This window comes from Gallibacterium genomosp. 3 (assembly GCF_001678475.1).
Classification (GTDB): domain Bacteria; phylum Pseudomonadota; class Gammaproteobacteria; order Enterobacterales; family Pasteurellaceae; genus Gallibacterium; species Gallibacterium faecale.
Window position 1 is genome coordinate 1 of the sequence record NZ_JTJR01000018.1, and the last position, 46,796, is coordinate 46,796.

Here is a 46,796-nt window from a genome sequence, read left to right on the forward strand (position 1 = left end):
CAACAAGATTTTTTGAAGTTTTACTCTTCTTAAAACGAATCCGCTTACCTCTCTAGCAGTGGCTTGCCTTGCTCTTGTTGCGTGAGGCGGCATTATAGGGATTTTTTATTGGCTTGCAATAGATTTTATGACGTAATTCACATTTTTTTATTTAACTGCCTAGAAATTCCGCAAAATGTATTGTTTTGCAGCAATTTTCTTTTTACTCTGTATTTTTTATCCTAATGGAGATAATCATGAATTTAACCCAATATATTGGTTTTGGTGTTGCTGGTAATTTTGCTGGTCACCTAGAACAAGCTGGTGAAGCAAAGGATTTTGCTGATGTTGTAACCACAGAAGAATCTCAACCTAAAGCTATTTTCCCCTTTTATGTTCCTAATGCTAATAACTTCCTCGCTACTTTTCCGTTGTCATCTACTGAAATAAAAATGCCCCAAGGTGCAGATAACTTACAAATTGAGCCTGAAGTCGCTGTATTTTTTAATATTGCATATGATGAAAATAAACAAGTTATAGGTTTAACTCCATCTGCTTTTGCTGCTTATAACGATTGTTCTATTCGTAAACCTAATGCCAAAAAAATCTGTGAAAAGAAAAATTGGGGGAAATCATCTAAAGGCCTATCTAGTACCATTTTACCGATCAATACTCTTGAGAAAGGCGGTGAATTAGATCATTTCCGTATTGCTTGTTATCACAAACGTCAGCAAGTATTAACCGCTTATGGTATTGATAGTCCAATTGCTGGCTATAATTATTTCAATCAGAAGCTAGTTGCTTGGTTAATTGACAGAATGAATAACCAGCCCGATCAAGGTCCTATGAATAATATTGCCGAATTACTCCAACAAGCAAACTATCCTACCCAAGCAATTATTAGTATTGGTGCTACCCGCTATACTGAATTTGGTGAAACCAATTATTTACAAATTGGAGATACGAGTATTGTCGTTGTATACGATGGTCGCAAATATACTGAACAACAAATACAACAATTTGCTCAAACAGAAGCCTTTCCTGCTGATATTTCTGCATTAATACAAGCCGTTGTTTCTTAATTATAAAAAGGCCTCAAAAGATTGATCTTTTGAGGCCTTTATTACACTATTTTCAACTAATCATCCATATAACCTAAACTTCTTAACGCACGTTCATCATCAGCCCAACCACTTTTCACTTTTACCCAAAGTTCTAAATGTACTTTAGCATCAAATAAACGCTGCATATCTTGTCTAGCTTCTGTGCCGATTGTTTTTAATTTTTGTCCTTGATGACCGATCACCATCTTTTTCTGACCTTCACGTTCTACCAGAATCAGTCCATTAATTTCTAAAGTTCCACGTTCATTAACTTTAAATTGCTCAATTTCTACTGTTACTGAATAAGGTAACTCCTCTCCCATAAAGCGCATTAACTTTTCACGAATAATCTCTGATGCCATAAAACGCTGTGAACGATCAGTAATATACTCTTCAGGGAAATGATGTACACCTTTGCGTAAAGATTGACGCACAATTTGTTGTAATTGATGTACATTATTACCACGTTGTGCAGAAATTGGGATAATCTCCTTAAAATTAAATTTCTCTGTTAGTTGTTGAATAAATGGTAATAACTCATCTTTATTCTTAATATTATCAATCTTATTAATCGCTAACACCACAGGTGCTTTAGCACTACGCAACTTATTCAGCACCATTTCATCATCTTCATTCCAATGTGTGCCATCTACCACAAAGATGATCAAATCAACATCAGTAATTGCACTACTTGCCGCACGATTCATTAAACGGTTAATTGCACGTTTTTCTTCAATATGTAATCCGGGAGTATCCACATAAACCGCTTGATAAGCACCCTCAGTATGAATACCTACAATACGATGGCGTGTTGTTTGTGCTTTACGTGAAGTAATCGAAATTTTTTGCCCTAAAATTTTATTTAGTAATGTTGATTTACCTACATTTGGGCGTCCTACAATCGCCACAAATCCACAATAGGTTTCTGATTCTGTTAAACTTTGCTGATTTTCTGTCATTCTCTTCTCATTAAAATTATTTTATTTTTAACACTGCTAAAATTTTTTCAGCAGCAGCTTGTTCTGCTTTACGACGACTACTACCTACACCTTCAAAGACTTCTGCAAGTTGTTGAATTTGACACGTTACCTTGAATGTTTGATTATGTGCTTCACCTTTAATATCCACTACGGTGTAAGTTGGTAAAGGCTGACGAATACCTTGTAGATATTCTTGTAATCTCGTTTTAGGATCTTTTTGGCTATCACCCGGCTCAATTTCAGCTAAACGTTGTCTATACCAAGTTAATATAACCTCTTGAGCAGTTTTAATTCCGCTATCTAAATGAATAGCACCAATAATAGCTTCTACCCCATCAGATAAAATTGAACTACGACGATAACCGCCACTTTTCAATTCACCAGGCCCCAGTTTTAAGTAATCGCCAAGATCAAATTCAATAGCAATTTGTGCTAAAGTCTGCTCCCGCACTAAGGTAGCTCGCATTCTACTTAAATCTCCCTCTGGCGATTTAGGAAATCGATGATATAACGCTTCGCCAATAGTGAAATTTAAAATTGAGTCCCCTAAAAATTCTAAACGTTCATTATGCACACTTGCCGCGCTTCTATGAGTTAACGCTTGTTGCAATAATCTAATTTGGCTAAATTGATAACCTATTTTTCTTTGTAATCTCTCTAAATGTTCAGTATTCATAATTATTTGATGGTTTCAAAGAAGCGCTCTGTCCGAATTCCTGTCGGCCATTCACCCTCTTTTTTATCTAAACTTAACCAGATCACTGTTGCTTTACCGACAATATTTTGTTCTGGTACGAAACCCCAAAAGCGACTGTCATTACTATTATCGCGATTGTCCCCCATGACAAAATATTCTCCCTCTGGGACTGTCCACTCTCCAACAGGATTTCCTTCTTGTTTGAAATAGTATGGATCATAATTGAAACGATCTGGATTCAATAAAATTTGATGTGTTACAGCACCAATCTCAGTACGCTCAATTTGTGCATTGCCGTGATATACAAATTCTGGATTTGGTGTTAAACCTTCATATCGATAAGTCTCACTTGGGCAAGTTTCTTCCTTACAAGCTGGTGTTACAGTTAATACCCCATCTTGTTGATCATATTTAATATGATCTCCCGGTAGCCCAATTACCCGTTTAATATAATCAACATTAGGCTGAATTGGTGCTTTAAAAACAATCACATCCCCACGTTTTGGTTCCCCTAATGGAATCCATTTATTTTGGAATACAGGATCTTTAATCCCATATTCGTATTTATTCACTAATAAAAAATCACCTACACGTAACGTCGGCTCCATAGACCCTGATGGAATTTGAAAGGGTTCATATAAAAATGAACGTACAATTAACACTATCGCTAAGACAGGAAATAATGAAGCAACAAATTCGGCACTCTCCGAAATAGGTTCAATACGTGCTTTTTCTTCATCTGTTAATTGTTTACCGCTCCGTTGTTCCGCACGAGCAATTTGACGTAAGCGTTTCGGTTGCAGCACAAAGCGATGATAACACCAAAAAATTCCTGATAAAGCAGAAAAAACAATCAGCAAGATAGTAAATGTATTAGGTAATTGGAAGTAATCTAATACTTTCCACAATACAAAACCAATTCCCAATAAAATAGGCAAGAAAAAATTCGACATACTTGCTCCTTATTTGTCTTTTCCTACATGAAGAATAGCTAAAAACGCCTCTTGTGGAACTTCAACGTTACCTAGAGATTTCATCCGTTTTTTACCTTCTTTCTGTTTCTGTAACAGTTTTTTCTTACGGCTAACATCACCACCATAACATTTCGCCAAAACGTTCTTACGTAATTGTTTTACCGTTGAACGTGCAATAATATGGTTGCCTATCGCAGCTTGAATCGCAATATCAAATTGCTGACGAGGAATTAACTCTTTCATCTTTTCAACTAATTCACGACCACGGTATGGCGCATTATCTTTATGAACGATTAATGCTAACGCATCAACACGATCACCATTAATCATAATATCAACTCGCACCATATCTGCTGCTTGGAATCGCTTAAATGAATAATCTAATGATGCATAACCACGAGAAGTAGATTTCAAACGGTCAAAGAAATCTAAGACAACTTCCCCCATTGGAATTTCATAAGTTAAGGCAACTTGATTACCATGATAGACCATATGAGTTTGTACCCCACGTTTCTCTACACATAATGTAATCACATTCCCTAAATACTCTTGTGGCAAGAGCATATTACATTCGGCAATAGGTTCTCGAATTTCCTCAATGTTATTGATTGGCGGTAATTTCGCTGGACTATCAACATACACTACTTCACCATTCGTCATTGCAACTTCATAAATTACCGTTGGTGCGGTGGTAATCAAATCGAGATCATATTCACGCTCTAAACGCTCTTGAATGATCTCCATATGTAATAGCCCTAAGAAACCACAACGGAAACCAAAACCTAATGCGCTTGAATTTTCTGGCTCATAGAATAATGAAGCATCATTTAAGCTCAATTTGCCTAATGCATCACGAAATGCTTCATAATCATCAGAACTTACAGGGAATAATCCTGCATAAACTTGTGGTTTTACCTTTTTAAATCCTGGTAGTGGTTTGTCTGCTGGATTATGGTGTAACGTCAAAGTATCCCCAACAGGGGCGCCAAGAATATCCTTAATTCCACAAACAACCCAACCTACTTCACCACATGAAAGTTCTGTCGTATCCACCTGCTTAGGCGTAAAGATCCCTAAACGATCCACACCATAACTTTGACCAGAACTCATTACCTTAATTTTGTCACCTTTCTTGAGCGTACCATTTTTAATCCGAACTAATGACACCACGCCAAGATAGTTATCAAACCAAGAATCAATAATTAACGCTTGCAATGGTGCGTCAGGATCACCTTTCGGTGCTGGAATACGTTTAACAATTTCTTCTAAAACATCCTCTACACCAAGCCCTGTTTTCGCTGAACAACGCACTGCATCAACCGCATCAATCCCAACGATATCCTCAATTTCTTCTGCCACACGTTCTGGATCTGCGGCAGGTAAATCAATTTTATTTAAAATCGGTACCACTTCGAGATCCATTTCTATCGCTGTATAACAGTTAGCTAAGGTCTGTGCTTCCACACCTTGTCCTGCATCCACAACCAATAATGCACCTTCACAAGCTGCTAATGAACGAGAAACTTCATAAGAAAAGTCAACGTGTCCTGGCGTATCAATAAAATTTAGTTGATAAGTTTCACCATTTTTAGCGGTATAGTCTAAGGTCACACTTTGTGCCTTAATGGTAATACCACGTTCACGTTCTAGATCCATCGAATCTAGCACCTGTTCTTCCATTTCACGTTCAGTTAATCCACCGCACACTTGGATTAAACGATCCGAAAGCGTTGATTTACCATGATCAATATGAGCAATAATTGAGAAATTACGGATATTCTTCATAGATGAGTAATATTAATACTTTAGTTAGTTAATTAAAAAATAATCGGAAGATTTTACAAGAAACTAGGAAAAACTGCTACTAGAAAGGAATTTGTTACGCTACTCAGTAAAAAGGCAGATTTTGCGTCTGCCTTCATTTACTTGATTGTTTAGTAATAAGAATGTTCACCACGTTGATGTTCTGTTACATCTTTCACACCCTTCAATTCCCCATCAAATTGTGCAAGCAGTTGTTTTTCCACTCCTTCTTTTAAGGTTACATCAACCATTGAACAACCATTACAACCGCCACCAAATTGTAAAATCGCTTCGCCTTCATCTGTGATTTCAATCAGCGTAATACGTCCACCATGGCTAGCTAATTGAGGATTAATTTGTGTTTGAATCACATAATCAACACGTTCAATTAACGGCGCATCATCAGCCACTTTACGCATTTTTGCGTTTGGTGCTTTTAGGGTTAATTGTGTTCCCATATCATCGGTAATAAAATCAATTTCTGCATCTTCCAAAAATGGCAGACTAATCTCATCAACAAATGCAGAAAAAGTTTCATATTTCATCTCACTATCTGTTGCTTCTACTGCAGAAGGCGGACAATAAGAAACACCACATTCCGCATTTGGTGTACCTGGGTTTACCACAAAAATACGAATATTTGTTCCTTCTTCTTGTTGATCGAGTAGTTTGCGGAAGTGTGCTTGTGCTGCACTAGAAATTTTAATTTGTTGCATAATGCTTTTATCCCTTAATAAATACTTGACTGATATAGTCGGGAATAATACGCTCAATCAAAAAAATTTTCCACTCCCCAACCACAATCAATCTATTTTTTGCGTTTTACATAATGCCCAAACTTGTATTTCTGTAATACCCTCTCGCTGTAAACAATGACAAATCTCCGTCATTGTTGTCCCTGTTGTAATAACATCATCAATAATTGCCACTGACTTTACTGTTTTTGGTAATGGTTTTTGCAATATAAATGCTTGTGCCAAATTTTGTTGTCGTTGGATTGCGGTTTTTCCTCGCTGTGTTTCAGTGGCTCGATAACGGACAACAACATCATCTCGATAAGGAATCTTTAACCATTTACTTAAATAATGGGTTAGCAGCGTTGCTTGGTTATAACCTCTATGCCATTGTCGTTGATGATGTAAAGGTACAGGAATCAATAAATCGGGCAGTTGTAGTTGATGGGTACACCGTGCCTTTCTAACCGCTAAGTACAACCAACGCGCTAAACTCCGATCAAGATAATAAGCTTGATTAAACTTAAATTGATAAATTAGTGAACGTAATGGTTCTGCAAATGCAGATACAAACACAATCTGTTGCCAACTCGGTGGAGAAAGCAAACATACCCCGCACTGTAACTGATCCTCTGGCAACGCAGTGCCACAACGTCCACAATAACAAAATTGCGGTAATTGCCGATAACAAAGAGAACAAATACCATGCTGCCCAATGGCTAAACGGCGTTGACAAATAAAACAAGATGTATCAAAAAGATTCGTATTTTTCATCTTGTCAGCATATAGCATTCATCACAGTAACAGTCTCTCCATTCTCCTTTTTGTGAGCTCTTTCGAGAAAATAAGAAAAAATGGTATGATTGCTGCTCCTTGTTTCTAATAAAAAGATGTTTGAAGTATGTTAAAAGCACCAATTAAAGTTATTTTTTTTGATATTGATGAAACCCTCTATGTAAAAGATAAAGCTATCCTGCCTGATACTGTTCCAACCGTTATTCGTAGTTTAAAACGTAAAGGCATTATTCCCGCTATCGCAACAGGTCGAGCAAGATGCGCCTTCCCCGAGAAAATTGATCAATTAATTAAACAAGAAGGTATTGAACTATTTGTCACGATCAATGGGCAATATAATAGCTATCAAAACCAGGTTATTGCTAAACATCCTATTGATACCGCTGATATTGAACGTATTGTTCACTTTTTAAATCAACACCAAATTGAATATGCTTTTGTTGGAAATGAGGGCATTGCAGTATCCAATATTACTCCTCACCTAAAACAAGCACTCGATCCGATTACAACACGTTACTTTATCGACAAAAATTATTATCAAGCCCATGAAATCTACCAGTTACTTCTGTTCTATGCTGCGGAACAAGATCAATTTATAGCTGATTCAGGTATTCTTAAGGATAAGTTTAAAACTGTGCGTTGGCATGACTACTCTGTTGACTGTTTAGTGGCGACTGGTTCTAAAGCAAGTGGGATTGATGCAGTCGTTGAACACCTCGGTTTAACAATAGACAATGTAATGGCATTTGGTGATGGTCTTAATGATATTGAAATGATTAGTCATGTTGGCACAGGCGTTGCCATGGGAAATGCTCATCCAGAACTAAAAAAAGTTGCTGACTATACAACCGAAGATATTGAACACGATGGGCTATTAAAAGGTTTACTTGCCTTAGGTGTACTTAATTCATCCGATCTATAATCTCACCTTTACAACCGTAAAACATTCGTTACACTCTGCATTTTGTGATATCTCTCACAAAATGCAGATTAATTCCAATAAACTATTATCAATCAAAGATCTTCTCAATAAAGTCGCTCTGTGCTATAACTAACTCACTTATTGTAAAACAATGTGTAACGTTAATTTTACAGCCAAACATTAATAATGCACGAAAGGAGCGACTATGAAAAAATTTAAACTCACCTTATGGGCAACATTAGCAGCAACCACTTTATTAACCGGTAATACAATCGCAGCTGAGATGAAAAATGTTGCGATTACCGCAATTGTTGAACATCCTGCACTTGATGCGGTCCGTCAAGGTACAATTGCTGAATTAAAAAAAGAGGGGTTTGAAGAAGGTAAAAACCTAAAAATCGATTTCCAAAGTGCACAAGGCAATACTGCCACAGCGGCGCAAATTGCCCGTAAGTTTGTTGGTGATAAACCTGATGTTATCGTAGCAATCGGTACACCAAGTGCCCAAGCTGTCGCAGCAGCAACTCGCCATATTCCACTTGTTTTCTCCGCAATTAGTGATCCTGTGGCGGCAAAATTAGTAAAATCTTGGGAAGCTTCTGGTACAAATATCACTGGAACTTCAGACGCTCTACTAATCCAACCTCAAATTGACTTAATTAAACGTTTAATCCCGAATCTAAAAGCTATCGGCTTTGTATATAGTTCAGGGGAAGTCAATTCAACTGTCGTATTAAAACAATTACAAGAAGCGGGTAAAGCCAATGGTTTTACCGTTGTTGAAGCGCCAGCACCACGTACAACCGATATTAGTACCGCAGCTCGCAGCTTGAAAGGTCGAGTTGATGCTATTTATACCTCAACAGATAATGGTGTCGTTTCTGCCTATGAATCACTTTATAAAAGTGCATTAGATGCAGGTATTCCACTTATCGCCGCTGATACTAGTACAGTTTCTCGTGGTGCAATTGCGGCATTATCCAATAACTACTACACCCTAGGTGAAGAAACTGGAAAAATTGTTGGTTCTATCTTAAAAGGTGAAAAAGCTGGCAATATTCCAGTAAAAACAATGGATAAATTAGATCTTTATCTTAACTTAAAAGCAGCTAAAGCATTTGGTGTGAAAGTTCCTCAAGATTTAATTGATTCCGCAAAAGACGTAATTAAAGAATAACTGCTTTGTTTGATAGGTATAGCTTCAAGTTATACCTATCTGTTGTTTTCATTTAACGTAATATTATTACTATGACTTCAGTTCTATTTTTAGGTGCTTTAGAAATTGGTCTCATTTATGCCATTGTAGCCTTAGGTGTACTCATTTCTTTCCGTATTTTAGATTTCCCTGACCTGACTGCTGATGGAAGTTTTCCTTTAGGTGGTGCGGTCTGTGCTGTGTGTATTGTTAATGGTATTGACCCTTGGTTAGCAACGCTAATCGCGGCTTTTGCTGGTGCAATTGCAGGTTTGGTAACGGCTTGGTTACATGTTTCACTTAAAATTTTACAATTATTGGCCAGTATTTTAGTGATGATTGCACTCTATTCTGTCAATTTACGCATTATGGGGGCGCCAAACTTACCTTTATTAGGTGAGGCAACAATTTTCGAGCCTTTTATTAATGCAGACGCAAGTAATCAGATGTATGTCCAACCTGCTATTGTTTTAGGTTTTGTGATAGTAGTGAAACTATTATTAGATTGGTTCTTCAATACTGAAATTGGTCTAGCCGTAAGAGCTACTGGTGCTAATGAAAGAATGTCAAAAGCCCAAGGTATCCCAACTGGCCGTATGATTTACCTCGGTATGGCATTATCCAATGCGCTTATTTCATTAGGTGGTGCACTCTTTGTGCAAACACAAGGTGGTGCCGATATGTCGATTGGAGTGGGAACGATTGTTATCGGTTTAGCTGCTGTCATTATTGGAGAAACCCTTATCCCAGCAAAACGTCTCTTTATGATCACGTTAGCTGTAATTATTGGTTCTGTTCTTTATCGCTTCTTTATTGCTATCGCATTAAGTAGTGAAACATTAAGAGATATCGGTTTTGGTGCTCAAGATCTAAATTTAGTCACTGCTATTTTAGTCGTCTTTGTACTAATACTCCCACAAATTAAAAGTCGCTTTCTAGCAAAAAGAGGTAACGGAGCATGATGAAATTAGAGGATCTGCGTATTACCTTTCATCGTGGTACGCCGATAGAAAACCCTGTATTAAGAGGACTTTCACTAAATATCTCAAAAGGTGAATTTGTTACTGTTATTGGTAGTAATGGTGCAGGTAAATCCACTTTACTCAATGCAATCTGCGGTGATTACCTTGTAGATAGCGGTAAAATTTATCTTAATGGTGAAGATGTCACCCGTAAAACGACTTGGCAACGTGCAGCAGCTGTAGCACGAGTGTTCCAAGATCCAATGCTTGGAACCTGTGAAGGTTTAACTATCGAAGAGAATATGGCTCTTGCTTACTGTCGAGGTCAGCGCCGTAATTTATCGTTTTTCGTTAAAAAAGAAACCCGAGAGTTTTTCCGTGAAAAACTCTCTATTTTAAAACTTGGCTTAGAAAACCGTTTAAGTGACCGTATGGGCTTACTCTCTGGTGGCCAACGCCAAGCAGTTAGCCTATTGATGGCTTCTTTACAACCATCCAGTATCTTATTACTTGACGAACACACGGCTGCACTTGACCCTAAAACAGCTGCATTTGTAATGGAGCTAACCGATAAAATTGTCGAAGAAAATCAACTTACTGTAATGATGGTGACTCACTCTATGCAACAAGCCTTAGATCATGGAGATCGTACCGTAATGCTTCATCAAGGTCAGGTGGTATTAGATGTGAATGGAGACAAACGTAAACGTATGAGCGTCCAAGATTTATTACAAATGTTCGAGCGTACTCGTGGTGAACGAATTAGCGATGATAGTTTGTTATTAGATTAAAGCTTCTGCTTACTAAAAACGGCTTGGTATGATAAATCATATTAAGCCGTTTTGTTAAATATTCACTCAAAAGAAAGTTAGTGCTTGTTTTACAATATCTTCTGCTGTTAACTCATACTCTTTTTGTAAAAAATCAACAGTTCCTACTTGACCATAACGTTGTTTAATACCCACTCTCCTCATTGGTACTGGGATTGATTCTACTAAAACTTCTGCTACTGCCGAACCTAACCCATTTTCAATACTATGGTTTTCACAAGTTATCACCTTTCCTGTCTGCTGAGCATATTTAATGATTGTTTCTGCATCAATTGGTTTTAATGTAAACATATCAATAACAGTTGCTGAAATTTGATATTTTTCCGCTAAAATATCTGCTGCTAATAAAGCTTCAGCCACCATTATGCCATTGGCAATTAATGTGATATCTCTACCCTCTTGTAAAACTTTTGCTTTACCAATTGTAAAAGTTTCATCATCAGTATAGATTTTTGTTGCTTGTTTCCGAGTGGTTCTAACCCAGTAAAATCCTTTAAGTTGAGCTAATTGTTGCAAAATTTTCCTAAACATTACCGCATCTGTCATTTCTAATACATTTGCATGGGCTAAACCTCTTACAATACCCATATCCTCAAATGACATATGTGTTCCACCATTATGAGCCGAAGTAATTCCAGCATCTGATGCAATTACTTTAACATTATTTTGTTGATAGTCTAATGACATGAATAATTGATCAAAACAACGGCGACTTGCAAACGCAGTAAATGTATGGAAAAAAGGAATATGACCAGCAATAGACATACCAGCAGCAACACCAATACTATGAGCTTCCATAATACCGCAATTAATCACATTATTTGGGTATTGTTTTTTGATCTTATCCATTGACATAGAACTCATCAAATCAGCTTCTAAATCAACAATCAGAGGATTTTTTGCTATTAATTCTGACATTGTTGATGCATATACCGCTCTCATTTCAACATTGTCTTTTTGTAAATTACGCATATTTACCCTCCAGCTCAATAATTGCCTGTTGAATTGCTTGTTTCATTACATCATCTAGCCGTAAATGATGACAATTATTCATCTCCTCAAGATATGAAACACCTTGTCCCTTAATCGTATTTACAACAATCAACTTAGGTTTATCTGCTATTTTTTCGTCTAATACTTCTGCCAACTTAATAACATCTTTCCCATCTACTTCTATACAATCAAACCCAAATGTAGAAAATTTTTCTACTAAACTAAATGGTTCAATAATATCTGATAACGTACCATCTAATTGCATCTTATTATAGTCAACGATAACAGTTAGATTAGTTAATCGATGATGGGCAATAAACTGTAATGCCTCCCAGCATTGTCCTTCATTTAATTCTCCATCACCTACAATACAAAAAGTACGATTTGTTAAACCTCTAAGATAATGAGAAAAGGCAATTCCCGTTGCAATAGATAAACCTTGACCTAATGAACCTGTGGTTGCATCTATCCCAACTGTTTTTAATCGATCTGGGTGACTTGGTAATAAAGTTCTATTTTTATTTAATGTTTGTAATTTCTCTATTGGAAAAAAACCTTTCAATGCTAATGTACAATAAAGAGCGGGGCCTCCATGCCCCTTTGATAACACAAAATAATCCCGGTCTCCCCAATCTGGTTGCTGTGGATTCACTCTCATTACTTTGCCGTATAAAGCAGCTAATATTTCAACAATCGACATACTGCCACCAAAATGTCCAAAGCCTAAATGAAGCAAAGTTTTGAGTGTTTCTACTCGGATTCGATTAGCAAATTTAACTAAATCCGTTTCCATTCTTTACTCCTTAGTTTCTACTACATTTTTCTCTTTTTTAGCGTAGTTATAAATAACTAATAAGAGCAAAATACTAACAATCACAGCAGTAATCACATCTTTATTCCAGTAATTCGCCATATTACCTAAAATAATGCCAATAACACCAAAATCTGTATCAGAGAAAGTCGTATTAGCGAAACCTAAATTCCCTAATACAGGAAGCAAAAATACTGGAAGGAAAGTAATTAATACACCATGTGCAAATGCACCAAGTATAGCTCCTCTACGTCCTCCCATTGCATTACCAAATACTCCTGCAGTCGCACCACAGAAGAAATGAGGTACTACACCTGGAAGAATTAATACCCAGCTTAATTGACCAAGAATAAATAAACCGACTAAACCACCAACGAAACTTGATAAAAAACCAATTAATACGGCATTTGGCGCATACGGGAATACAATTGGGCAATCTAGCGCAGGTCTTGCATTTGGTACTAATTTTTCTGAGAATCCAGTAAATGCAGGAACGATTTCTGCAAGAATTAAACGCACACCTTGTAAGATAATGAACACACCAGCCGCAAAAGTTACTGCTTGAATAATCGAATAAACTAAATAATTTTGCCCACCGCTAAATTTAGTTTCAATAAACTCTGAACCACTAGCAACAGCCAAAATCAAATAAATCACCATCATAGTTAATGAAATGGAAATAGAACTATCGCGTAAGAAACTTAAGTTTTTTGGTAGATTCATTTCCTCTGTTGATTTTGAACCTTTACCAGTCCATTCACCAATTGCACCAGCTAACACATAACCCACTGTACCAAAGTGACCAAAACCCACATTATCACTACCTGTAATATGTTTCATATAACGATGTGCAATATAAGGGAAAAATGCCATTACAAGTCCTAATGATAATGAACCTACAAAAATAAGTTGCACACCTTCAAAACCAGCTACAGTAAGAATAATCCCGATCATACAAGCCATATAAAAGGTATGATGCCCAGTTAAAAAGATAAATTTTAAGCGAGTAAATCGTGCTATCACAATATTTGCCACCATACCAAATGCCATAATTAACGCAGTTGCAGTACCATACTTTTGTAATGCTAGTGATACAATAGCTTCATTATTCGGAATAATTCCTTGCACATTAAATGCATGTTGGAACATATCTCCTAACGGTGTCAATGATCCCAGTAACACACCTGCACCACCACCTAACACAATAAAACCTAAAATAGTTTTGATCGTACCTTTAATAATATCTGGCATGGCTTTTCTTTGTGCAATTAAACCAACTAATGCAATTAAACCAACCAAAACAGCAGGTACTTTAAGAATATCTAAAATAAAAAAAAGCAAAGAGTTCATAATGCTTTCCCCTTAATTAGTTCGCATTAAAATATTTAGTAAGTTTTTCTTCATACTCGGTTAAACTCACAATATTAGTAATTACGATAAGTTTATCCTGAGCAATACCGCTACTAGCTGCAATATCTTTGGCCATTACGAATACATCAGCATCTGTTGGATTTACCGAAGCCAAATCAGTATGTTCTACTTCTGCACTAATCCCCATTTTGCTCAATACTTTCTTAATATTCATTTCCATCATAAAGCTGCTGCCTAGACCAGAACCACATACTGCCATAATCTTCATAATAAACCTCCTAAAGGTCATTGGTTTTTAATAAAAGTAAAAATTTCATCTATTGTTTTTGCATTAATCAAGCGCTCTATATTTGCATCATCACTAAGAATTTCAGCTACAGATGCCAATGCTGATAAATGCTCTGTATTATCCTTTGCAGATAACATAATTATTAATGACACTGGATCATTTTCTTCGGAATAAAAATTGACGCCAGACGATACAACTAATAATGAAAATCCTGTCGCAAGTGCCCCTTCTTCTGGTCTTGCATGAGGCATTGCTATTCTTGGCGCAATTACAAAATACGGTCCTACTTTTTCATAAATACGAAAAATATTATCAACATAACGTGTTTCGATAATGCCCTCATCCAACAAGGGTTTTGCACAAAGCCTTACTGCATCTTGCCAAGAATTTATCCTTTCTACAATTTGTATCCGTGATTTTGGTAAAAATTGTTCCAACATGATTTACTCCTTTAGATCTCTATTACAAAGAAGTTTAATCAAAGCTCAAATAGCCATCAATCGACAAATTTCATTTTTGTGATAGCGCTAACATTTTCTTTTTACTTTCTATGTGATGATATACTTATCCTAAATTCATTTTAGTTCTGCAAATAAATAAAGAATTATGGCTGAGCAAAAAAATAAATCTCGACGAAGTACAGGAAAAGTTACTCTTGCCGATATTGCAAAAGAGGTGGGAGTAGGGCAAATGACCGTTTCACGAGCAATCCATAAACCAGAATTAGTTTCTGAGGATTTACGCAACAAAATCCAACAAGCCATCCAAAAAATGGGATATATTCCTAATCTCGCAGCAAGAAATTTAGCTACTGTAAGTTCTAATACTGTTGTTTTAGTAACAACATCTCTAATCGCAACAGAAAATACGCTTATTATGGATGGGTTACATAGAGAAATCCAAGCTACTGACTTACAGTTACTAATTTTATTTGTAGAAAAGGAAAAAGATTGGATTAATCAACTTATTAACTATGCCCCAGAAATAGTTGTATTATTAAATATGGAATGTGATCAACAACAACAGCAAAGACTAACAACGCTCAATATTCCTTTAATCACTATTGGTGCAAAACAAACAAATAAATTTAGTATTAATATTGGTATTGATGTTTCCCATGTTATCCATTTACTTGTTACTCATCTTCTTCAAAAAGGAAAAAAAGAAATTGGATTACTTTGCGCTAATCAACATTTATCAATATTTCAACAATATATGCAAAGTTGGCATAATGCCTGTTTAGAACACTTTATTAATCCACATCTTATCTTACATAATGCTGAACAGGCTTCATTTAAAACAGGTTGCCAACTCTTTAATGAAGCACTGTTATTATGGGGAAAAATTGATGCATTTATTTGTTTATCAGATGAAGTAGCTTGTGGTGTAATATTTGAAGCTCTACGCCGCCATATTAATATTCCTCATGAAATCTCTATCAGTAGTATTGGTGGCTTAGAGATTAGTCAAGTTTCATACCCAAAATTAACAACAGTGTATATTCCTTATCGGGAAATGGGTATTCTTGCTGGGCGTACCCTACGTCGTTTATACCACCAACAAATTACTTACCAACCTGAAAATATTTTGCTACGAAGTCGTTTAATTGTTCGAGATAGTACTTAAAATTAGATAATCACTATACAAGAGTAATTAATAATTACTACTTAACATTATTAACTACTCTTGTTATTCAATTCGGTATTAAAACTGTAAAGAAACACTCATTTTAACATTTCTTCCTGTACCGGAGACTTTCTCACCTAAGTATTGCTGATAATTTTTATTAAAAATATTATCTACGGCAAAATAAACTTTTAATGATTGTACAGACTTCGGCTTCCAAGTTAAGAATACATTATGCAATGTATAACCAGCTGTCTTTGGTAAACTCCAATAACCTGCGGCTGGATCTTGATCGCTTGGAGAATGATCCTGCCGTCTTACCATATCTGCACGCCATCCTAATGACATATCCATAGATGGGACATTAACGCCTAAAGACAAACTAGCTGTTCTTGGTGGAATTTCCGCAATCCAAGTTCCTTCTGGAAAAAAAGGATCTCTTGGTGAAGCATCTCGTTTACCTTTTATTTGTGAATAATTAAAACTTCCAAAAACATAAGTTGAATTATAATAAGCTTCAACTTCTACTCCCTGAATACGATAACCAGGTAAATTTCGATAATTAGATACTGGTTTCTTTGTTTTATCATAAATTCCGCGTGTTTTAAAAATTTCATCTTTTCCTCTCGTATAAAAGAACAATGTACGTAACTGTAAATTGTCCTCTTCTAATAAGAGATTATCTAATGTTAAAAAAGTACCGACACGAATAGATGTTATCTTTTCTTTTTGTAAATCTCGGCTTGATCCAGAAATATTTGCTTTTGCATATTGTACTTCATACTGCTCATCTATCACTGGAGCTCGCCAGGTTTTGCTAATATCTGAAAAGACACTGAATTGTTTGTTTACATTCCATTGTAAACTTAAAAATGGAGACCAACCACTATAGGTCTTAGATTGATAATTATGTCCTGCAGAAAGATCATTATAAATACTTGCTAAATTCTTCTTACCAATATTTTTTATATGATCATAACGTAACCCAGGCTTAATTAACCAAGAGTTCCACTCTATTTGATCCTCAATAAAAATACTTTGAGTATATTGATTTCCAGAAGGCATATATGCTGGCGTATATACACCGTAGTTATAATCCTGGTTTCTTACTTTAGATAAATCCAGCATAACAACATCTCGTTTACTATGATGCCATACCCCCCCCCATACCAAACGATGCTTGATTTTTGCAGTATCAAATATTGCTGTATTACTTAACTCAATATTCCAATCTTTATAATCTGTCCAACTTCTATTCCCCATAGAAGAGGCAAAAAATTTTGAGGCTAATTCATGACGCTGATCTTGCTGAATTGTTCTCGCAAAACCAAATTTTGCTTCAATATTAACCAATGGATTATCTGCGGTATAGACATAATTTAACGTATAATTTTCATCTTTTAATTTGCGATAAACTAACTTTCGTTTCCATGCAATATCTAAACCATATTTAGCAATATCTGAAGCACTTGGTACTGATAGATCAGAACTACGCTTCGCAGCAAAAGGCGTCCAACCCTCATCACTAAAACGAACTGCTGAAAAAGTGATACGTTGTTTAGTATTCGGAAACCAATTCATTTTAAAAAGATAGCTATTATTATCATTTTCTGAAAATAAAAATTGACTTCCATCTGGACGAGTAATATTTTTCCCGTTTCTTATTGAAGTATAGAATAAAGCATCTAAAGTTTTTGATGAATTTCGAGCAAATACCGCTGCACTATAAATATTCTGCTTATCATTTGTATGGTAGCTATATTTTAATAAGCCACCTAGTTGCCGATCTTCTGTTAAAAAATCACTAGGATCTTTAGTTGTAAAACTTACTGTTCCACCAAATCCACCATTACCATAACGAGCTGAAAAATTTCCTTTATCAACTTCCACACGTTTTAAAAGATCGGGTTCAATAAAAACCGAGCCTTGTTGATAACGTTCAAAATTTTTTTGATTACCATCTAATAAGATTCGAACATCTTCGCTATCTTGCATACCCCAAATATTTATACTTTGCCCACCTGGATTAGGAGAACCTGCCATACTAACACCAGAAAGAACATTAATTAAACTACCTACATTATCTGCTTGTTGTTGCGCAATATTTTCACTATTTAGCGTTACTCTTCCACTAAGAATTTCTTTATTATGATTTTCAGTATCAACAAGAATTTCAGGTAAAACATCATATTTTTGTGAGAATACTACTAATGGGTTAGCTACAAATAAGATAATAGACAATCTTACAGTTCTTAATAGGATCGATTTTTTAATCATCAAATAACCTCTTTATCGTTAATAGGGTGAAGAGGTCATATAATAATGATAATGATAACTTATCTCAATAAAATATTAATCTTTACTTTTACTAAATTAAAGAATAGGAATACATTTACTTAATAGACCATCGACTTTATTCGGCATACTAATAAAAGTTATTGATATTTAATAAATTCCCTCACCCTTACACATCTGTTTTTGATACAGGCGATAAGCCACTTGTTGCGTAAATTTCTCTTTTAATAATTGCCACGTCTGAGGAATCTCAATCTCGTTTAACGTTTTTTCACACTCAAGATAAATCAGTGCATTCTGTGCTAACCAAGATCGGCTTTCTAATAATGTTATGGTTTCAACTAATAGGTCTTGATGGAAAGGGGGATCTAAAAAAACAATATCAAATGGCGCTGTTACTGTTTGTTCACGTAGAAAACGCAAGGTATCAGTGCAAATCACTTCCCCATTTTGAGCTTTTAACTGTTGCAAATTTTGTTGTAACTGTTTTGCAATGACAGAGGACTTTTCTAACATTGTTACGCTTTTCGCTTGACGTGAAAGCGATTCAAAGCCTAAAGCGCCACTGCCAGCAAAACAATCTAAACATCTTGCATCAACAATATCATTCATCAGCCAATTAAATAATGTTTCTCGAACACGATCTGATGTCGGGCGTAAGCCTTGTGAGAGTAATACGGGTAATTTTCTGCCTCGCCATAAGCCAGCAATGATACGCACATCCCCCTTACCTTGAGGAACTTTTACTAGGTTTTTTGCCATAATAAGAAGAAATACTAAGCATAGATAAATTTAAATGATAAACTAGCGAATATTTTAGTCTATTATTTTATAAATTTGGATAACCTTATTTTGCTTTAATTTTTAGTGTTTTAACTCGGTACTTCTATATGTCAGAAAACAAACAGAAAAAAGGATTTTGGGCTTCATTATTTGGACGTAATAAACAAACTGAACAACCAACTCACTCATCACCATCAGAAACAGTACAACCTGCAATTACCGAACCAGAAAAACAACCAGAACAAGATGTTGCAGAATCAACTGTTGTAACAGAAACACTCTCTGAACATCAATCAGAAACAGCTATTGAGGATACAACGAGCCAACTTGATCCTGCCACAGAGGAAAATAAAGTTACGACAACCTTAGAGCCAGAGCCAGAGCCAGAGCCAGAGCCAGAGCCAGAGCCAGAGCCAGAGCCAGAGCCAGAGCCAAGCAAAATTGAAACGCAAGAGAAGCCAACAAAACAAGGCTTCTTTAGCCGTTTAGTACAAGGTTTAGTCAAAACAAAACAAAATATTGGCGCTGGTTTTCTGAATTTCTTTTCAGGTAAGAAAATTGATGACGATCTCTTTGAAGAGCTTGAAGAACAATTATTAATTGCAGATGTGGGCGTTCCAACGACCAGTAAAATTATTAATAATCTTACTGAACACGCTAGCCGTAAACAGCTTAAAGATGCGGAACTCCTCTATCAACAATTAAAAGTGGAATTAGGTACGATTCTTAAACCAACCGAACAACCATTACAACTAACTGATAAAAAACCTTTTGTCATCTTAATGGTTGGCGTGAATGGCGTTGGTAAAACTACAACAATCGGTAAATTAGCAAAACAATTCCAGCAACAAGGAAAATCCGTTATGTTAGCTGCGGGAGATACTTTCCGTGCAGCGGCGGTTGAACAACTACAAGTTTGGGGTGAACGGAACCATATCCCAGTGATCGCACAAGCGACAGGTGCAGACTCCGCTTCTGTACTGTTTGATGCAATGCAATCTGCAACTGCCAAAGGCATTGATGTCCTAATTGCCGATACCGCAGGTCGCTTACAAAATAAAAATAACTTAATGGATGAATTGCGTAAAATTGTGCGCGTGATGAAAAAATATGATGAAACTGCACCGCATGAAATTATGCTTACTCTTGATGCAGGTACTGGACAGAATGCAATTAGCCAAATGAAATTATTTAATGAAGCAGTTGGTATTACTGGTATCACCTTGACTAAATTAGATGGTACAGCAAAAGGTGGTGTTATTTTCGCCCTTGCTGACCAATTCAATGTTCCAATTCGTTATATTGGCGTAGGAGAAAAAATTGATGACTTACGCCCATTCAAGAGTGAAGAATTTATCGAAGCGTTGTTTGTATCAGATAAAGAGATGTAAGGAAAAACTATGATTCGATTTTCCGAAGTAAGTAAAGTTTATAGCGGGGGAACTAAACCCGCTCTACAAGGCATAAATTTCCATTTACCCGCTGGCAGTATGACCTATATCACAGGTCATTCTGGTGCAGGTAAAAGTACACTACTTAAATTAATTTTAGGTATTGAACGTGCTAATGGCGGCAATATCTGGTTTAACGGTCATGACATTACTCGTCTTTCCGCTTCAGAGATGCCTTATTTGCGCCGCCAAATTGGTATGGTTCACCAAGATTATCGCTTATTAACCAGTTATACTGTACTGGATAATGTCGGTTTACCCTTAGTCATTAATGGAATGCACCCTTCCGAAGTTAAACGCCGTGCCTCTGCTGCGTTAGATCGTGTTGGATTATTTCACCGCGCGAATTACTATCCACAACAACTGTCCGGCGGTGAACAACAAAGAATCGATATCGCTCGTGCCATTGTTAATAAACCGCAACTCCTTTTAGCCGATGAACCTACGGGGAATTTAGACAAAGAGTTATCACTCGATATTTTCCGGTTATTTGAACAGCTCAACCATATGGGCGTTACTGTGGTTATTGCAACACACGATATCAATATAATTTCGCAAAATCCAAAACCGACAATCGTGTTAGAACAAGGGCATTTAAAACAATTTATTCGTTAATAGGATTACTATGAGTCAGCGTCATCTGAATGCACCACTATGGTTACAACTTAAACTTGTATTCCAAATGGTGATGCGTGAATTATATAAAAGAAAATTAGGTACATTACTTACTGTGTTAGTTATTGCTGTATCCCTAACTGTACCTGTCACCACTTATCTATTATGGAAGAACGTACAATATGCGGTAGATAACTTTTATCCAGAGTCAGAGCTTGCGGTCTATCTGAATAAAAGTCTTAGCGAACAAGATACTAGCTCAGTAGTCGAAAAACTCCGATCACAAGAAGGTGTTGCTTCATTAAATTATATCTCTCGTCAAAAAAGCCTCGAAGATTTTCGCCAGTGGTCTGGTTTTGGTGAAGAACTGTCATTACTTGATGATAATCCATTACCTGCAGTCGTTATGATTAAACCAACCAAAGAGTACCAAAATACCAATGAATTGATGGAGTTACGTTCTGCATTAAGCAAAATTAAAGGTGTTCAAGAAGTCCGTCTGGATGATGATTGGATGGAAAAACTCGGTGCCGTATCTTACTTAATTGCTCAAATTGCCATCATTTGCAGTATTTTGATGAGCTTAGCGGTATTTTTAGTAATTGGTAATAGCGTACGTTCAGATGTGTATAGCAGCCGAGCGAATATTGAAGTGATGAAGCTTCTTGGTGCAACTAATCATTTTATCTTACGACCATTTCTTTGTACTGGGATTATTTATGGCGTTTTCGGCAGTATCCTCGCCACAATTTTTAGCTTTATGCTAATTGCTTATTTCTCAACGGCTGTTACCTATGTTGCAAATATTTTTGCCCTTAAATTTGAATTAAATGGTTTAGCTTTACCAGAAATTCTCTTTATGATTATTATTTGTTCAGCAATTGGTTATGCTGCAGCATGGATCTCCGCCAATAAACATATCAATGATTTTGAAAAGAAAAATTAACATAAAAAGTCAAGTGGCGTTTATTAGCGACGCTTGACTATCCTGCTCGACAAGAGTAACATTCCGCCCGACATTTTTTCTATGAGGACAAACACTTTGGACAGTCACAGTCGATACTGGTTTTATTTTTTCAACTAATCTTTTCGCCTCATAGCCTATGCTTATCGGCGAAAGGTCGGTAAGTATCTCAACTACCCTATTTAAACTAGAATCTTTTAATTTTGTTCATTGCGTTGTTCAAAACCCAACCAAGGGAGTACGAACATGATCGGAGCTTTTGCTTTAGATGACGCACGTTTAGTGCGTATTGATGAAAATAGTGAAGCATTGAATGATGCAATTTGGATTGATCTCTTAGAGCCTACTGTTGAAGAACGAGAAATGCTGCAAGAGGGATTAGGACAAAGCTTAGCCTCTTATCTTGAACTAGAAGACATCGAGGCATCTGCACGTTTTTTCGAAGATGAAGACGGTTTACATCTCCACTCATTTTTTTATTGCGAAGATGAAGATGATTACGCTGATATTGCAACCGTTGCATTTACTTTAAGAGATGGACGTTTATTCTCATTAAGAGATCGTGAATTACCTGCTTTCCGTTTATATCGGATGCGTTCACGAACACAAAAACTACTAGAATGTAACGCTTATGAATTACTGCTTGATCTGTTTGAGACCAAAATTGAGCAGTTAGCTGATGTAATCGAAACCGTGTATGCCGATTTAGAAAAATTAAGCCGCATTATTTTAGAAGGTAAACAAGGTGAGGCGTTTGACCGAGCATTAGCCACCTTAACCGAACAAGAAGACGTCAGCTCAAAAGTGCGCCTTTGCTTGATGGATACACAACGGGCATTAAGTTTCTTAGTTCGCAAAACACGTTTACCAGCAAGTCAGCTTGAACAAGCTCGAGAAGTATTACGAGATATTGAATCCTTGCAGCCACATAATGAATCACTTTTCCAAAAAGTAAACTTCTTAATGCAAGCAGCAATGGGTTTTATGAATATCGAACAGAACCGTATTATGAAGATCTTCTCCGTGGCTTCATTGATTTTCTTACCACCAACATTGGTATCTTCAACCTACGGAATGAACTTCGCCAATATGCCAGAATTAACCTGGAAATTTGGCTACCCATTTGCCTTAATTCTGATGGTATTAGCTGCCCTATTCCCATTCCTATATTTTAAACGGAAGGGATGGTTATAAAATTATTTATTACAAAATAAAAACAAAAAATTAATAAAAACTAAGAGAGGTATTTCTAAATCAATACCTCTCTTTTTTATTACCAGGCAAAAACTTTCCCTTTATCTTATTCTGACCAAAGATTAAATTACCCTAAAGTTCTATTAACATTTAGATCTACATCACAGAATTAAAAATTTTAATTTGACTTTCCACACGCAATCAAATTTAATTGATTATTATTGATAAATAATAAAATTTTTTTGAGTCATGATCAAAGTATCCCGTAAAATACCAACATTACTTAATTACCCATTAACGGATGTGGAACGACTGATTTTACGGAACTATGAACCAGTACTAGAAATGCTGAGTAATTTTTTAGGTACCGAGTGTGAAGCTGTTCTCCATTCATTAGAAGATTTACAACATTCAGTAATCAAAATCAGTAACTCGCATCTTACTGGCAGACAAGTAGGGGCGCCAATAACAGATACTGCTTTGCGAATGTTAAAGCAAATTGAAGAAGGGCATACCGTAGTTTCTTCCGCTTATTTTACTCATTCTAAAACAGGGAAAAGAATGCGTTCGATTACTCAAGCTATCTACGGTGAGCATAATCGAATTATTGGATTACTTTGTGTCAATTTAAATTTAGATATGTCATTAACTGATTTTTTTCAGTTCTTATTCAATGCCACATCTGATTTAAAACAAGATACTCAAGGAGAACATTTTGCAGAAAATGCGGATGATTTATTACAACAAATCTCGCATCAGGTAATTACTGAAGTAGATTCAGATCCGACTATTTCTGTAGCCAACCGCAATAAGCAAATTGTTTTTTTACTTAATCAAAAAGGTGTTTTCGAATTAAAAGGTGCTATTAAACGAGTTGCTGAATTACTTGGTATCTCAATTCATACCGTCTATATGCACTTACGCAATCACCCTAAATAATAGGAGACCACATTATGCGTTTTGGACTCGAAACAGAATCTTGCCATTTACTGTTCCAACATCACAAAATGGATGTTTTTTCATTTATTCGTAAAACCTGGGAATTAGGCTTAGAAGGCGTACAGCTAAATATTATTCCTGATTTAAATTTACACCCAGAATTAGGCGTTCTAGCCAGTGCAGATAATCAATACCTACACCGTATTCGTGAGGATATTGAACGTTATAATCTCTATTGTGAAGTAGATACCCGTTTTTGTGATCAAAAACATCTTGCCCCAGCCTTACGTATTGCTAACGAATTAGGTGCTGACGTGGTAAGAACCTATGTGAGTAATGGCAAGTTTAATCCAGAACGAATGGCATTAGCTCCAGATCATCTCAAAGAAATTGTGCCATTACTTAAAAAATACCGTATCAAATTGGCATTAGAAAATCATGAACACGAAACCTCTGCGGAGATTATCAATATTATTAAACAAGTCAATAGCATTTGGGTGGGTGCACTCTGCGATATTGGTAATTCTATGATGGCTTGGGAAGATCCAGTAGAAGCCGTAGAAGCATTAGCGCCTTATACCTATTCCACCCATTTTAAAGATCACATTATTACACTGCATGATGGCGAACCTGTTGTGTGCGGTGTTCCTATCGGAGAAGGAAGTATTGATGTAGAACATTGTTATCAAATCTTAGTCGATAAATCGCCAATTACTCGCATCAATATTGAAAATTGTTACCCCTATTGTGCTCGCTTTGCTCGACCAAAAGGTACTGGTGGCGTCACAGAATTTACTGGTGCTTTTGAAATTAAACAACCAATATTTCCAGAAAGCTTAGTTAAGCCAATGGATTATTACTACCCACATAACATTTCAGAACACGCATTAACAGAATTGACCAAAGCTCAATTGAAAGCCTTAGAAATCTCTCGGGATAAATTATGGCAATTCAATCAGAAATATAGTCAATAAGTGTTGAAACACTTAAACAATTATTGTGATGATGCTAATTATAAGCATCTTAAACGAATGTAGTTAAATACTCTCAAAGTGAGGAGGATAATATGCGAACAGGACTTTTTGCCAACAAATGGGTTCAGCTCGGCTTTTTAGTATTAGGTGGTGGAACAGTTTATAAACTTTCCAGTATTAAAGATGTTTTTTATGTTCCTATGCAACAAGATTGGGGACTTACTAATACACAAATTGGTTTAGGATTTACCGTTTATGCGATTGTGCAAACTATCGGTTATTTCTTTTCTATGTATCTTGCTGACCGTTATTCAAAAAAATACTTACTGCCCGCAGGATTAATTGGGGTCGCCCTTTGTGGTATTTATTTAACTACATTACCACCATTCCTTGGTTACTTAATTGCTTTTGGAGCCCTCGCCTTTTTCGGTGAAGTCGTTTATTGGCCAGTATTACTTAAAGCCGTTCGTTTATTAGGTTCTAAAGAGGAGCAAGGACGTTTATTTGGTTTCCTTGAAACTGGACGTGGTGTTATTGATGTTATCGTTGCTTCTGGTGCACTATGGGTATTCGTACTATTTGGTGAAGGAAAAGCTGGTATGCAGGCTGGCTTACTTTACTATACGATTGTAACTGGTCTAGTCGGTGTCATTACTTATTTCCTTGTTGATAATGATGATAAGGTAGTAACCGATAACAATCAATCTGCTAATCAAAAAGTTTTTGCTGGTATTCTCTATGTTGTTAAAGACGTGAATACTTGGTTGGCTGCATTTGTTATTTTCTTTGTGTATTCAACCTATACTGGATTAACTTACTTTATTCCATTCCTTAAAGATATTTATGGCTTACCAGTTGCCCTCGTAGGTGCTTACGGTATTATCAATCAATACGGGTTAAAAATGGTAGGCGGTCCAATCGGCGGTTTCCTTTCCGATAAAGTATTCAAATCACCATTAAAATATCTGCAAATTGCATTTATTGTTTCTGTTGTCAGTATGCTGCTCTTTATCCAATTACCACATGAATCAATGAATGTTTATCTTGGGATGACAGCAACTTTAGGTTTTGGAGCGATTATCTTCACACAACGGGCAGTATTCTTTGCACCAATGGAAGAAGTTGGCGTTCCACGTGAATATGCAGGATCATCAATGGCTCTCGGTTGTTTAATCGGCTATATGCCATCTATGTTTGGTTATGCAATTTATGGTTATATGCTTGATACTTATCCTGGTATCGCAGGTTATAACAAGGTGTTCTATATTATGGCTGCATTTGGCGTACTTGGGCTTATCTGTGCCACTCTATTATTACGCCGTATCAGTAAAAAATAATCCTAACTCTTAAAAAATGCGGCACTCGCCGCATTTTTTATCTATTTTTTAATTTCTTCTCTAAATCCCGCAATTCTATAGCCTCTACATAATCAGCTCGCTCAGCTTCATATCGTTTGCGTTTCTCATCAAATAATGCATAGACTTCTCTTACTTTTTGTTCCATCTGCATATTACTAACACTCCCTTTATGTTTTAACACTGGATGATCATTAAAAGTAAGCAATTGATCTACATTATTTCGCCAAAAATCTAAGGTTAAATCACGACGATTTTTTACTCGCAACTCTGCTGCCTCTAAAAAGATAACTACTAAGCGATTCAATGTATCAATCTCATCTGTATTTAAGTAATTCTTTGCAATAAAAATATCTTGTTTCCTTACAACTTTTCCTTGCCAATGAGTTAACGCCATATTAGGCAAATCAGCATCAGCACGACTTACAATAAGCTCTGCTGCTGTTTTTCCAGTTACTGCATAAATCAATTTATTTTGTGTTTCAGCAAAAAACATCTGTGTTGCTTTATCGGTACTATCATAATCACTACTTAATGCAAATAATTCTCTAACTTTTTGATAAAAACGTTTTTCACTCGCGCGAATATCGCGGATACGTTCCAACATTTCATCAAAATAATCAGGACGTCCATCAGGATTTTTTAAACGGTCATCATCCATGACAAAACCTTTTTGCATTAATTCTGCAAGTTGTGTATTTGCCCACATCCTAAATTGTGTTCCACGTTTACTGCGCACGCGGAATCCAATAGCTAAGATCATCTCCAAATTATAAAAAGCAACCTGATAATTTTTCCCATCAGCAGCAGTTATTAAGAAATACTTAATAACTGAATCTTCTAATAATTCTTTATCTTTCAATATATTAGAGATATGCATATTGATATTAGGAATTGAGGTGGCAAAAAGTTCTGCAATCTTACTCTGATTAAGCCATACACTACCACTATCAGCATAAAGGGATACTTTTGTCTTACCATCATCAGTACGATAAATAATAATATTATTCTGTTCTGCCATTTATCATCCTACAAACACTATAAAATTACTGTTCATAATGTTATATAGAAAATCCAATGAATAAAACATTGTCTTACTAATGAACATAAAAAATGCGGCACTCGCCGCATTTTTTAATTAAATTACTTTCTTGCCAGAATTGGTTTTAAGAAACGTGCAGTGTGAGAGCCTTCCGCTTCCGCAACCTGTTCAGGCGTACCCGTTGCGATAATCTGTCCGCCACCGCTACCACCTTCAGGACCAAGATCAACAATCCAGTCAGCCGTTTTGATAACATCTAGATTATGCTCAATCACAACAATAGTATTACCCTGATCACGTAAACGATGTAATACCTCAAGTAATTGCTTAATATCCGCAAAATGAAGCCCTGTGGTTGGTTCATCCAGAATATAAAGCGTCTTACCAGTATCACGTTTTGATAATTCAGACGCTAATTTTACTCGCTGTGCTTCACCACCTGATAACGTAGTCGATGCCTGTCCCAAACGAATATAAGACAAACCAACATCAATTAACGTTTGCAATTTACGTGCAATCATTGGAATTGCATCAAAAAATTCTCGGGCTTCTTCAACTGTCATTTCTAACACTTGATGAATGGTCTTTCCTTTATAGCGAATTTCCAATGTTTCTCGGTTATAGCGTTTTCCTTTACAGTGATCACAAGGCACATAAATATCTGGTAGAAAATGCATCTCAACCTTAATCACCCCATCACCCTGACACGCTTCGCAACGTCCACCACGCACATTAAAACTAAAGCGTCCCGGATTATATCCTCTCGCTCGTGCTTCTGGCACACCGGCAAATAATTCCCGAATTGGCGTAAATACCCCAGTATAAGTCGCCGGATTAGAACGCGGTGTACGACCGATTGGACTTTGATCAATATCGATAACTTTATCAAAAAACTCTAGCCCCTCAATCCGCTCAAACGGTGCGTGCTGTTGGTTTTCCGCTCGATTTAACGCATTTTGTGCAATCGGAAATAAGGTATCATTAATCAATGTTGACTTGCCTGACCCAGATACCCCAGTAATACAAGTAAATAATCCTACTGGAATTTCCAAATTAGCTGACTTTAAATTATTACCTGTTGCCCCAAATAACTTCAACATCCGTTCCGGATCCATTGCCGTTCTTTGTGCGGGAATTTCAATTTTTTCTTTACCGGACAAGAAGCGACCTGTTAGTGAATTCGGATCCTGCATAATTTCTTGAGCTGTCCCTTGTGCAACCACAGAACCACCATGTACACCTGCACCTGGTCCAATATCAATAATATGATCTGCCGTTAAAATCGCATCTTCATCATGCTCAACCACAATCACCGTATTACCTAAATTTCGTAAATGTAATAAGGTATTCAATAAACGCTCATTATCTCGTTGATGCAAGCCAATCGAAGGTTCATCTAATACATACATTACCCCAACTAACCCTGCACCAATTTGACTTGCTAAACGAATTCGCTGCGCTTCACCGCCAGATAAGGTTTCTGCAGAACGAGAGAGCGAAAGATATTCCAACCCAACATTCACTAAAAATTGCAAACGTTCTTTAATTTCTTTCAGAATTTTTTCGGCAATTTTCGCTTTTTGCCCCTCAAAATTTAATTGCTCAAAATAGCGTAATGCATCGCCAATACTCATCTCTGAAATTTGCGGTAAAGTCGTATCACCAATAAACACATAGCGTGCTTCTTCTTTTAAACGAGACCCATGACAATCCTGACATGGACGATCGCTAATATATTTCGCAAGCTCCTCACGTACTGACATAGATTCTGTTTCTTTATAACGGCGTGCCATATTATTCAGCACCCCTTCAAATGGATGATGACGCACGACTACATCCCCACGATCATTCACATATTGGAATTCAATTTCCTCTTTTCCAGAACCATTTAATACCAACTCTTGAATCTTGCATGGTAACTCTTCAAATGGGCTTTCAATATCAAAATGATAATGACGAGCCAATGAAGTTAGCATTTGATAATAATAGAAGTTGCGGCGATCCCAACCTCGAATTGCCCCACCTGCCAACGATAAACTTGGATTTTGTACTACGCGTTTTTCATCAAAATATTGTTGAATCCCTAATCCATCACACGTTGGACACGCCCCTGCTGGGTTATTAAACGAAAACATTCTTGGTTCAAGTTCAGGCACAGAATAGCCACAATGCGGACAAGCAAAATTCGCTGAGAATACCAACTCCTCAGCAGCAGGATTATCCATATCAGCAATAACAACAATACCACCAGATAACTCTAATGCTGTTTCTAATGATTCCGCTAAACGAGTAGCTAAATCAGCACGAATTTTGAAACGATCCACCACCACTTCAATCGTATGTTTCTTTTGTAACTCTAATTTTGGTGGATCAGATAAATCACAAATCTCACCATCAATTCTTGCCCGAATATAACCTTGTGCGGCAATCCCATCTAATAATTTTGTATGTTCCCCTTTACGCCCTTTCACTACTGGCGCAAGTAACATCATACGACTGCCTTCAGGTAACGCTAATACCTGATCCACAATCTGGCTTATCGTTTGTGCGGTTAATGGCGTATTATGAGTTGGACAGCGCGGTTCCCCCACGCGCGCAAATAATAAACGCAGATAGTCATAAACTTCGGTAATCGTTCCTACTGTTGAACGCGGATTATGTGACGTTGATTTTTGCTCAATAGAAATAGCAGGTGATAAGCCCTCGATATGATCAACATCAGGCTTCTCCATTAATGATAAAAACTGTCGAGCATATGCAGATAAGGATTCAACATAACGGCGTTGTCCTTCTGCATACAACGTGTCAAATGCTAATGATGATTTTCCTGATCCTGATAATCCAGTAATCACAACTAATTTATTACGTGGAATTGTCAGATTAATATTCTTTAGATTATGGGTTCTTGCACCCCTAATTTCGATATTGTCCATATGCTGCAACAAAAAATGAAAAAACTCGACGATTATCGCAAAATCAAAAAAACTGTGCAAATATCCAGTATTCTTTATTTTTTTCACTAGGGATTTACGGTAAGATAACCCCCGTTTTTAGTTTTTAATGAAGAAAGAAGAGGTAATTTTTATGGCAGGTGTTAATAAAGTCATTATCGTTGGTAATTTAGGCAATGATCCTGAATTAAGAACTTTCGCTAACGGTGATGCAGTTGCCAATATTAGTGTTGCAACCAGTGATCGTTGGCAAGATAAACAATCAGGAGAATGGCGAGAAGTTACCGAATGGCACCGTATTGTATTATTCCGTCGTTTAGCTGAAGTGGCGGGGCAATATTTACGCAAAGGTTCAAAAGTCTATATAGAAGGCAAAATTCGCACCCGTAAATGGCAAGATCAAAATGGTCAAGATCGTTACTCTACTGAAATTCATGCAGATACCATGCAAATGTTGGATAGCCGTAGCGACAGAATGGGAGCAGATATGTCTGCTGCTGCACCACAAAATCAATTCGCTCCAGCAAACAACTATCAACAGCCACAGCAAAATACTCAACAATTTGCTACACAACCTGCGGCTAAACCTGCAGCACAACCAGCAGTAAATCCTGATGTGGCATTTGATGATGATATGCCGTTTTAAGTTACATATAAATTAAAAATATTTATACTCCATCGAACCCTTTATTTTAAAGGGTTCCCTTAGATTAACTTCACATATTTAATTATGGATCATAAGTCCAACTTTAGGAGTGCAGATCAATAAGGTATTACTTTTAAATATGATATAATAAAAATATTAAATCTTATTAACAGATATATTGTATGAGTCTTAATAATGCCCACGAAGGCTATCAATACCAAGATTTGTTATGTTCTTATTTTATTCTAAAGGAAATAATTTTAGGTCGCTTTGATTCAGTTCTTACTTTTGATAAAAAACATATTGAAGATGATAGATTTGACGACCTAGTAATTCAGAATGGTGATAGCATCCAAAGAAAACAAATTAAATACAGCAATGAAACTAATGCTAAGCATTTGTCAAAAGATGATTTGTCTAATGACAATGGTACTTCACTAGCAATTTATAAATTATTTGAAAATTGGCGAGAATTGAGAACAAATCAAACAGAATTTAGATTGTGTTTAGCTTGGAATGAGCCTATTGAATACAATATAAAAGACGCTCTTATTCCTCAAGTAGGGAATTCTTCATTTAATTCTATTATTACTAATGTTTTTAAATTAAATATTGATAATATTTGGCAGGAAAATCCTGAGAATTTTAATAGATGGGATAATCTTAAAAGGTATGTTAAACAACATAATATAGATAGAAATGAATTCGTTGCATTTTGTAATGAGCTTATAATAGAAACAAACTTTCCAAAAGCCAGTTTAGATTTTATATATCCAGATGTTTTGGAAAACGTACTTATTGAACAAGCAAAAAAGATTGGTATTGGGCAATATCCCAATAATGATATATCTATCAATGATTTTTTAATAAAAATAGTTAAATATAGTGGGGACTTTCGCACAAATTCAACACAATTAAATATAAAACAAATATTAGAAAAATTAAGAATTAGGACTGATTTCGGTCAAATTGAGCAAAAATTTCAAATTGATAAAGAAAAAAATATTATATTTAAAGCAAAAATTGAAAATTTGTTACAAGTTTTTAAAAAAAATCAAAAAACTATTCTAGTTGCTGAGCCAGGTGCTGGAAAGTCTTGGTTTTTAACAAATTTAATTGAATATCTAAAAGAAAATAATCATAAAGTTGTTAGGCACTATTGTTTTACAGGAATGGAAGATTCTTTTTCTGAGCAAAGAATAACATCCGATGTATTTTTCGGCAATTTAATTGCAGATATTCAATTAATATACCCAGAGTTACAAAAGCAAAAGGAGCAAATTCTTGCCTCTAATCTTAATGAATTAAATTTGCTATTATCTAATATCAATGATCCGTTAATCATTATTATTGATGGATTAGACCATATTGAGCGTATACTAAGCAAATCCAAAACACTTTCAGAGGAAAAAACAAGAATTATTGATTTTATTTCAAAAATAGAACTATCAGATAATATATATATTATTCTAGGTTCTCAGCCAGTTAATGAAATTGATACACTCATACAAAATCATCATTTCTTACAAGTTAACTTACCTAAATGGAATGTGGATGACATTTTGAGCCTAGTTCATAAATTCAACATTGATCCACAAACTTATAATTTAACCCAGATACTCTTAGATAAGAGTCAGGGAAATCCATTGTATTTAAATTATATGCTTAATCATTTGAAGGAGAATCCTAATATTAATATAAAAAATGATTTTCCTGAATATGATTTTAATTTAAAGTCATATTATGATTTTCTATCATCGCAACTTAATGAAAATTCAACGACACTAAATATTTTATCTTGTTTGGAATTCTCTATTACAAGGGAAGAGTTTTCAGAAATAAATCCATTTTCTCATCATTTGGATAAAGACTTAAAAACTTTGTCGCCAGTAATCTTGGAAAATTTATCAAGAGGTGGCATTTCATTGTATCACGATAGTTTTAGAAGATATCAATTAGAAAAATTAGATAAATCAAATATTTGTTGTTATAAATTAATTGCTGATTGGTTAAATAAAAAAGGGTTTTATGATAATCCAAAATCTTACAGATATTTGTTTAAATATTTACTTAATTCGGAAAAATATTCAGAAATATCAAATTATGCTACACCTGATTTCTTGATTAATAGTCTATATTATGGGTACCCTGAAAAATCAATAAGGGGAAATAGCCTGTATTTTTTATATGTAGCACAAAAATCTGAAAATTGGGGTCTTCTGTCTTTCTTAAGTGAATTTAATAGAACTATATACTCTACTAATTCAGAAGAATATCACAGTCAATTTATTGAAAATTTTGAAATTTATTTTGAATCGGTATTAAATATCTATGGGTATAATAGAGCAAATTCATTGTTATTTTTTAACAATGAAATGAATTTTGATATTGTCACTACAGCAAAAGCATTTTCTATTCTAACAAAAAATGGTTACAAACCTAACTGGAAAAAGGTTAATGATTTATTTAAAGATTCAATTTCTGAAGAAAATTTTGAATATTTTCTTTATAGCCAGATAGATAATAAAGAAAAATTACTTAAAATTTTAAACAAATCATCAGAAAATGGGAATGAAATATTTTTTGACATCTGTATATCATTTTTGATTAAAAATAATCATATGTCAATTATTAATTCATTTATTCAAGGGCTTAATGATAATATAAAAGACAATTTTTATTTTAAAATTAACAAAATATCTCTATTAAACAATAATGATTTTTATATCCCTATTACTGTTAAGTTAGATCCGTTATTTATTGATGCTATAGAAGAACGTAGTTATATCAATAGTGAAACGATGAATGATTTTTATTTTTTGGTCTCATTATATGCTAAATATGACATTGATTATTTAATTGAATTTGAAAAATCAATAGTGTCTAAAAACTTCTTTTACAATTGGATAAAGTTTTTTATCCAAACATTTATCATAGAACAAAAATTTCATAATGAGGATTTAGAACCTCATATCACTAAAAATATTGAATTTTTATGTAGTGATGTAGACCCTTTCAAGGGTAATCCACGAGCAGTTGATTTTTGCTATACAAATAAAACACTAATTACTGCATCAATTGTTCAATCTTTAAAATATATACATAACAAAGACGCATGGTCATTTATTATACAAAAAATTATCACATTACCCATAGAAAGAATAGATGTTATTAAAGAAATCAATATAAATGATGATAATATAAATTATATTCTTGACGTTTACTCTCAATTTGAAGAAAGTCAAGAATTACACTATTACGAATATGCAGAATATTATTTTCAAAAAGCACTTATTTATTCTAAAAGCCAATATATAGAGCAAGCGAAAAATGAATTAAGGAAAGCTATTTTATACATTACTAATTATACTTTTAGAAAAGATGTTACACTATCAGAAATAGTAGACCCAATTGACGCTATCCATAAGCTAGATGCTGATTTAGCACTGGATTATACAAAGAAATTAAAATATCTTACTGATGCAATAGGAAAACATACAGAAGATGGAAAAGGCATAAAATGGATAGCTATAGATTGGTTTAAACACCTATCAAATATTGATTACCACTTATCTGGAAAATACCTAATTTGCGAATTTATGAAAGAACCATACTTTTGGAAATTAGATTATATGTTTGTTGATTTTTTGGCTGTTAGCCAAAAAATGGTTGACCCTATTATTTTAAATTTTTTATATAAGTTATTACCAACTAATAATAGAGAAAAATACTTAAATAATTTTTTAAATATTATTAATTGTATTAAAGATAAAAATCATCACTTGGCTAAGCTATCACTAATTAGTTTATTAAATAGGGGCTGGAATGATAGTTATGAAAAATTATCAGAAAAAACAAAGACTAATTTTAAATTAACTTGTAATGAATTTAGCTTAAAATTTAATATAAAAGAAGATAATGATAATAATAATAATTACGGTAATTATTATAAAAAAATGGTTGACTTTATTAATCAATTATTAAATATTTCCGACATTACTTTAAATATAGAAAATTCAAGTGCTTATGATATTATTGAATATTATAAAAAAAAGGAATATATATTAAATGGTGATTTGAACTTACTGTATTTTTACCTAATAAGTTGCAATGATGAATGTATTGTAAAAAACATCATAACTTCATTAATTAAGAAAAAATTTCCTAATAATTATGAAGTTTATTTTGAAAATTTATTTATCTTAATTCAGAGACTGAACCTATCTCAAGATGTGAAAATCAACTTACTTACACTAAATACGCTTTATTCAACAGATGGTTGGCTGAATATGTGTACATATAAAGAGCCTTTAAAGCTGGCAGTAGAGCTGGATTACCACTTGGCAAAAAATGAAATTTTCAGGCATCTATGTGAGCATCTTAAACTGGATAGTTATAGATCTCTACCAATTGCAAATTTAATAACTTCTTTTGAATTTTGTGGTATGGAAAAAGAAATTGTATTTGATTTATATAATAATGCTTATTCATATATTGGAAGTAGATTACCAGATACTAATGATTTTGATTGGGATTCAGTAGAATTGAATCAATCTCTATCAGAAATGAGTGAGAATGAGCTGGCAATTACATTGATATTGGCTAAAATGAAAAATCTTGATAGTACCATTCAAAGAGAAATCTTATTTTCTATTCATTACTTGATTAATTATCAGATCAATTTATTGATAAAACCAATAAAATGGTTTCTTGAAAATTCAAGAGAATTTAATCAATTAAATGTTGTAGCAATTTTGGAACTTATCTATTTGGAAAAAAATCAAACAATTCCTTTGATAACTCAATGTAAAAGTGATTTTAAAAAATGTCAGGAAATAGGTAATTTCTATATTGATAATTTAGTTGATAAAATTATCGAGGAAGTTTGATATGCTTAATAATACAATGATTCAACATATTCAACATCATCGAATTTGGAAATTTTTCCAATTATCAAATTTGGATAAAAAATCCATTATGGATAAAATAATTTTAAATTTCAATAAATATCAATTTTATACTTTTATTAACAATTATCACGGTTATTTATCACAAAATATTTATACTGAAAATTTAATTTTTAGTACCATATTTCAAGAGTTAAATCACAAAGATTTTGATTCTTGTTATTCTGTAGACTTAAAAAGTGTGATTGTAACTTCAAATAGTTTTATTCAGCGTCCAAATATCATAAAAACCTAGTGAAGTCATCAATGATTTTAAAGAACCTGATTTGGAAAATGGCTTTATTAGAATAGCAAGATTTGAAAGTCAAATTTTGCTAGATGATTATAGAAAGGGTAATAAACAATTTATTGTGTTTGAGGGGGGGGGTATTACCAGATAAAGAGAAAATAAACCCTCTATTTGACTGGGTTAGTTTACCATCACAGCATATTTGGAATGATAATTTTAAATATGGCTACCCTATTATTCAGGTTTTATCTATTCAAATGAATAGTATTAATTTTCCATATATTTTATGGATAGATGGCGATCTATTAAAATATCTTAAACTTGTTTTAGATGATTGTAAAAATGGATTACAGGCATTGGATTGTAATGGAGAAATTATTATTAAATTTAGATGTTGGAGGGAAAACCTTATTGATAATGGCAATGATGGTAATATACCAGCTCTTGAAGGTCGCGACTTGATGATAAGAAAAGATTATTATGATAAATTAAAAGTATTTATTCCAAGTATTGTTTTTTATAGTTATATACAAGCATAAAGGTAATAAAATATTAAAAACATCATCATCCATCTTCTGTGATGTGTAATTTTTTGGATATTGTAATAAGGAAAGAGGAGGTTCAGGCTAGTCGAACGCACTGCTTACTCACAAAAGTATTTATTTTTACTACAAGCTGTGGAATTTTCTAAAATTTTTACAATCGCAAAATCTCCCAAGAATCCCACCACTCTTTTACCCTTCCCCTTTCAACAAACGGCCAAAATCGCTTTCAAAATCTTGTTCTTGAATAACACGATATTTTTCAAACTCACTTTAAACAACAATATCCTGATATCTAGCTTGAATTAATTAGTGATAATCGCTTCGTTGACATCGTGGCAGAAAGATTTGATGCCGGCGTTCGTTTTGGCAATATGCTGTCTGAAGAAATGATTGCAATAAAAATTAGTGAAGAAAATAAAATGGCATTGGTTGGTTCACCTGATTATTTTCATCAACATGGCTTCCTTAAAACCATTCAAGATTTACATCAACATCAATGTTTAGGTTATCGCCTCAGTAAAACGGGTGGATTATTTGAATGGGAGTTTAATGATAAAGGGATAACAACAAAAATCACTCCTCAAGGACAATGGATTTTTAATGATGATCTTCCGACTAAATTAGCCGCTAAATTAGGTTTAGGCTTAGCATACTTATCCGAAGAACTCGTTAATACAGAAATTGCCAATGGCAAGTTAATTCGTATCTTCACTGAACAAAGTTATGTTTTCCCAAGTTTTTATCTCTATTATCCTCATCGCAATGTTTCGTCTGCTTTACGTGCTGTAATCGATTGTTTAAAACTCAATTAAACGCTCTGGGCCAAAAATTGGCATTATCAAAGATCTATACTATTATCATCACAGGCTATTTACCCTGATGTTCTCGGTAAATGCCTGCATTATTCATCTAAAACAAAGGATATGCTTATGAAAAAATATACTCTTAACGCTGTTGTTGCTTTAGCATCTATCGCAATTTTTGGTTGCCAAACTGTAACAACACCCCAAGCTAATCCTGTCGCAGGAAAATATTTAGGCACATTACCTTGTGCGGATTGTGACGGTATTAAAACAACACTTTTCCTTAACCCAGATAAAAGTTTTAATTTGAAAAGTGAATACTTAGGTAAGCCAGATGCGGTCTTTACTGAAAATGGAATTTATACCATAGAAAATCAGCTAATTACGTTAAAAGCCTCTGCTGATGGGGAAAAACATTATTACAAAATCACGGATCAAGGATTAGCCGTAAGCGATCAACAAGGTCATATCAATACTGACGAAAATAGCAAAGACTATCTGCTAAAAAAACAATAACCGATTAAAAACAAAAAGCGGTGTAGATTTTCTCTACACCGCTTTATTCTTACTTCAACAATTATTCTGCTTTTTCAGGTTTCACATTACTAAATGTAGGTGGAAGACCTTTCATATCAGGAAGTTGGTGTGCAATACCCTTATGACAATCGATACAAGTTTTGTTTTCTTTGATTGCCAATTCGTGCATTTTCGCAGCCACTGTTTTTTGTTGTGAGAAATCCATACGTTCAAAATTATGACAGTTACGACACTCTTGTGAGTTGTTCGCTTTCATACGTTCCCATTCACGTTCTGCCATATGTAAACGACGCGCATTAAATTTCTCTAATGTATCGGTGTAACCCATATAGTAAGCATACACTTCTCGAGCCGCTTTAATCTTACGTACCATTTTTGGAATAAACTCATGTGGCACGTGACAATCTGGACAGCTTGCGCTTACTCCGCTACGGTTTTGATAGTGTGCAGTATGCAAATACTCCGGATAAACATCATTCGTATGGCAGCTTGCACAGAATTCTTCGGTATTGGTTTGTTCTAAACCATAATTAAAGCCTACCCAAGAAACAATTCCCGCAATAAATGCCACCACAATTAATGTGCCAACTGCAATTTTACTTGGGCTTCTGAACCAAGTCCAAAAACGCTTAATTAAGCCAAATAAACCAGATTTTTTTGTTTTCTCTGTGGTCATCATATCTCTCCTTTATTATTGACCATAACCCGGTAATGGTTTGAATTCATTTGGTACAATTGCTTTCGCATTAGTTTGCGGTACATGGCATTGTAAACAGAAGTAACGGCGTGGTGACGCATTCGCACTAATCTTACCATCACGATCCATAAAGTGGGTTGGGCTAATACGTGTTGCCCCTGTTACACGAGAATTTTCCGCACTATGACAATTCAAGCATTGGTTTACATTTTTAGTGACTTGCATACCTGCAACGCTATGTGGAACCAACGGCGGTTGATTAACATAGTTTAATGCTTGTTGTCCGCTTTCTTTTGGTACGTTATAAGCATTTGGTGCAACATTTTCCGCAGCATGCTCTAATTTTACCCCTTCTTTTGCTAATCCATCATTATTTGGATTAGCTTCACCTGCTGCCATCACAGACGTCGCCATCATACTTGCAAAAAGTACAGCGGCCATTTTCCATACAGTTTTATTTGTTACCATCTTTCTCACTCCCCAGAATGATCGAATCTTGTTGAAAATTTAAATACTTTTTCAGCACAGACATCAACACAACGTCCACAGCTGATACAATCTTTTGAAAGTACGAGCAGGCTCTCTTCTTTTTTACCATGTAATGGTGCACGCAATACTTGCGCTTCTGGACAAACGTTATAGCAATCCATACAGTTATCACAACGTGCACGATCAATAACTTTTATCCGAAAAATACCTTTCGCACCAATCACACCATGTGTTGCACCGATTGGACAAAGATGCCCACACCAGCCATGCTCGACAATAAACAGATCAAATAAGAAAATCGCTAAGATTAACCAAAGTCCCGCGCAAAACCCAAAGATCAATTCACGACCTAAGGTAGCAACAGGATTAATCCATTCCCATAATAATGTCCCACTAGCCGCACTACCAATTAAAATCAAGGCTAATAACCAATAGCGTAATGAACGTGGAATTTTTGCTGTTTGACGTAAACCTAATTTACGACGCAACCACGAAGCACTATCCGTAACCACATTTAACGGACAACACCAGCCACAAAAGACTTTACTGCCCACTAACGCATAGAATGCAATAATAATGCCTGCACCTAATAACGTGGTGAAGCTTAGTAAATGCCCAGTAACTAAACTTTCCGCAGTAATTAATGGATCACTTAACGGTACCGTATCTAATAACAAGCTACCGCTATAATTACCTTTTAAAATCCATACGCCGAAAAGTGGCCCTGAGAGAAACATCGCTAACACCGCAAGTTGTGATAAACGCCGCCAAAATAAAAAGCGATTCGCATACCACCAACCGAGTTTTTCTCTAGCTTCTCGACCAGCTGCTTTTGGTGCGTTTGCCATTATTTCACCTCCGGCATACGAACAGGCAAGCTAATGGTTTCTTCTGAAAGCAACGATTTGCCCGCTTTCTCTTTTTCCTGCCAGCCAAAACGGTAATGTTCACCTAACATTCCTTTCGCGAGAGAAAGCGGTAATACTTTGATCGCAGCTTCTTCTAAAACACAAGCCTCTTCACATTTACCACACCCAGTACAAGCCTCAGAATGTACAGTTGGAATCATCAATGCGTGTTTTCCTGTGCGTTCATTATGTTGATTTTCCAAAGTAATGGCTTTATCAATTAATGGACAAACACGATAACAAACATCGCAACGTAAACCTTGCCAGTTCAAACAGGTTTCATGATCCAATAACACAGCTAGCCCCATTCTCGCTTTATTAATATCTTCTGCATTTGCATCCAACGCACCACTTGGGCACGCTTTAGCACATGGAATATCTTCACACATTTCACACGGTTTTTTACGTGCGACAAAATAAGGTGTTCCCGCTTGCAGCGGTGATACCCACGAAGCAAGATATAACATATCGTAAGGGCAAGCCTGTACACACTGACCACAACGAATACACGCATCAGCAAACGCCTGTTCATGTTCCAACGCAAACGGTGGACGCAACGCAACACCATCACGTGCCAGACTTTGCTTCTGTGGTAAACTCAACAAAATCCCCAATCCAGCTAAACCGCCGGCGGTACGTGTTGCATCTTTTAAGAAACGACGACGCTCAGGGGTAAACCCTGTTTCACGTGTTGTATTTTCGTTTCGTATCTCACGTTTCATGCTGTTATTCATTATGTATTGGTGACTTATGGGAATCTGCGCTTCAACCTAGTGGAAAAAGCGCAGTGATACCTATTGATTAAATCTTAGTAACCTTAACGGCACATTTCTTAAAGTCTGTTTCTTTAGAAATTGGATCCGTTGCATCCAGTGTTAACATATTTGCTAACTGTCCTGCATCGAAGAAAGTGGTAAATACCAAACCTCTTGGTGGTTTGTTACGGCCACGTGTATCGATCACAGTTTCCATTTGCCCACGACGAGATACGATCAAGGCTTTATCACCATGACGTAAACCACGATCTTTCGCATCTAATGGGTGCATCCACAATACATTGTTCGGGAATGAACGGTGTAATTCTGGAACACGACGCGTCATACTACCTGTATGCCAATGTTCAAGAACACGACCAGTTGATAACCATAAATCATATTCTTGATCTGGTGCTTCTGCAGGTGGCTCATATGGCGCAGCTAAAATCACTGCACGTTTTGTCGGTTGACCATAGAAGCTAATATCTTCTCCCGCTTTCACATACGGGTCATAACCTTCACGGTAACGCCATAAAGTTTCTTTACCATCAACTACTGGCCAACGTAAACCACGTGCTTTATGGTACATATCGAAGTCTGCTAAATCGTGACCATGACCACGACCAAAGGTTGCATACTCTTCAAATAAACCTTTATGGATGTAATAACCAAAGTGTTCTGATTCATCATTTGGATGATCACCAATATCACTTAATGGATATTTATTGACTTGACCATTGGTGAACAACACTTCATATAATGTTTTGCCTTTATATTCAGGGTTTTTATCTAGAATATCTGCCGGCCATACTTCATCTGTCTTGAAGTATTTAGAAAATTCAACTAATTGCCATAAGTCAGATTTCGCTTCACCCGGCGCTTTCACCATTTGGTGCCAGAATTGGGTACGGCGTTCTGCGTTACCATATGCCCCTTCTTTTTCAACCCACATCGCAGTTGGTAACATTAAGTCAGCAGATACCGCACTTAATGTTGGGTATGGATCAGAAACAATGATGAAGTTTTCAGGATCACGCCAGCCCGGTAAACGTTCTTGATTGATGTTTGGACCTGCTTGCATATTGTTGTTACACATTACCCACAACACATTGAGCTTACGATCTTTCAATGCACGGTCTTGTGCAATGGCGTGTAAACCAATCTTGTCTGAAATAATCCCTGCTGGAATTTTCCAGATTTTCTCTGCGGTTTCACGGTGTTTTGGATTAGTAACCACTAAATCTGCTGGTAAACGGTGAGCGAAAGTACCTACTTCACGCGCTGTACCACACGCAGATGGCTGACCTGTTAATGAGAATGGACCACAACCCGGTTGTGAGATTTTACCCGTAAGTAAGTGAACGTTATACATTAATTGGTTCACCCATACACCACGGGTATGTTGGTTAAAGCCCATTGTCCAGAAGGAAACTACTTTTTTGTTTGGATCAGCGTAAATTTTCGCTAATTCTTCAAGTAAGTTTTTATCAACGCCACTGATTTCATGCGCTTTATCTAAAGTATATTCCGCAACAAGGGCTTTATACTCTTCAAAAGTACAATCAGTCATCTTACCGCTACCTGCATTTTTCGCTGCTTTTTCAAGCTCATGAGTAGGGCGTAAACCATAACCAATATCAGTATCCGCTTTCTTGAATACAGTGTGCTTATTCACAAAATCTTGGTTAACGGCATTATTTTGAATAATGTAGTTAGCAATATAGTTCAAAATTGCTAAATCTGATTGTGGTTTGAAAATTAAACCATAGTCTGCTAATTCAAAACTACGGTGTTCAAAAGTAGAAAGCACTACAATTTTGCAGTCTGGATGAGATAAACGGCGATCAGAAATACGTGACCATAAAATTGGGTGCATTTCTGCCATATTAGAGCCCCAAAGTACCATCACATCTGCGTGTTCGATATCGTTATAGCAACCCATAGGTTCATCAATACCGAAAGTACGTGCAAACGCAACTGCTGCTGATGCCATACAGTGACGTGCATTCGGGTCAACGTTATTAGAGCGGAAGCCAGCTTTGAATAATTTATTCACTGCATAACCTTCCCAAATGGTTGATTGACCAGAAGTAAAGCAACCCACCGCATTTTTACCATTTTTCGCCATAGCTGCTTTAAATTTTTCTGCCATCGTGCTGAATGCAATTTCCCAGCTTACTGGTTGGAAATCACCGTTTTTGTCGTATTTACCGTCTTTCATACGCAACATTGGCTGCGTTAAACGGTCTTTCCCGTACATAATTTTTGGTAAGAAATACCCTTTAATACAATTCAATCCACGGTTTACTTCTGCATCTGGGTCACCTTGTGAAGCAACAACGCGGCCATCTTGTGTACCGACTAATACGCCACAACCAGTACCACAGAAACGGCAAACGCCTTTTTCCCATCTAATTGAAGCATCAGCCGCTTCAACATTTTTGATTGGAATTGTCATTCCAATCGCAGCAGCCGCTGCAGTTGCAGCATTAGCTTTCATAAAATCGCGACGACTTAAATTCATCTTCATCTCCCCACAATAAATATCAGTCTGCTAAGTCTTGTTGGTGATACACTAATGAAACGTTAATAACGCCATCAATATTGCGTGCATTTTCCATATTTTCTAATAAAATCCGTTGATTATGAGACTGCATAACCACAACCAACTTCCCTAACACTGGGTCAGAACCATGTATCTCCGTATGTGGTACTTCCAGTAACTTTTCTGAAATTTGCGTTAATTTATCTGGTCGTCCTTGTACCACTACACCGCAAACATGCCATTCTTCGGCATTTTCCATCGTAATTTGATCTGTCATCATGCTGTTTGAGTGATTAACATTGAAATTGCTTGTACTGGGCAAGAGGAAACACAAGCACCACAACCATTACAAGCTTCTAAATCTAATTGCGGTTGGGCAACTTGTCCAAATTTCGGTTTAAACGAAATCGCTCGCCATTCACAGCTATCCTGACAACTCCGACATTCAACCTGTCGTTGGGTTAAACAGCCGTCATTAATTGCAATTTTATGCTGCCATGCTTCTGTTATAATTGGTCTAAATATCAGTTGTTGGCAAATTTCAGCACATTTTCCACAAAAACTACATTCTGCTTGTGCGAAATTAATTTCAGGATAACCACGTTCACCTTTGACTAATACTTGCGTTTCGCAATGTTGAATACAATCGCCACATTGCGTACATTTTTCCCAGAAATCTTCCGCATTGGCCCAAGGCGGCAAAATCACCTTAGATATATCGACAGAAGCTGCTTCGCGCAACTTACCAGTGAGGAATTTTCGACGGGATAAATCAAGATTTTGCATGATTCACGCAAATATTTTTTATAGGTTACTAATTCGCCAGTTATTCTAAAGCAACTTCAAGCTAAGTCTGTACCCGTTATTAGGTATATTCTTTCTTAATTTTCATTTCCTTGAGATAAATCAAACTAGAATGAGTAAGCTTTTCTTGCAAGTAAGAAGAAATTGTGTTTTAGGTAGTGTTTAAATTTCGCCCTTTAGAGCGAAATTTAAAGAAAAAACAATACTACTTTCTCCCTACTAAAATTCCCATTAAAGTAATACCCTAAACCAACTTAACCACCAATGTGAGGAAAACGTGCATAAATATTCTGTATTAACTCGAGTAGCAAAATACCTAATCGGCATTATTTTTCTAGCGAGTGGCTGTATTACCCTCGTGTTTTCAATTTTATTAAGCAGCCAAAATGATGCAGAAGCGATCAACCTTGCAGGCTCTTTACGGATGCAAGCTTACCGGCTTATCTATCAAGTAGAACACGAACCCACCACCCTACAACAGAATCTTCAACAATATAATCAGACCTTAGAAAACGATATTCTTAAACGGGTGCAATCCAGTTATTTTGTACCAGATAGCGTTAAACAAGCCTATCAACACGTGTTGCAAAGTTGGGACGCTATGGAACATTATGTGCACAGTAACCAAGTCAGCAAATATCAGCAGCAAGTCGATAAATACGTACAAACCGTTGACCAATTTGTGGTGGTATTACAACATTTTTCTGAACGCAAAATGATTCTCGCGATTTTGATCAGTATTCTCTCCATCGTCACCATTCTTGGTATCGGTTCCTATATGATGAGTTTTCTGAAACGTGAAGTGATGAATCCAATTGATAAACTGGTTAAAGCTAGCACTCAAGTACAAACTGGGCATTTTAAGCATATTGCATTAGACATAGATAAACCTAATGAATTAGGCACACTCTCTGAAACTTTCACAAAAATGTCAGATGAGTTACAAAAATTATATTGTTTTTTAGAAGATAAAGTGCGTGAAAAAACTCAAAAACTAAGCCAGTTAAATCGTACATTATCAATGTTATTTCATACCTCACAAAAAATAACTCATATTGATTTAAGCTATCAAAAACTCAGTGAAGTACTAGCCGATATTTGTTCACGCGAACATTTACGCTATATTGAACTAATCGTTTATGGAGCAGAACATCTTAATATTGCAGCTGGCACACCTGATAACAATTATCCTTGGCAACAACAAAAAATCAGTATTAACGGCAAAGAGCTTTCCTGTTTACGCTGGCAAGCGGGCTTACCTTGTCCTGATTTACGCTTAATGCAAAGTTTAGCGCAAATGTTAGGCCGTGCGATTTATTTCATCCAAACCCAGCGTCAACAACAACAATTAGTGTTAATGGAAGAACGTTCAATTATTGCCCGTGAATTACACGACTCTTTGGCACAAGTATTAGCTTATTTACAGATTCAACTTACCCTACTTAAGCATACTCTAAAAAATAGCAATCCAAGTTCTAAAGAGAAAAGTTTCAAAATTATTGCCGACTTTGAACAAGCGTTAAATGATGGCTATGTGCAATTACGTGAGCTGTTATCCACATTCCGCTTAACCATTCAGGAGGCTAACCTAAAATTAGCTTTAGAACAGGTAATTGAGTCCTTACGTAACCAAACCAAAGCTCAGATTACGTTAGAGTGTTCCTTACCCTCACAAATCTTTACTGCGCAGCAGTTAGTCCATGCACTACAAGTGGTACGCGAAGCGTTATTAAATGCGATCAAACATTCACAAGCGACTTTAATTGAAGTGAGCGCACATACTAACGCGGATGGCGAAAATGAAATTATTGTAGCGGATAATGGAATTGGCATTCCAACGCTAGATGAACCTGAGGGGCATTATGGCTTAAATATTATGCAAGAACGTACCGCACAGCTAAATGCTAAGCTCACGATTCAATTACGCCCCACCGGCGGTACCGAAGTAAAAATTTTGCTACCAAATTGTTTTTTGGAGAATCATTCTTAACTATGGATACTTTAATAACAAAAAACTCTTCAAAAATGATCTGACCTCGAAAAGTTGGATTACTATTTTAATTTAAGGACTGAATTCTGCATTAAACAGAACTCAGTCCATTTAATTTTAAGGCATAGTAGATAAAATTGTTACTAATGTTTATTTTCTTTAAACATTAGCGACTCTTTTTATTTAAAATAATCTTGTATAAACAATATCTTGCGCCTTTTCGTTAATCCATTATGATTATTTAATTTTCTCTT

At 35.7% G+C, this 46,796-nt stretch carries 42 protein-coding genes; 20 read left to right on the forward strand and 22 right to left on the reverse strand.

Annotated elements, in window-relative coordinates; all coding sequences use genetic code 11:
- The first annotated feature begins 236 nt into the window (after positions 1-236).
- Entirely contained in the window at positions 237-1,061 is an 825-nt protein-coding gene (locus tag QV06_RS04760) for a DUF5718 family protein (RefSeq protein ID WP_065237167.1), read from the forward strand.
- 56 nt (positions 1,062-1,117) lie between these two features.
- Here QV06_RS04760 and era read toward each other — a convergent pair whose 3' ends face one another.
- From era to QV06_RS04790, 6 genes are all read right to left on the reverse strand, one after another.
- Positions 1,118-2,041 carry a GTPase Era gene (era, locus tag QV06_RS04765; protein WP_065234311.1) on the reverse strand — a complete coding sequence of 308 codons (924 nt, stop codon included), beginning with the start codon at positions 2,039-2,041 and terminating at the stop codon, positions 1,118-1,120.
- Between the two features lie 16 nt (positions 2,042-2,057).
- A complete protein-coding gene (gene rnc / locus QV06_RS04770) occupies positions 2,058-2,738 on the reverse strand; it encodes a ribonuclease III (RefSeq protein ID WP_065237168.1) in 681 nt (226 codons plus the stop codon).
- Positions 2,739-2,740: 2 nt separating this feature from the next.
- Positions 2,741-3,712, reverse strand: a complete 972-nt coding sequence (gene lepB, locus QV06_RS04775; protein WP_065237169.1) for a signal peptidase I — start codon at positions 3,710-3,712, stop codon at positions 2,741-2,743.
- Positions 3,713-3,721: 9 nt separating this feature from the next.
- Positions 3,722-5,518 (reverse strand): translation elongation factor 4, encoded by a 1,797-nt coding sequence (gene lepA, locus QV06_RS04780; protein WP_065234314.1) that lies wholly within the window; start codon positions 5,516-5,518, stop codon positions 3,722-3,724.
- Between the two features lie 149 nt (positions 5,519-5,667).
- Complete coding sequence (nfuA, locus tag QV06_RS04785) at positions 5,668-6,252, reverse strand: Fe-S biogenesis protein NfuA (RefSeq protein WP_065234315.1); 585 nt, start codon at positions 6,250-6,252, stop codon at positions 5,668-5,670.
- A gap of 87 nt (positions 6,253-6,339) precedes the next feature.
- The gene (locus tag QV06_RS04790; RefSeq protein ID WP_065237200.1) at positions 6,340-7,044 is read right to left on the reverse strand and encodes a phosphoribosyltransferase family protein; all 705 of its coding nucleotides are present in this window, start codon (positions 7,042-7,044) and stop codon (positions 6,340-6,342) included.
- A gap of 127 nt (positions 7,045-7,171) precedes the next feature.
- On the opposite strand from QV06_RS04790, the gene QV06_RS04795 reads away from it, so the two are divergent.
- The 4 genes from QV06_RS04795 to QV06_RS04810 all read left to right on the forward strand — a co-directional run bounded on the left by QV06_RS04795 (position 7,172) and on the right by QV06_RS04810 (position 10,935).
- A complete protein-coding gene (locus QV06_RS04795; RefSeq protein ID WP_065237170.1) occupies positions 7,172-7,987 on the forward strand; it encodes a Cof-type HAD-IIB family hydrolase in 816 nt (271 codons plus the stop codon).
- A gap of 205 nt (positions 7,988-8,192) precedes the next feature.
- Positions 8,193-9,164, forward strand: coding sequence for an ABC transporter substrate-binding protein (locus QV06_RS04800; RefSeq protein WP_065237171.1), 972 nt, complete (start codon positions 8,193-8,195; stop codon positions 9,162-9,164).
- Between the two features lie 71 nt (positions 9,165-9,235).
- Entirely contained in the window at positions 9,236-10,144 is a 909-nt protein-coding gene (locus tag QV06_RS04805; RefSeq protein WP_065237172.1) for an ABC transporter permease, read from the forward strand.
- Complete coding sequence (locus QV06_RS04810; RefSeq protein WP_065237173.1) at positions 10,141-10,935, forward strand: ABC transporter ATP-binding protein; 795 nt, start codon at positions 10,141-10,143, stop codon at positions 10,933-10,935. Before QV06_RS04805 ends, QV06_RS04810 begins: the two co-directional genes overlap by 4 nt.
- Positions 10,936-11,001: 66 nt before the next feature.
- On the opposite strand, the gene QV06_RS04815 is transcribed toward QV06_RS04810, so the two are convergent.
- From QV06_RS04815 to QV06_RS04835, 5 genes are read right to left on the reverse strand one after another with little or no spacing between them, the layout of a single operon-like run.
- Complete coding sequence (locus QV06_RS04815) at positions 11,002-11,946, reverse strand: transketolase family protein (RefSeq protein ID WP_065237174.1); 945 nt, start codon at positions 11,944-11,946, stop codon at positions 11,002-11,004.
- Positions 11,939-12,760 (reverse strand): transketolase, encoded by an 822-nt coding sequence (locus QV06_RS04820; protein ID WP_065237175.1) that lies wholly within the window; start codon positions 12,758-12,760, stop codon positions 11,939-11,941. The genes QV06_RS04815 and QV06_RS04820 overlap by 8 nt, the downstream gene beginning before the upstream one ends.
- A gap of 3 nt (positions 12,761-12,763) precedes the next feature.
- Positions 12,764-14,128 (reverse strand): PTS ascorbate transporter subunit IIC, encoded by a 1,365-nt coding sequence (locus QV06_RS04825; protein WP_065237176.1) that lies wholly within the window; start codon positions 14,126-14,128, stop codon positions 12,764-12,766.
- A 16-nt stretch (positions 14,129-14,144) separates the two neighbouring features.
- Positions 14,145-14,417: a PTS sugar transporter subunit IIB gene (locus QV06_RS04830; protein WP_065237177.1), complete on the reverse strand. Its 273-nt coding sequence runs from the start codon at positions 14,415-14,417 to the stop codon at positions 14,145-14,147.
- A gap of 17 nt (positions 14,418-14,434) precedes the next feature.
- Complete coding sequence (locus tag QV06_RS04835; protein ID WP_065237178.1) at positions 14,435-14,878, reverse strand: PTS sugar transporter subunit IIA; 444 nt, start codon at positions 14,876-14,878, stop codon at positions 14,435-14,437.
- A gap of 166 nt (positions 14,879-15,044) precedes the next feature.
- On the opposite strand from QV06_RS04835, the gene QV06_RS04840 reads away from it, so the two are divergent.
- The gene (locus QV06_RS04840; protein ID WP_065237179.1) at positions 15,045-16,064 is read left to right on the forward strand and encodes a LacI family DNA-binding transcriptional regulator; all 1,020 of its coding nucleotides are present in this window, start codon (positions 15,045-15,047) and stop codon (positions 16,062-16,064) included.
- Positions 16,065-16,142: 78 nt separating this feature from the next.
- Here QV06_RS04840 and QV06_RS04845 read toward each other — a convergent pair whose 3' ends face one another.
- Together QV06_RS04845 and rsmD are read right to left on the reverse strand one after the other, a co-directional pair.
- Positions 16,143-18,341 (reverse strand): TonB-dependent hemoglobin/transferrin/lactoferrin family receptor, encoded by a 2,199-nt coding sequence (locus QV06_RS04845; RefSeq protein WP_065237180.1) that lies wholly within the window; start codon positions 18,339-18,341, stop codon positions 16,143-16,145.
- Positions 18,342-18,509: 168 nt separating this feature from the next.
- Positions 18,510-19,121: a 16S rRNA (guanine(966)-N(2))-methyltransferase RsmD gene (rsmD, locus tag QV06_RS04850; protein WP_065237181.1), complete on the reverse strand. Its 612-nt coding sequence runs from the start codon at positions 19,119-19,121 to the stop codon at positions 18,510-18,512.
- Between the two features lie 128 nt (positions 19,122-19,249).
- Here rsmD and ftsY point away from each other — a divergent pair, with 128 nt between their 5' ends.
- The 7 genes from ftsY to QV06_RS04885 all read left to right on the forward strand — a co-directional run bounded on the left by ftsY (position 19,250) and on the right by QV06_RS04885 (position 26,616).
- Positions 19,250-20,533: a signal recognition particle-docking protein FtsY gene (ftsY, locus tag QV06_RS04855; RefSeq protein ID WP_065237182.1), complete on the forward strand. Its 1,284-nt coding sequence runs from the start codon at positions 19,250-19,252 to the stop codon at positions 20,531-20,533.
- A gap of 9 nt (positions 20,534-20,542) precedes the next feature.
- Entirely contained in the window at positions 20,543-21,208 is a 666-nt protein-coding gene (ftsE, locus tag QV06_RS04860) for a cell division ATP-binding protein FtsE (RefSeq protein ID WP_065237183.1), read from the forward strand.
- A gap of 10 nt (positions 21,209-21,218) precedes the next feature.
- Complete coding sequence (gene ftsX / locus QV06_RS04865) at positions 21,219-22,154, forward strand: permease-like cell division protein FtsX (protein WP_065234323.1); 936 nt, start codon at positions 21,219-21,221, stop codon at positions 22,152-22,154.
- A 264-nt stretch (positions 22,155-22,418) separates the two neighbouring features.
- Entirely contained in the window at positions 22,419-23,366 is a 948-nt protein-coding gene (gene corA / locus QV06_RS04870; RefSeq protein WP_065234324.1) for a magnesium/cobalt transporter CorA, read from the forward strand.
- 249 nt (positions 23,367-23,615) lie between these two features.
- Positions 23,616-24,305: a helix-turn-helix transcriptional regulator gene (locus QV06_RS04875; RefSeq protein ID WP_065237184.1), complete on the forward strand. Its 690-nt coding sequence runs from the start codon at positions 23,616-23,618 to the stop codon at positions 24,303-24,305.
- Positions 24,306-24,319: 14 nt separating this feature from the next.
- Positions 24,320-25,279: a sugar phosphate isomerase/epimerase family protein gene (locus tag QV06_RS04880; RefSeq protein ID WP_065237185.1), complete on the forward strand. Its 960-nt coding sequence runs from the start codon at positions 24,320-24,322 to the stop codon at positions 25,277-25,279.
- Between the two features lie 92 nt (positions 25,280-25,371).
- On the forward strand, positions 25,372-26,616 hold the full coding sequence (locus QV06_RS04885; protein WP_065237186.1) for an MFS transporter: 1,245 nt from the start codon (positions 25,372-25,374) through the stop codon (positions 26,614-26,616).
- A 37-nt stretch (positions 26,617-26,653) separates the two neighbouring features.
- Here the strand turns inward: QV06_RS04885 and QV06_RS04890 are convergent, their stop codons facing one another.
- Together QV06_RS04890 and uvrA are read right to left on the reverse strand one after the other, a co-directional pair.
- Positions 26,654-27,655, reverse strand: coding sequence for a virulence RhuM family protein (locus QV06_RS04890; RefSeq protein ID WP_065237187.1), 1,002 nt, complete (start codon positions 27,653-27,655; stop codon positions 26,654-26,656).
- A 122-nt stretch (positions 27,656-27,777) separates the two neighbouring features.
- Positions 27,778-30,609, reverse strand: a complete 2,832-nt coding sequence (gene uvrA / locus QV06_RS04895) for an excinuclease ABC subunit UvrA (RefSeq protein WP_065237188.1) — start codon at positions 30,607-30,609, stop codon at positions 27,778-27,780.
- A 151-nt stretch (positions 30,610-30,760) separates the two neighbouring features.
- Between uvrA and ssb the strand changes: the two genes are divergently transcribed.
- The 6 genes from ssb (at position 30,761) to QV06_RS04920 (ending at position 38,333) form a co-directional block, all read left to right on the forward strand.
- The gene (ssb, locus tag QV06_RS04900; protein ID WP_065237189.1) at positions 30,761-31,273 is read left to right on the forward strand and encodes a single-stranded DNA-binding protein; all 513 of its coding nucleotides are present in this window, start codon (positions 30,761-30,763) and stop codon (positions 31,271-31,273) included.
- Positions 31,274-31,455: 182 nt separating this feature from the next.
- Positions 31,456-36,162, forward strand: coding sequence for an ATP-binding protein (locus tag QV06_RS04905; RefSeq protein ID WP_065237190.1), 4,707 nt, complete (start codon positions 31,456-31,458; stop codon positions 36,160-36,162).
- Between the two features lies 1 nt (position 36,163).
- Positions 36,164-36,475: a hypothetical protein gene (locus QV06_RS11445; protein WP_082985040.1), complete on the forward strand. Its 312-nt coding sequence runs from the start codon at positions 36,164-36,166 to the stop codon at positions 36,473-36,475.
- A gap of 83 nt (positions 36,476-36,558) precedes the next feature.
- On the forward strand, positions 36,559-37,008 hold the full coding sequence (locus QV06_RS11450; RefSeq protein ID WP_082985041.1) for a hypothetical protein: 450 nt from the start codon (positions 36,559-36,561) through the stop codon (positions 37,006-37,008).
- Between the two features lie 311 nt (positions 37,009-37,319).
- On the forward strand, positions 37,320-37,826 hold the full coding sequence (locus tag QV06_RS04915) for a LysR substrate-binding domain-containing protein (protein WP_082985042.1): 507 nt from the start codon (positions 37,320-37,322) through the stop codon (positions 37,824-37,826).
- A gap of 117 nt (positions 37,827-37,943) precedes the next feature.
- Positions 37,944-38,333 (forward strand): copper resistance protein NlpE, encoded by a 390-nt coding sequence (locus QV06_RS04920; RefSeq protein ID WP_065237192.1) that lies wholly within the window; start codon positions 37,944-37,946, stop codon positions 38,331-38,333.
- Positions 38,334-38,394: 61 nt separating this feature from the next.
- Here the strand turns inward: QV06_RS04920 and QV06_RS04925 are convergent, their stop codons facing one another.
- The 7 genes from QV06_RS04925 to napF all read right to left on the reverse strand — a co-directional run bounded on the left by QV06_RS04925 (position 38,395) and on the right by napF (position 44,534).
- Complete coding sequence (locus tag QV06_RS04925; protein WP_065237193.1) at positions 38,395-39,030, reverse strand: cytochrome c3 family protein; 636 nt, start codon at positions 39,028-39,030, stop codon at positions 38,395-38,397.
- 15 nt (positions 39,031-39,045) lie between these two features.
- Positions 39,046-39,519: a nitrate reductase cytochrome c-type subunit gene (locus QV06_RS04930; RefSeq protein WP_065237194.1), complete on the reverse strand. Its 474-nt coding sequence runs from the start codon at positions 39,517-39,519 to the stop codon at positions 39,046-39,048.
- A gap of 5 nt (positions 39,520-39,524) precedes the next feature.
- Positions 39,525-40,388: a quinol dehydrogenase ferredoxin subunit NapH gene (napH, locus tag QV06_RS04935; RefSeq protein WP_065237195.1), complete on the reverse strand. Its 864-nt coding sequence runs from the start codon at positions 40,386-40,388 to the stop codon at positions 39,525-39,527.
- A complete protein-coding gene (gene napG / locus QV06_RS04940) occupies positions 40,388-41,170 on the reverse strand; it encodes a ferredoxin-type protein NapG (RefSeq protein ID WP_065233563.1) in 783 nt (260 codons plus the stop codon). The genes napH and napG overlap by 1 nt, the downstream gene beginning before the upstream one ends.
- Positions 41,171-41,249: 79 nt before the next feature.
- The gene (gene napA, locus QV06_RS04945) at positions 41,250-43,727 is read right to left on the reverse strand and encodes a nitrate reductase catalytic subunit NapA (protein WP_065237196.1); all 2,478 of its coding nucleotides are present in this window, start codon (positions 43,725-43,727) and stop codon (positions 41,250-41,252) included.
- 22 nt (positions 43,728-43,749) lie between these two features.
- Positions 43,750-44,028, reverse strand: a complete 279-nt coding sequence (locus QV06_RS04950; protein ID WP_432416507.1) for a chaperone NapD — start codon at positions 44,026-44,028, stop codon at positions 43,750-43,752.
- Complete coding sequence (gene napF, locus QV06_RS04955) at positions 44,025-44,534, reverse strand: ferredoxin-type protein NapF (RefSeq protein ID WP_065237198.1); 510 nt, start codon at positions 44,532-44,534, stop codon at positions 44,025-44,027. The genes QV06_RS04950 and napF overlap by 4 nt, the downstream gene beginning before the upstream one ends.
- Before the next feature lie 295 nt (positions 44,535-44,829).
- On the opposite strand from napF, the gene narQ reads away from it, so the two are divergent.
- Positions 44,830-46,542: a nitrate/nitrite two-component system sensor histidine kinase NarQ gene (narQ, locus tag QV06_RS04960; protein WP_065237199.1), complete on the forward strand. Its 1,713-nt coding sequence runs from the start codon at positions 44,830-44,832 to the stop codon at positions 46,540-46,542.
- The last annotated feature ends 254 nt before the right edge of the window (positions 46,543-46,796 follow it).

Coding starts and splice junctions, on each gene's coding strand:
- QV06_RS04760 (WP_065237167.1), top strand. CDS start 237: ATGAATTTAACCCAATATATTGGTTTTGGTGTTGCTGGTAATTTTGCT.
- era (WP_065234311.1), bottom strand. CDS start 2,041: ATGACAGAAAATCAGCAAAGTTTAACAGAATCAGAAACCTATTGTGGA.
- rnc (WP_065237168.1), bottom strand. CDS start 2,738: ATGAATACTGAACATTTAGAGAGATTACAAAGAAAAATAGGTTATCAA.
- lepB (WP_065237169.1), bottom strand. CDS start 3,712: ATGTCGAATTTTTTCTTGCCTATTTTATTGGGAATTGGTTTTGTATTG.
- lepA (WP_065234314.1), bottom strand. CDS start 5,518: ATGAAGAATATCCGTAATTTCTCAATTATTGCTCATATTGATCATGGT.
- nfuA (WP_065234315.1), bottom strand. CDS start 6,252: ATGCAACAAATTAAAATTTCTAGTGCAGCACAAGCACACTTCCGCAAA.
- QV06_RS04790 (WP_065237200.1), bottom strand. CDS start 7,044: ATGAAAAATACGAATCTTTTTGATACATCTTGTTTTATTTGTCAACGC.
- QV06_RS04795 (WP_065237170.1), top strand. CDS start 7,172: ATGTTAAAAGCACCAATTAAAGTTATTTTTTTTGATATTGATGAAACC.
- QV06_RS04800 (WP_065237171.1), top strand. CDS start 8,193: ATGAAAAAATTTAAACTCACCTTATGGGCAACATTAGCAGCAACCACT.
- QV06_RS04805 (WP_065237172.1), top strand. CDS start 9,236: ATGACTTCAGTTCTATTTTTAGGTGCTTTAGAAATTGGTCTCATTTAT.
- QV06_RS04810 (WP_065237173.1), top strand. CDS start 10,141: ATGATGAAATTAGAGGATCTGCGTATTACCTTTCATCGTGGTACGCCG.
- QV06_RS04815 (WP_065237174.1), bottom strand. CDS start 11,946: ATGCGTAATTTACAAAAAGACAATGTTGAAATGAGAGCGGTATATGCA.
- QV06_RS04820 (WP_065237175.1), bottom strand. CDS start 12,760: ATGGAAACGGATTTAGTTAAATTTGCTAATCGAATCCGAGTAGAAACA.
- QV06_RS04825 (WP_065237176.1), bottom strand. CDS start 14,128: ATGAACTCTTTGCTTTTTTTTATTTTAGATATTCTTAAAGTACCTGCT.
- QV06_RS04830 (WP_065237177.1), bottom strand. CDS start 14,417: ATGAAGATTATGGCAGTATGTGGTTCTGGTCTAGGCAGCAGCTTTATG.
- QV06_RS04835 (WP_065237178.1), bottom strand. CDS start 14,878: ATGTTGGAACAATTTTTACCAAAATCACGGATACAAATTGTAGAAAGG.
- QV06_RS04840 (WP_065237179.1), top strand. CDS start 15,045: ATGGCTGAGCAAAAAAATAAATCTCGACGAAGTACAGGAAAAGTTACT.
- QV06_RS04845 (WP_065237180.1), bottom strand. CDS start 18,341: ATGATTAAAAAATCGATCCTATTAAGAACTGTAAGATTGTCTATTATC.
- rsmD (WP_065237181.1), bottom strand. CDS start 19,121: ATGGCAAAAAACCTAGTAAAAGTTCCTCAAGGTAAGGGGGATGTGCGT.
- ftsY (WP_065237182.1), top strand. CDS start 19,250: ATGTCAGAAAACAAACAGAAAAAAGGATTTTGGGCTTCATTATTTGGA.
- ftsE (WP_065237183.1), top strand. CDS start 20,543: ATGATTCGATTTTCCGAAGTAAGTAAAGTTTATAGCGGGGGAACTAAA.
- ftsX (WP_065234323.1), top strand. CDS start 21,219: ATGAGTCAGCGTCATCTGAATGCACCACTATGGTTACAACTTAAACTT.
- corA (WP_065234324.1), top strand. CDS start 22,419: ATGATCGGAGCTTTTGCTTTAGATGACGCACGTTTAGTGCGTATTGAT.
- QV06_RS04875 (WP_065237184.1), top strand. CDS start 23,616: ATGATCAAAGTATCCCGTAAAATACCAACATTACTTAATTACCCATTA.
- QV06_RS04880 (WP_065237185.1), top strand. CDS start 24,320: ATGCGTTTTGGACTCGAAACAGAATCTTGCCATTTACTGTTCCAACAT.
- QV06_RS04885 (WP_065237186.1), top strand. CDS start 25,372: ATGCGAACAGGACTTTTTGCCAACAAATGGGTTCAGCTCGGCTTTTTA.
- QV06_RS04890 (WP_065237187.1), bottom strand. CDS start 27,655: ATGGCAGAACAGAATAATATTATTATTTATCGTACTGATGATGGTAAG.
- uvrA (WP_065237188.1), bottom strand. CDS start 30,609: ATGGACAATATCGAAATTAGGGGTGCAAGAACCCATAATCTAAAGAAT.
- ssb (WP_065237189.1), top strand. CDS start 30,761: ATGGCAGGTGTTAATAAAGTCATTATCGTTGGTAATTTAGGCAATGAT.
- QV06_RS04905 (WP_065237190.1), top strand. CDS start 31,456: ATGAGTCTTAATAATGCCCACGAAGGCTATCAATACCAAGATTTGTTA.
- QV06_RS11445 (WP_082985040.1), top strand. CDS start 36,164: ATGCTTAATAATACAATGATTCAACATATTCAACATCATCGAATTTGG.
- QV06_RS11450 (WP_082985041.1), top strand. CDS start 36,559: ATGATTATAGAAAGGGTAATAAACAATTTATTGTGTTTGAGGGGGGGG.
- QV06_RS04920 (WP_065237192.1), top strand. CDS start 37,944: ATGAAAAAATATACTCTTAACGCTGTTGTTGCTTTAGCATCTATCGCA.
- QV06_RS04925 (WP_065237193.1), bottom strand. CDS start 39,030: ATGACCACAGAGAAAACAAAAAAATCTGGTTTATTTGGCTTAATTAAG.
- QV06_RS04930 (WP_065237194.1), bottom strand. CDS start 39,519: ATGGTAACAAATAAAACTGTATGGAAAATGGCCGCTGTACTTTTTGCA.
- napH (WP_065237195.1), bottom strand. CDS start 40,388: ATGGCAAACGCACCAAAAGCAGCTGGTCGAGAAGCTAGAGAAAAACTC.
- napG (WP_065233563.1), bottom strand. CDS start 41,170: ATGAAACGTGAGATACGAAACGAAAATACAACACGTGAAACAGGGTTT.
- napA (WP_065237196.1), bottom strand. CDS start 43,727: ATGAATTTAAGTCGTCGCGATTTTATGAAAGCTAATGCTGCAACTGCA.
- QV06_RS04950 (WP_432416507.1), bottom strand. CDS start 44,028: ATGATGACAGATCAAATTACGATGGAAAATGCCGAAGAATGGCATGTT.
- napF (WP_065237198.1), bottom strand. CDS start 44,534: ATGCAAAATCTTGATTTATCCCGTCGAAAATTCCTCACTGGTAAGTTG.